This window comes from Ectobacillus sp. OTK (genome assembly GCF_059698935.1).
This window is the reverse complement of record NZ_AP048547.1, coordinates 4657349-4715019: the sequence shown is the minus strand read 5'-3', so window position 1 is coordinate 4715019 and position 57671 is coordinate 4657349. Positions and strand designations below refer to the sequence as shown.

Here is a 57671-nt window from a genome sequence, read left to right as displayed (position 1 = left end):
GACTTTTTTGAGTGCCATGGTGACCGGGCTTTCGGAGATGATGCTGCTATTGTTGGGGGAATTGCCAAATACAAAGGAACTCCAATAACGGTGATTGGACATCAGCGCGGGAAGGATACGAAGGAAAATATTCGCCGCAACTTTGGCATGCCGCATCCGGAAGGCTATCGAAAGGCACTTCGCTTAATGAAGCAGGCTGAAAAGTTTAAGCGGCCAGTTGTTTGCTTTATTGATACGAAGGGTGCGTATCCTGGAAAGGCAGCAGAGGAGCGCGGACAAAGTGAAGCAATTGCGCGTAACTTGTTTGAGATGGCTGGTCTAACCGTTCCGATTGTTTGCATTGTCATTGGTGAAGGTGGAAGCGGCGGTGCGTTAGGTCTTGGTGTTGGAAATTATGTGCATATGCTGGAAAATTCAACTTACTCTGTTATTTCTCCAGAAGGAGCTGCGGCTATTCTTTGGAAAGATGCAAGTAAAGCAAAGGAAGCGGCAGAAGCGATGGGGATTACAGCAGCGGATTTGAAGCGTCTGGGCGTGATTGATGAAATTATCCCAGAGGTGCGCGGCGGAGCACATCGTGACGTAAAGCAGCAGGCAGAGCTCATTGATGGAGTGCTAGAGCAGTCGCTAGAGAAGCTGAAGCAGATGACTAAAGAAGAGCTTCTTGAACAGCGTTACGAGAAGTATATGAAAATGGGCCAAATTTCGTTTTCTGAAGAATCGATTTGGGCACAATAAAGAAAACTCTCTGATTTGCGAGCCGTTAGGTGAAGACAGAGGCATGGATACGGCTAGACTTTGCTCCTGCGGAAGAATGTTCTCCGTCACACAAGGCGATTTTTGCCTTTTGTGACGGAGGTTATTCTGGAGATTGGAGCATGCCGCGTACGCTAGACATTAAGAAAAGTGGAGGCGCCTTTGATTAGCCACGATAAGCAAACAATCCACGCACAAAACGCGAAGCTGTTCATAGAAGCTTCTTTGCCATGAAAGGTGCTTTTTTCCTTTTGTGTGAAGGTTATTTGGCTGCGAGGGTTTGGGCGCCGGAGCTAGATAATGCCTCAAAAAGCGATACTTTCTTAATCTATAGAAGAAAAAGCGTGCGTTCCTTTCTGAGAATGCACGTTTTTTCTTCTTAAATACGCATCTTCCCATTGTATTTCCATAATTTTTCGTGGTATTTTATTATAGGGCAAATAAACTTTCGAGGTGATTGCAGATGAAACGTATTGGAGTTTTGACTAGCGGCGGAGATTCGCCGGGAATGAATGCTGCTGTGCGCGCAGTTGTCCGCAAAGCAATTTATCATGACCTGGAAGTGTACGGTGTGTATCATGGATACTCAGGTCTCATTTCAGGTCATATCGAAAAACTAGAGCTTGGTTCTGTTGGTGACATTATTCATCGCGGAGGAACGAAGCTGTACTCAGCGAGATGTCCAGAATTTAGAACATTGGAAGGACAGATGAAGGGCATTGAGCAATTAAAAAAATTCGGTATTGAAGGACTTGTTGTAATTGGCGGCGACGGTTCGTACCAAGGAGCAAAAAAGCTAACAGAGCATGGTTTTCCTTGTGTAGGCGTTCCAGGAACGATTGATAATGACATTCCGGGTACTGATTTTACAATTGGTTTTGATACAGCGCTGAATACAGTAATTGACGCAATTGATAAAATTCGTGATACAGCAACTTCTCATGAACGTACATATGTGATTGAAGTTATGGGTCGACATGCTGGGGATATTGCGCTTTGGGCCGGTTTAGCGGATGGTGCAGAAACAATTCTGGTTCCAGAAGTAGACTATGATATGGAAGACATCATTTCACGTTTAAAGCGCGGTCACGAGCGCGGCAAGAAGCACAGCATTATCGTAGTTGCTGAAGGGGTAGGCAGTGCGATCGATATCGGTAAGAGAATTGAAGAGGCAACAAAGCTTGAAACACGTGTAACAGTATTGGGTCATGTACAGCGCGGCGGTTCTCCAAGCGCATTTGACCGTGTGTTAGCCAGCCGTTTAGGTGCGAGAGCTGTTGAGCTTCTCTTAGAAGGAAAGGGCGGCCGTTGCGTCGGTATTCAAAACAATAAGCTTGTGGACCATGATATTATTGAAGCGTTAGCGCAAAAGCACACAATTGATGAAGGTATGTATCGATTATCTCAGGAATTATCTATTTAGTAGGGCATAATTCGAATTTGTTACGTCAAAATTGGGAACGTTTCCATAAATAAGCGGAGGTATTGTATGCGTAAGACGAAAATAGTATGTACTATTGGACCGGCAAGTGAAAGTATTGAAAAATTAAAGCAGCTCATGGAAGCGGGTATGAATGTTGCTCGTTTGAATTTCTCGCACGGCAGTCATGAAGAGCACGGGGCACGTATTGCTAATATTCGTGAGGCAGCAAAGCAAACAGGAAAAACGGTTGCAATTTTGCTTGATACAAAGGGACCTGAAATTCGTACGCACGACTTTGAGAATGGACAAGCTGAATTAACAACAGGTTCAGAAGTAATTATTTCCATGGAGCCAGTTTTAGGAACAGCAGAAAAATTCTCAGTATCATATACAGGATTGTACGACGATGTTGATACAGGATCACGTATTTTAATTGATGATGGTTTGATCGAATTACAGGTTATTGGTAAAGCGAACGGCGAGATTCGTACGAAAGTATTAAATAGCGGTCTTGTGAAAAATAAAAAGGGTGTCAACGTACCAAATGTAAGCATTAAGCTGCCTGGTATTACTGAAAAAGATGTACAAGACATTCTTTTTGGTGTTGAGCAAGGTGTAGATTTTATCGCTGCTTCCTTCGTGCGTAAGGCATCCGATGTTTTAGAAATTCGTGAACTGTTAGCAGAACAAGGCGCGAAGCATATCCAAATCATTCCGAAAATCGAAAATCAAGAGGGTATTGATAATATCGATGCTATTCTAGAGGTTTCCGATGGTCTTATGGTTGCCCGCGGCGACATGGGTGTAGAAATTCCGCCGGAAGAAGTACCGCTCGTACAAAAGAGCCTGATTAAAAAGTGTAATCTTCAAGGAAAACCAGTTATTACAGCAACACAAATGCTTGACAGCATGCAACGCAACCCGCGTCCGACACGCGCAGAAGCAAGTGACGTAGCAAACGCAATTTTTGACGGTACAGATGCCATTATGCTTTCCGGTGAAACGGCTGCAGGACAATATCCTGTTGAATCAGTTAAAATGATGGCAACAATTGCGACTCGTGTAGAAAAGTCTCTAGGGTATCAAGATATTTTCCGTAAACGTATTAAGGAAGTACGCTCAACGATTGCAGATGCGATTTGTCAATCGGTTGCACATACAGCTCTTTCTTTAGATGTGGCAGCAATTGTAGCGCCTACAGAGAGCGGTCATACAGCAAAAATGATTTCTAAGTATCGTCCGAAATCTCCGATTATTGCTGTTTCTTCAGATGACCGTGTATGCCGCAAGCTTGCACTTGTATGGGGTGTACAGGCATATTTAGCACAAGATGCTGTATATTCTACAGATGAAATGCTTGAGGGTGCAATTCAAGCATCAAAAGAAACAGGTCTTGTTAAATCAGGAGATACAGTTGTAATTACCGCAGGTGTGCCGATTGGTGAAACAGGAACAACGAACTTAATGAAGGTTCATGTTGTAGGCGAGCAAATTGTTAAAGGACAAGGTATTGGCCGCAAAAGCAGCAAAGGACGAGTTGTTGTTGCGAAAACAGCTGAAGAAGCAATCGCAAAGATGCAACCTGGAGCTATTTTAGTTACAACTAGCACTGATAAGGATATGATGCCGGCAATTGAACAAGCAAGCGCACTTGTAATTGAAGAAGGCGGTTTAACAAGCCATGCAGCTGTTGTAGGCGTATCTATCGGGATTCCGGTTATCGTAGGCGTAAATAATGCTATTTCTGTTTTAAAGGACGGTCAGGAAGTAACGGTTGATGCAGCACGCGGTATTGTCTATAACGGACATGCAGTAGTTCTATAAGGGATTAAAAAGGGAGAGAGTAATATCTCTCCTTTTTTCACACTTGCAGAAAATTTTAGGAACAAAGTGCAACTACGCCTCTGTCTTCGCCTGCCGGCTCGACAATCGGCTAGTTTTCTTTATAGGAGGGGAAAATCGTGGTAAAGTTTCTTGTCCTGTTATTTATTGCTGTGCCTGCTTTGGAGGTTGTGCTGCTTGTAGCATCGAGCCATTTGATTGGTATCTGGCCGACATTTTTGATGATTATGGTAACGGGCATCGTTGGGGCATATTTGGCGAAGAAGCAAGGGGTAGCAGTTCTGCGGGATATTCAGTATCGTCTGAGCCGCGGTCAAATGCCAACGGAATCCCTTTTGGATGGGGGATGTATTTTGATTGGAGGAACATTGCTGCTTACACCGGGCTATGCGACCGACATTATCGGCTTTTTTCTTCTGCTCCCGGCTACAAGAAAGATTGTTAAATACTGGGTCATAAAATGGGTTGAGAAGAAAATAAAGCAAAATAAACAGACGATTATTTGGAAATAAAAAGCGATTCGGCAACAGTCCGAATCGCTTTTTATAAGGAAAGCTATGCTTTAGTGCCTTTAATAAAACGCCAAAGATCGCGAAATACATTCGCGTCATACAATGTTTTAAGAAGAACGAGCGTCACTGGGCCGATAATAAGGCCAAGAAAACCATATAGCTTAAATCCAACAAAAAGCGCAATGAGTGTTGGGAGCGGGTCGAGACCGATGTTTGAAGATAATACCTTTGGTTCCATGATTTGCCGCTGTACGATGACGACAATATATAAAACAAGAAGGCCGACAGCAAGCGGGGTACTGCCTGTAAAGTAGGCGTATAAGATCCATGGTACAAATACTGCCCCTGTTCCAAGGTACGGTAATAGGTCCACAATTCCAGTTACAATAGCAATTGTAATAGCATATGGTACGCGTAAAACGAGCAATCCGATGAGTACAATAATGGTTGTCATCGAGACAAGCGTGAATTGCGCTTTAATGAAGCCGAGGAGCGCTTTACGTAAATCACCGAAAATGGTTTCGCTATATACGTGAATGCGTGTTGGCAGTATGCGTTTTACACCACGCCCAATTTTGTGCCAATCGTTGCTAATAAAAAATGTGGCAAGCAAAATAAAAATCAGAACAGTTGCTGTTGTTGGAAGAACACGTAAAAAGTTGGTCAATCCGCTTAAAATGGCTGTAAGTAAATCTTGCGCTTTTTGTGTGAGATCCGCGCCCAGATTTTGAATATTAGATGAGATTGTATTTTGCTGTGTTTCCCCAAGACGATTAAACCTTGTAGCTAAATCCTCATATAGCGGCATAATATTATGAACAATGATATTCTGTACATATGCAACAAGCTTCGGGAATTGATTTGGCAAAATCTCAAGCAAGTACGTAGCGGCAGCGATAGCCTCCGTTACGAGAAGAATGACAAGCCCTACTACTGCACCGAATACAAGGATGAGCGTTACGAATACGGCAAGCGATCGCGGGAAGCGAAGCCTTTGCTCGAGAACATCGACGATCGGATTCATCGCATATGCTAAACAAAGGGCAACAATAAATGGATATACCAGGCTTGAAATATAAAAGAGAGCATACAATCCAACCACTATGGATGCTGCTACAAAAATAAGCCGAAGTACTATGTTCATGTAATCTCGATTTAAAATGGAGCATTCCTCCTGTTCGGAGTATATTTTTTATAATATGGGGAGATGTAGTTTTTCCCACTTCTTATTTTACATGGTATTAAGGAGAAAAAAAAGCCGCTCTCAGGCAAGATTTTCCTAATATTTCTTAAAGTATTTGTAAAATATTATTTTTATAGGAAAGGGTAAAAATTTATGTTTAGTCAATCTGTTTTATTTTTATTCATTTTACTCGTTATCGGCTTACTTGCGAAAAATCAATCGCTTACCATTGCCGTGCTTGTACTTCTCCTCGTGAAGTGGACATCCCTTGGAGAGAAATTATTTCCGTATTTACAACAGAAAGGAATTAATTTTGGCGTAACCATTATTACGATTGCTGTTCTCGTTCCTATCGCCTCTGGAGAAATTGGCTTCAGGCAGTTGACGGAGGCGGTAAAATCCTATTATGCTTGGATTGCACTAGCGTCCGGTATTGCTGTGGCACTGCTGGCTAAGGGAGGGCTGAACCTGCTTGCAAGCGATCCTCATATTACAACAGCTCTTGTGCTTGGAACAGTGATAGCTGTTGCGCTTTTTAACGGGGTCGCGGTTGGACCGCTTATTGGAGCGGGTATTGCGTATATGGTTCTGCATATGGTACAAATGTTAAGGTAGAGTGATTTTATCCTGATATAAAATATATGAATTCTTTTCATTCACAAAAGTCAGATAATTGTTTATAATGGTACGTAAGGGAGTGCCCAGGATATACCGGCAATGAAAATTGTATGGTGGAAAAGTAGCACCAACATAAAACAATGCCAGGCTGCATTGTTTTATGTCGTGTTATTTTTCCTCTAGGCACTTCAGGGTTGGGGAGAAATCTGTGGAAAAGGAGAGATTACTATGGCAGTTACTCGAGGTCTTGAAGGGGTAGTAGCCACAACCTCATCGATTAGCTCTATTATTGATGATACTTTAACGTATGTAGGCTATACGATCGATGACTTGGCAGAGAATGCTTCATTTGAAGAGGTTGTGTACTTACTATGGCACCGCAAGCTTCCGAATAAGGCAGAACTGGAGGAGCTAAAAGCTCAGCTAGCTGCTAACGCGCAGATTCCTGCAGAAGTTATTGCATATTTAAAAGCAACAAAATTAGATACAGCCCATCCAATGTCTGTTCTACGCACAGTTATTTCCATGCTATCGTTATACGACGAAAGTGCGGAAGCAATGGACGGAAAATCCAATTATTTGAAAGCGGTTAAACTGCAGGCGCAGGTTTCAACAATTGTAGCTGCATATTCTCGTATCCGCAAAGGCTTAGAGCCAATTGCACCAAATCCCAAACTCGGCTTTGCAGCTAACTTTTTGTACATGCTGAATAACAGAGAGCCGAATGAAATCGAGATCCAAGCATTTGACAAAGCGCTCGTTCTGCATGCTGATCATGAGCTAAATGCATCGACATTTACGGCACGCGTATGCGTGGCGACGCTTTCTGATGTGTATTCTGGCATTACAGCTGCACTGGGTGCGTTAAAAGGCCCTCTTCATGGCGGTGCAAATGAAAACGTAATGAAGATGCTTATGGAAATTGGCGATGTGGAAAACGTTGAGCCGTACATCTTAAATGCCTTAAACAATAAAGTAAAGATTATGGGCTTTGGACACCGCGTATACCGAAGCGGAGATCCGCGTGCGAAGCACTTAAAAGAAATGTCTAAACAGTTAGCTGCAATTACTGGAGAAACAAAATGGTATGAAATGTCTTTGCAAATTGAAGATATCGTAACATCTTCCAAGAATTTGCCGCCGAATGTAGACTTCTACTCTGCTTCTGTGTACCATTGCTTAGGAATTGATCATGATTTATTTACGCCAATCTTCGCGGTAAGCCGCATGTCTGGCTGGCTTGCTCACATTCTTGAGCAATATGAAAACAACCGTCTTATCCGTCCACGTGCGGACTATACAGGTCCAACGCACCAAACATACGTGGCAATTGATCAAAGAGCGTAATTTCCGTTTGGGATTTTGCCTGTTTCGGGCAGACTGAATAATGGAAATAGGAAAACCAGCTATTGAGATTGATTAGGACCCGCTTGCGGGTCTCTAGTCTGTTTCATACATATTTTATAAATATGGAGGTAATCACATTGACTACAGGTGAAAAAATTACAGTAACGAACGGTGTACTGAACGTACCAAACAATCCAGTTATTCCTTTCATTGAAGGAGATGGAACAGGTCCAGATATTTGGGCAGCATCTGTACGCGTATTAGATGCAGCAGTTGAAAAAGCATATAAAGGCGAAAAGAAAATTGTTTGGAAGGAAGTACTTGCGGGAGAGAAGGCTTTCAATCAAACAGGTGAGTGGCTTCCTCAAGAAACGCTAGATGTAATTGATGAGTACTTGCTTGCGATTAAAGGCCCTCTAACAACTCCGGTAGGCGGCGGTATTCGCTCTCTAAACGTAGCATTGCGCCAAGAGCTTGACTTGTACGTATGCTTACGTCCTGTTCGTTATTTTGACGGTGTTCCGTCCCCTGTAAAGCGTCCAGAAGACACTGATATGGTAATCTTCCGTGAAAATACAGAGGACATCTATGCAGGTATTGAGTATCAAAAAGGTTCTGCAGAAGTACAAAAGGTACTTGAATTCTTACAAAATGAAATGGGCGTAAAGAAAATCCGTTTCCCTGAAACATCCGGTATTGGTATTAAGCCTGTTTCTGAAGAAGGAACAAAGCGCTTGGTTCGCGCTGCTATCCAATATGCAGTAGATCACGGCCGTAAATCTGTAACGCTTGTTCATAAAGGAAATATTATGAAGTTTACAGAAGGTGCGTTCAAGAACTGGGGCTATGAAGTGGCTGAGCAAGAGTTCGGCGACAAGGTGTTCACTTGGGCACAATACGATCGTCTTGTAGAAGAGCAAGGCAAGCAAGCAGCTAACGAGGCGCAGGCAGCAGCAGAAGCAGCTGGCAAAATTATTGTGAAGGATTCTATTGCGGATATCTTCTTACAACAAATCCTAACTCGTCCGAAAGAATTCGACGTAGTAGCAACAATGAACTTAAATGGCGACTATATTTCTGATGCATTAGCAGCGCAAGTAGGCGGCATTGGTATCGCGCCTGGTGCTAACATTAACTATGTAACGGGACATGCTATTTTCGAAGCAACGCACGGCACGGCTCCGAAGTATGCTGGCCTTGATAAAGTGAATCCATCTTCTGTTATTCTTTCAGGTGTACTAATGCTTGAACACCTTGGCTGGAATGAAGCAGCAAACTTAATCACAAGCTCCATGGAGAAAACAATTGCATCTAAAGTAGTAACATACGATTTCGCACGTTTAATGGACGGTGCGACAGAAGTAAAATGCTCTGAGTTCGGAGATGAATTGATTAAAAACATGGACGCGGTTCAAGTAAACGCGTAAACAAGAGGGCGGGGGAATTTCTCATGACAATTAAACGTAAAAAGGTTTCTGTCATCGGTGCAGGCTTTACTGGAGCAACAACAGCATTCCTATTAGCACAAAAGGAATTAGCAGATGTAGTATTGGTTGATATTGCACCATTAGAAAATCCTACAAAAGGAAAAGCGTTGGACATGCTTGAAGCAAGCCCGGTACAAGGCTTTGATGCGAATATTATTGGTACTTCCAACTATGCGGACACTGCTGATTCCGATGTAGTTGTAGTCACTGCGGGTATCGCGCGTAAGCCTGGTATGAGCCGTGATGATCTTGTTGCAACAAACTCCAAAATCATGAAGAGCGTAGCACAAGAAATCGTGAAGTATTCTCCAAATGCCATCATTGTTGTTTTAACAAATCCGGTTGATGCTATGACTTATACAATCTTTAAGGAGTCTGGCCTTCCGAAAGAGCGCGTGATTGGGCAATCTGGCGTTCTTGACACAGCTCGTTTCCGTACGTTCGTAGCGCAAGAGCTAAATCTGTCTGTAAAGGATGTAACAGGCTTCGTGTTAGGCGGCCATGGTGACGAAATGGTTCCGCTTGTGCGTTATTCCTATGCTGGCGGTATTCCGCTTGAAACATTAATTCCAAAAGATCGTTTAGATGCGATCGTAGAGCGCACGCGTAAAGGCGGCGGTGAAATCGTAAACCTTTTAGGAAACGGCAGCGCATACTACGCTCCAGCTGCTTCTCTTGTTGAAATGACAGAAGCGATCTTAAAAGACCAACGTCGCGTATTGCCGGCTATTGCCTACTTAGAAGGCGAGTATGGCTATAGCGATTTATACTTAGGTGTTCCTGTTATTCTTGGCGGAAACGGAATTGAAAAGATTATTGAGCTTGATCTTCTTGATGAAGAAAAAGCAGCTCTTGACCGTTCCGTAGAAGCTGTACGCAATGTAATGAAGGTTCTTGCTTAATTATAATTCGGAAAAAAGATTCGGGGTTTCCCCGAATCTTTTTTCTTTTACTTGAAAAATTTTCAGGTGCTATCCTTTATTGAGAAAAAATGGACTAGGAAGGGGTCCGAATTTTCGTATTTTTTAGTTGAATAAGAATGCTGAAAGCTTTAGCATAAAGGATATAAAGAGATGCTTTGTATCAAGAAACATTTTGATTAAAAGGAGCACTGCAATGGAATTAAACAACTGGTTAAATCGCGACATGCCTGAGGTGGCACAAAAGCTAGAAAAAATTAATATGGATCATTTTTTTAAAGAAAAGACAATCGGATTTGCCGGTAAAGAGATTGTATATAAAGTGCTATTTCATTTACGCTCTGCGCTATTTCCAGGGGTGTACGAAAACTATCCTATTGATGAGACGAGAGCGAATATTCTAATTGGGAACCGAATCCGAAATGCTGCCGTAGATTTGAGTAACTTAATCGAGAAGGCCTTTAAGAATGAATGTGCGATGAAGTATAAAACATTAGCCGAACGAAGAGATCGTGCAAATGAAATTACGATTCATCTGATTAGCCAACTGCCTGAAATACGTGAAACCTTAAATACAGATATTGAGGCTGCTTATAATGGAGACCCGGCAGCATTAAATACAGAGGAAATCTTGTTAAGCTATCCTTCTATCGAGGCTATTAGTATATACAGAATCGCGCACGTATTATATGAGATGAATGTACCGCTCATCCCGAGAATGATGTCAGAATATGCTCATCAACTAACGGGAATCGATATTCATCCAGGCGCTAAAATCGGAGAAAGCTTCTTTATTGATCATGGGACGGGTGTTGTAATTGGTGAGACCTGCATTATTGGGAAGAATGTAAAAATATATCAAGGCGTGACGCTCGGAGCAAAAAGTTTTCCGCTTGATGAGAATGGCAATCCAATAAAAGGAGTTAAAAGGCACCCTGAAATCGAGGATGGGGTTGTCATTTATGCTGGGGCTACGATTCTTGGCGGAGATACAGTGGTAGGCCATGATTCTACGATTGGCGGCAATGTTTGGCTTACTCATTCTGTACCGCCGTTTTCACAGGTATATAATTCCCAACCGTCTCCGATTATTAAACAAAGCGTTCCAAAATAAATATACAGCTATTCCTATATCGGAGATAAAAGTATCCTTCTATCGATTTCAACAATATATCCTGTCTAGACAGTATCTGTGCTTTGAGGCTTTGGATTGAGCAATTATTTGTTTTCTAGTATGATACAATTAATAAAATATACAAACACTACTTGGATGAAGAGGGGTTTTACTTTTTAATCTGGAGGAATAGAATGAGCAATCGTATTTTAGTAGTGGATGATGAGGAGTTTATCTTAACGTTAATTGAGTTTAATTTACAGCAAGCTGGATTTGAGGTCATCACCGCTATGGATGGAGCAGAAGGTCTTCGTAAAGCAACGGAGGAGAATCCGGATTTAATTATATTAGATTTAATGCTGCCGAAACTGGATGGAATGGAAGTATGCAAGGAGCTTCGGCTGCAGCGTATTATGACACCAATTCTGATGCTGACTGCCAAAGACGATGAATTTGATAAGGTACTGGGTCTGGAGTTAGGTGCAGACGACTATATGACAAAGCCGTTCAGCCCTAGAGAGGTTGTGGCGCGTGTGAAAGCGATTTTGCGTCGGACGAGACTAAGTGACGAGAATGTACAGGAAGAGCAGGATACGAGTCGCATTATGATCGCTGATTTAAAAATTATGCCGGAGTATTACGAAGCGTACTTCCGGGGAGAGAAGCTGGAGTTAACGCCTAAGGAATTTGAGCTTCTTGTCTATCTGGCTAAGCATAAGGGGCGTGTGTTAACACGCGATCAGCTGTTAAGCGCTGTGTGGAATTATGATTTTGCCGGAGATACTCGCATTGTGGATGTGCACATTAGCCATTTGCGCGATAAAATCGAGAAGAATACGAAAAAGCCGGCTTATATTAAAACAATTCGTGGACTAGGGTATAAGCTGGAGGAGCCAAAGGTCGATGAATAAGTTTCGTGCGAAGCTTCTTTTTACTTTGATTTCGCTGATTGTTGGGGCCCTTGTTGGATTGGGGCTGCTGCTTAGTCAGCTTTTTAAAGGTTTTTACATTGATAACTTCAATGAACGAATGGAAAGAGAGCTTCGATATACTGCCTCTGTTTTAGAGGAAACAGGAATTCATGAGACATTGCTCCACCCAGAGACCCTAATCCAGATACAGGATAATCTAAAGGTAAACATTACCCTATTAGATCTAAAAGGGAAGCTATTATATGGTTCAGAGGAAAAGAAGCATAAGGATGATGCGGAAGCCATTCAAAAGCTTTTGTCAGATTTAAAGGACAAGCCTCAAGATGTAGAAATGAGGTATACAGGCAACGATACGTATTATTATGGAGTATTACTGAGCGATAGGCGCTATGATGAGGCGTATTTAGTGGTATATTTGTCTATGAACTCATTTTCATATCTTCAGCAAAAAATATGGGGCCTGCTCATTGGCAGCTTTTTCGTTGCATTTATCGTCATCTTTTTATTAGGACTAAGAATTACTGCTAAGTATACGAAACCGATTGAATCGGCGACGAGGGTCGCTATTGAGCTTGCGAAAGGAAATTACAAGGCTCGTGCATATGAAAATCGTGCCGATGAAACGGGCATGCTGAGTCAGGCAATCAATATTCTAGCACGGAATTTACAGGAAATGACATTAGCACAGGAAATGCAGCAGGACCGTTTGCATACGCTTATTGAAAACATGGGAAGCGGCATGATTTTAATTGACAGCCGAGGATATGTCAGCCTTGTAAATCGGTCATACAAGGAAACATTTCATGCAACAAATGAGCAATATTTGGATCGTCTATATTATGAAGCATTTGATCACAAAGAAATTATTGAGCTTGTAGAAGAGATTTTCATGACGGAAGTAAAGGTGCGCAAGCAAATGCTGCTGCCGCTTCGGATTGAGCGCAAGCATTTTGAGGTATACGGCGCACCGATCATCGGGACAAATCATGAGTGGAAGGGGATTATTCTTGTTTTCCATGACATTACTGAGCTGAAACGATTGGAGCAAATGCGAAAGGATTTTTTAGCTAATGTATCTCATGAGCTGAAAACGCCGATTACTTCTATCAAAGGATTTTCTGAAACGCTGCTTGACGGAGCGATGGAGGACCGAAAGCTGCGGGAATATTTTTTAACCATTATTTTGAAGGAAAGCGATCGAATGCAAAATCTGATTGCGGATTTATTGGATTTATCCAAAATTGAGCAGCAAGGCTTTAAGCTGCAAATGGGTGATGTAGACTTAAACATGCTGCTTGAGGAGATCGTGTTTATGCTAAAAGGAAAAGCAGCTGACAAAACAATTGATTTGCAGCTGCAAGCGGCTGAAGCCGCCAGCATTCCCGGTGATCCGCATCGGCTGAAGCAGATTTTTCTAAACTTAATCAGTAATGCAATTGTATATACGCCAGCAGGAGGAAGGGTAGTTGTCTCTCTTGAGGTATCTCCTCATTGGGTGAGCGTAAAAGTATCGGATACAGGAATCGGTATTGAGAAGGCTGAAATTCCGCGGATTTTTGAACGATTTTACCGCGTGGACAAAGCGCGTAGCCGCAATACGGGCGGTACAGGTCTTGGTCTGTCCATCGTAAAGCATCTTGTCGAAGCGCATCGCGGTCTCATTACAGTAGAAAGTGATGTAGGGGTCGGTACTACCTTTACGGTGATGCTGCGTAAGAAACAGAATTAACAGGTGGTTTACACTATATTAACAATACGTTCATTCTATGTTAATAAAAATCTGTTATTCTGATTAACGAAAACCCCTTCATCCAAGGAGTAATTCAAGGCGGGAACGCGACTTCCTGTTTCCGCCGTCTTTTTTGTGCTTTAAAAAAGTGTAAGTTTTCAGCAGGGAAACTGTTCGGCATAGTGGGGAATTGTGAGTATAAAATATAAGTGCACCTGTGTCTTTGTTTTCACCCGAAGTCTCCCTAACCGGTAGATGTTCTTAAAAAATCCTGCGTATATATACTTTTATCGAACCGTTATTTTCCTTCTCTCGTTAGGTCATGCTAATATAGAGAAGAGAAAGGACGGTTTTTTCTTTTATATCAGTTATGTTATGAAATGGGGAGGTTTGCATATCTTGAAGAAAAAAGTAGTATTAATTGACGGCAACAGCATTGCATACCGCGCTTTTTTTGCGCTGCCGCTGCTTAGCAATGATAAGGGAATACATACAAATGCCGTGTACGGCTTTACGATGATGCTGATGCGAATTCTCGAAGAAGAGAAACCGACACATATGCTCGTTGCATTTGATGCAGGAAAAACAACATTCCGTCATAAAACCTTCGGAGAATATAAGGGAGGGCGTCAAAAAACGCCGCCGGAGCTATCAGAGCAATTTCCGTTTATTCGGGAACTTCTTGATAGCCTTCAAATTTCCCGCTATGAGCTTGAAAACTATGAAGCGGACGATATTATCGGTACATTGGCTAAGGAAGCGGATGCTGAAGGGGCTGAAGTAAGAGTCATTTCAGGAGACCGTGACCTTATTCAGCTTGTATCGGAGCATACGAGCGTATTGATTACAAGAAAAGGTATTACAGAAGTCGATGAATACACGCCGGCAACATTGTTTGAAAGACTATCGCTTGAGCCGAATCAAATTATTGATATGAAAGGCTTAATGGGTGATCAATCTGATAACATTCCGGGTGTACCTGGTGTAGGAGAAAAAACGGCAATTAAGCTGCTCAAGGAATTTGGAACAATAGAAAAGCTGTACGACAACTTAGACAGTGTAAGCGGAAAAAAGCTAAAGGAAAAGCTAGAGGAAAATAAGCATCAGGCCTTCATGAGCAAGGAACTGGCAACAATTTATACAGAAGCGCCAATCACAGTTCATTTACAAGACATTGCATACAAAGGGTATGAGCAGGAGGATGTAATCCCTCTTTTCAAGCAATTAGGATTCAACTCCTTACTGGATAAGCTGCAACCTTCAGGAGAAGCGGCGGAAACGGTGTTGGATGAGCTGTCGTTTACAATTGTAGAGGAAGTAAATGAGGACATACTGCGAAGCGGAAGTGCTGTAATTGTTGAGGTGCAGGAGGAGAACTACCACGGCGCTGCGATTCAGGGCTTTGGCATTACAAATGAGGTGGGCAGCTATTTTATCCCCGCTGAAGTTGGAATGGGCTCAGGACGCTTTCGAGAATGGCTTGCTGATGATAGCGTGAAAAAAAGCACGTTCGATGCGAAGCGGGCAATGGTTGCTCTAAAGTGGAAGGGCTTAGAGTTAAGAGGAATTGATTTCGACTTGCTTCTTGCTGCTTATTTGCTTGACCCGTCTGAGACGGATAAGGATTTTCGCGCTGTTGCAAAAATGAAGGAAGCTCATGCGGTGAAATCAGATGAAGAGGTGTATGGCAAAGGAGCGAAGCGCGCGGTTCCAAATCAAGAGGTTCTATCCGAGCACGTGGCGCGCAAGTCTCGAGTGCTATATGAGGTGAGAGCATCATTTATTGAGGAATTGCAAAAGAATGAACAGTATGAGCTGTTTACAGATTTAGAGCTGCCATTATCTCGTGTGCTTGGAGAAATGGAGTTTATGGGAGTGAAGGTGGACACGAATCGTTTGCTGCGTATGGGAGAGGAATTGTCTGTACAGCTGCAGGCGATTGAAAAAGAAATTCATGAGCTTGCAGGCAGTGAATTTAATATTAACTCACCAAAGCAGCTTGGGGTTATTTTATTTGAAAAGCTCAATTTGCCGGTGTTTAAGAAAACAAAAACAGGCTATTCGACTTCAGCAGATGTGCTTGAGAAGTTAATTGACCATCATGAAATCGTTCCGAAAATCTTGCATTACCGCCAGCTTGGAAAGCTATATTCGACTTATATTGAGGGGCTGCTCAAGGTTGTGCATAGTGACTCCTCCAAAATCCATACGCGCTTTCAGCAGGCGCTAACGCAAACAGGGCGTTTAAGCTCGACGGAGCCGAATCTGCAAAATATTCCGATTCGGCTTGAGGAAGGACGGAAAATTCGTGAAGCATTCATTCCATCACAGGAAGGATGGGTTATATTTGCAGCGGATTATTCGCAAATCGAGCTGCGTGTTCTTGCTCATATTGCCAGGGATAAAGGCTTAATGGATGCGTTTTTGCATGATATGGATGTTCATACGAAAACTGCGATGGACGTATTTGGCGTAAGTCAGGATGAAGTAACGTCTAATATGAGGCGTCAAGCGAAGGCGGTAAACTTCGGAATTGTATACGGGATCAGCGACTACGGCTTATCACAAAATCTTGGCATCACAAGAAAAGCGGCTGCTGATTTTATTGAAACATACTTTCGAAGCTTTCCTGGTGTAAAGGAGTATATGGATAGCATTGTACAGGAAGCGAAGCAAATGGGGTATGTAACAACGTTATTGAATCGCCGCCGCTATATTCCTGAAATTACGAGCCGTAACTTTAATTTACGAAGCTTTGCAGAGCGTACTGCTATGAATACGCCTATTCAAGGAAGTGCGGCTGATATTATTAAAAGGGCTATGATTGTGATGTTTAAGCGTCTGCAGGAGGAAAAGCTAACTGCGCGCCTCTTGCTTCAGGTGCATGATGAATTGATTTTTGAGGCTCCGAAGGAAGAGATTGAAAGGCTGGAGAAGCTTGTTCCGGAAGTGATGGAGCATGCGGTTGAGTTATCCGTTCCATTAAAGGTGGACTACTCCTATGGTCCAACATGGTACGATGCAAAGTAAAGCACTGTGATAAAACTCCCTCCATTTGTGGGGGAGTTTTGTTTAGGAGCTGACGGAGGGTGAGGAAGGAACGCCCTTATGGCGTTATCTGTATTGCATGCATCGCATTTCCTCTCTATAGAAGGTTTATGACAACAAAGCAAGGATGTGATGAATATGCCTGAACTGCCAGAGGTAGAAACGGTGAGACAAACATTAGAGATGCTTGTCAAAGGAAAGCAAATTGAAGATGTAATGGTGACATATGGAAAGCTTGTGAAGGAGCCCGATGACGTTAAGCTATTTCAAGAGATGTTAAAGGGGGAAGTTATTGAAGGAGTACGACGAAGAGGGAAGTTTTTGTTGATTGATTTGACGCATTATACGCTCGTCTCACATTTGCGTATGGAAGGGAAATACCGCCTGCACGATGCGAGTGATCCTGTCGACAAGCATACACATGTACGATTTCAGTTTACGGACGGAACGGAGCTTCACTACAATGATGTTCGTAAATTTGGAACAATGCATATGTATAAAAAGGGAGAGGAGCATCTTTGCCCTTCTCTTTCCGATTTGGGGCCGGAGCCCTTCTCAGATGAGCTGACTGCGGCGTATTTGATGGAGAAGCTAAAAAAAACGAATCGGAAAATTAAGGCGGTCCTGCTTGATCAGCGCATACTTGTTGGACTAGGAAATATTTATGTAGATGAAGTGCTATTTCGTTCTCGCATTCACCCAGAACGAGAGGCGTCTTCCTTGAAGGCTTCCGAAGTTGAGGCAATGCGGAAGGAAATTGTTGCAACTTTAGCGGAAGCGGTGGAAAAAGGGGGCAGCACCATTCGGTCATATATCAATTCCCAAGGGCAAATTGGAACGTTTCAAAAAAGTCTGTACGTCTACGGGCGAAAAGGAGAGTCTTGCTTATCATGCGGAACACCAATTGAGAAAACAGTTGTTGGGGGACGAGGTACACACTATTGCCCAATTTGTCAAAATCGAAAGGGACAATAACATCGGATAGGCTTTTGTCATATATATACACCATATGAACGTAAACAATGCTTTCCCCTTATCCTAACGGGAAAGTCGGACATATGGAAAGGAGCCTGACGATGCACCACTATGTTGCTTTATTTCTTTTGGCATTGACGCTAAGCCTAGACAGCTGCAGCGTAGGCCTTACGTATGGGCTGAGAAAGGTGAGGATTCCGATAAAATCGATTATTGTGATATCTTTTTGTTCGGCAGCCGTAATGATCTTTTCTATGGGAATTGGTCATCTCATTGCCCAAATCTTTTCTCCTGCTTTCGCAACAAGGATTGGGGGGATTGTTCTTATTGGGATTGGCGCATGGGTGCTGTATCAATTTTTCCAAGAAGACAAAAAGGAAGAGCAGCCAACAGAGGAAACAACAGTATGGAATCTGGAAATCCGTTCCCTTGGGATTGTCATTCAAATTTTGCGAAAGCCGACGATGGCCGATTTTGACAAATCGGGTACAATTTCCGGCATTGAGGCGCTTATGCTTGGATTGGCACTATCGTTAGATTCCTTTGGAGCTGGGATTGGAGCTTCATTGCTTGGATTTTCTCCAGTCATTCTTGCTATACTTGTTGCAGTGATGAGCTCTATATTTTTAACAGTAGGCATAAAGGTTGGCATGTGGTTTTCCGGTACTTCATGGCTGCAGCGCTTGACTTTTTTACCAGGTGTTTTGCTTATTATTATTGGTATTTGGAAAATGTAGCAAGGGGAAGTGTTGTGAGAAAACTATATCAGCTTGAAATAATTTTCTATACTTAATATGTATGAGGTGAATCAGAAGAGGAGATTTTTTCTCTTGTTGATCACCTCTTTTTTTAGGAATGAGAAATCATAGTTTTTTGGAGTGTTGTCGTCTGCTCTGGTTTTCAGAACAACCCCCTAGTACAAAGGTTGTTTTCACGGATATGTTGCTTTTGCCTCTTGCTTATATCGAAGCGAAGCACGCTCTTTTATTCCTGCAGCAATAATTCTTTAGAAAAGAGCCAATACAAAAGGCAAAAAGTGCCTTCTGCAGCGAGAAACACATGGAATACTTCTTTGAGTAAGCTCCGCCCGAACTGCGATAGTAAGCGGGCTGTGTTCGCTGTTCTTAGATAAGCTTGTAGAATGATGGAGTATAATATAGGTATAAAATGACAGGAGAGATGCTATATGACAATTGTGATTGGATTAACAGGAGGCATTGCAAGCGGAAAAAGCACTGTTTCTGCCATGCTGCGTGATTTTCATATCCCTATAATTGATGCAGATATCATTGCGAGGAAAGTAGTGGAGCCAGGAAAGGAAGCATATAAGGGGATTGTTGATGCCTTTGGACAAGAAATTTTACAGGTAAATGGAGAGATTGACCGCCCAAAGCTCGGAAGCATTGTATTTCATAATGAGGAAAAACGATTGCTTCTGAACAGTATTGTCCACCCTGCTATCCGTATGGAGATGAATAGGCAAAAGGAAACGTATATTGGACAAGGGGAGAGAGCAGTTGTTCTCGATATTCCGCTTCTGTTTGAGAGCAAGCTAACCTCGCTTGTACATAAGGTGCTGCTTATATATGTAGATGAGGATGTACAATTACATAGGCTCATGCAGCGTAATCATTTGACGGAAGAAGAAGCGAGGGCGCGCATTTCTTCGCAAATGCCTTTAGCACAAAAGGTAGCATTGGCGGATGAGGTCATTAATAATAATGGCACAATAGAACATACAAAAGCCCAATTGGTTAACATTTTAGAAAAATGGTCACTCAAAATATAAGAAAATAGCTAAAAAAATGAAATTTTTAGTGACTGCCTCTTTATTTATGTTATACTATTCATGGGGATAAGGATTAATAGTATAACATAATTGAGAGGGGCTTATAATAATGGTACGTGTGGCGATTAATGGATTTGGTCGTATTGGTAGAATGGTGTTTCGTCAAGCTATTAAAGAAGGTGCATTTGAAATTACAGCAATTAATGCCAGCTATCCTGCTGAAACATTAGCCCATTTAATTAAATATGACACAATACACGGAAAATTTGACGGAACAGTGGAAGCGTTCGAGGATCATTTATTAGTCGATGGAAAAATGGTGCGTTTACTGAGTGAACGTGATCCAAAGCTGCTTCCTTGGAAGGAGCTCGGCATTGATATTGTGATTGAAGCAACAGGAAAATTCAACTCGAAGGAAAAAGCGATTGACCATGTCCGGGCGGGAGCAAAGAATATCATTTTAACGGCACCAGGAAAAGATGAGGATATTACAGTTGTAGTAGGGGTTAATGATGAGCAGCTTGATATTGCACAGCATATTGTCATTTCTAATGCTTCTTGTACAACCAATTGCCTGGCACCTGTCGTAAAGGTTCTTGATGAGCAGTTTGGCATTGAAAACGGTCTAATGACAACTGTTCACGCATATACGAATGACCAAAAGAACATTGACAATCCACATAAGGATTTGCGCAGAGCCCGAGCTTGTGCACAGTCTATTATTCCAACAACAACAGGAGCAGCAAAAGCATTATCCAAGGTTCTTCCTCACTTGTCCGGTAAGCTTCACGGTATGGCGCTTCGCGTACCAACACCAAATGTTTCGCTCGTTGATCTTGTCGTTGACGTAAAGCGTGATGTTACCGCCGAGGATGTTAACAACGCGTTTCGGGCTGTCTCTGGCGGTTCCATGATGGGGATTATCGAGTTTTGTGACGAACCGCTCGTATCAGTGGACTTTAATACAAATGCAAGCTCCGCGATTATTGATGGTCTATCCACTATGGTAATAGGAAATCGTAAAGTAAAGGTGCTTGCGTGGTACGATAATGAATGGGGCTACTCTCGACGTGTTGTGGATCTTGTAGGGATTGTCACTGCACAATTCACGAAGAGAGCGAAGGCGCAGCCTGCTTAGAAGGCCGTTAAACGTCTGCAGAAAAAATCTGCAGACGTTTTTTGTTTTGCTCAAACGGACTGTATGCTCTAGATGCGCGATCTCTTTGTTGAAGCATTACATATATTTTTATTGAAATTAAGAATTAATACATACAAATATAAAAATGACAATCGTTTTTGTTCCTTGTTAGTAATCATTTTTTTTTCAGTATGCTCCATGTCTGAAGGGGAAAAGTAACAGAGAATCGCCGCAAAAACCCTTTAACAAATCCGTGGGAAAATCGATAAGACGTGTTGCAAAATAAAGATAAACAAAGTATACTATCTTTCGTGAACTGAAAAGCATGGGTAAAGTAGCTACTTAAAGGGTTAGGACCTCTTTGGACTAACTTTCCCCCGTGGTAGTTAAACGTCCCATACTGTGCATTAGGTTTTCAAGTGGCTAGTTAAAAGAAGTTAAAGGGGGAAGTTTATATGCATACTATGGATACTTTTGGCCGTCATGTTATCTCTGAATTATGGGGCTGTGATTTTGAGAAATTGAATGATATGCCGTTTATTGAAAAGTTATTTGTAGATGCTGCATTACGCTCAGGAGCTGAAGTACGTGAGGTTGCATTTCATAAATTTGCACCGCAAGGAGTGAGCGGAGTTGTAATTATTTCCGAATCTCATTTAACAATCCACAGCTTTCCGGAGCATGGTTATGCAAGCATTGATGTTTATACATGTGGTGATCGTATTGACCCGAATGTAGCAGCTGACTACATTGCAGAAGGTCTTGGTGCAAAAACACGCGAAAGCATTGAATTGCCGCGTGGAACTGGCAGTTTTGAAATTAAACAGCGGGACGCAAAAGTTCTTTAAAAAACAATATATTTGCTTTAAAATAAAAAGAGGTGTATTCTACACCTCTTTTTTAGTTTATTATGACTTGTATATATAACTACAATATATTGTCGTGCAGGAGGAAATGTTATGAGCATCATGCAGAAAATGAAGCAGGTTTTTTCCACACATGCTGAAACAATGGACTCTCATCCGGATGAACAGCTAAGAAGCCGTTATTATAAAACAAACACGCAAAATGCGTTAAAAGCTGTAGAAGATGTTATTCGTGCTCTAAAAGGCTATACGGTTACTTCTATTTCTCCTGAACGCGGTGAAATGAGCGTGAATATCGTTGGTTCTAAGAAAGCATTTGTTGTTGTGACTGTAATTACCATTCGTCCATTTGAAACAGCGATTGACTTTTCTGTAACGACTGAAACGCCGCTGCCAAGTGATTTCGGATTTAGCAAGCGAGTTATTACGGAGCTCTACAGCCACTTGGACAAGCAGCTCGTGTTTATCGGATCGGGATTAGGCGCAAAGCTGTAACGGAACAAGAGTAAAAGAAATAAATGAGGAGTGATGACGATGCGTTGTCCGACTTGTTCTCATAATGGTACAAGAGTGCTTGATTCTCGTCCTGTTGATGAAGGGCGCTCTATTCGTAGACGCAGAGAATGTGAAAGCTGTCTGTATCGTTTTACGACGTTTGAGCGCGTTGAAGAGACACCCTTGATAGTTGTAAAGAAGGAAGGTACGCGTGAGCAGTTTAGCAAAGAGAAGATTTTACGAGGGCTGATCAAGGCTTGCGAAAAACGACCTGTTTCCTTAAAGCAGCTTGAGGATGTCACGCAGCATGTGGAACGAGAGCTGCGCAACATTGGGGTGTCTGAGGTGGAAAGCGATAAAATCGGTGAAATGGTAATGGAAGCACTTCGGGATATTGATGAGGTAGCTTACGTTCGTTTTGCCTCAGTCTATCGGCAATTTAAAGACTTAAATGTGTTTATTGAAGAATTAAAGGATATCCTTCAAAAAGGCGGAAAGTAAAAAAGAGCTTGAGGCGTAAGTGCTATCGGCTCTTTTTTATCCGATAAATATACAGTGAAAGGAATCAATGAAGATGGAAAGACAGTCATGGAGAGAGCTGCTGCCGATGGACCGGTATCGCGTATGCGCCAGCGGACTGCTGCACGAGCATGACCGTCATGTATTGACGATGCTATATCAGCCGTTAGTTGGCGGCAAAGCAATCGGTTTATACAATACATTGTGGAGTGAATTGAAACAGTACGTTTCTGGCGGTGAAGAAAGTAATCATCATGCACTGATGATTCATATGTACATGCCGCTTCCTGAAATTTATGAGGAACGGATGAAGCTCGAGGCGCTTGGGCTGCTAAAGGTATACGTAAAAAAAGAAGAGGATATACGTTCATTTTTGTACGAATTACAGCCGCCGTTGTCGCCAAAGCAGTTTTTTGATGATATTGTATTAAATATCTTTTTATATAATCGTCTTGGTAAAACAAAGTACAATAAGCTAAAGCAGTCCTTTTTGGAGCAGGAACCTGATATCTCGGCTTACAGCGAAGTAACGCATTCCTTTAATGATGTGTTCCAATCCTTCTCTCCGGCGCAAATCGCTTCCTTGCAGGAGGAAGTGAGCCTGCCGCCGGGTTTTGCGGCACCGGGACGTACGGCAGGCAAGGCGCCAAGCGTTTGGAACGATTTCTTTGATTTTGAGCTGTTTGCGGAAGGGCTTTCTGCGCTTGTACCGAAAAAGGCCATTACAGCACAGGTGAAGGAAGCGATTGTGAAGCTTGCCTACGTATATGGTATGAATGCGTTGGCGATGCAAAATGTTGTACTCGGCGCAGTGACGGAGCATCATACGATTGATATGGAGAAGCTGCGCAAAGGCGCGCGAGACTGGTACCAGTTTGAGAATGGAAGTGCTTTGCCGGTATTCAGTGAACGCGTGCAGCCGCTTGATGCAAGAACGATGCAAAATAAAGAGCCGTCTAGTCAGGAGGAGCTGCTCATTCAGCAGCTTGAGCAAATCTCCCCAAGGGAGCTGTTAAAGGAAATCTCAGGCGGAACGGAGCCCACTGCAGCAGACTTAAAGATTGTAGAGGATGTTATGCTGTCGCAAAAGCTGTTGCCAGGTGTAGTAAATGTACTGATTTATTACGTTATGCTAAGAACAGACATGAAGCTCTCTAAAACATATGTTGAGAAAATAGCAGGGCATTGGGCACGTAAAAAAGTAACAACGGTAAAGGATGCAATGATGCTCGCAAAGGAAGAGAACCGCCAATATCAGGAGTGGGCCACATCGAAAAAGACGCCAAAGAAGCGAGCGACGACTCGCAAGGAGCAATTGCCGGAATGGCTGGAGGAACAAAAGCAGTCGGCTGCTTCTAATAGCCAAATAGAGGGTGTAATCGATTTAGAAGAAGAACGGCGTCGACTAGAGGAAGAATTGAAAATGTATAAGAAGGAATAAAGGGACTTGTGCCCTTTGGAGGTGAGAAGATGGAACACATTCAGAACTCCTTCGCCAAGCTCATTCAAAATGAGGATTTCAAGAAACGGTACGATTCGTTAAAGGAGCAGGTGCTGTCACATCCGCGTATTCAACAATTTATGTTTGAGCACGAGGGAGAGGTAACCACCTCTATGCTTGAAGGAAGTCTCGTGAAGCTGTATGAGTATATAGGCCAAAGTGTAAATTGTGGTGATTGTCAAACATTGGAATTGTGTAAAAATATGCTGCAGGGCTATCATCCTCATCTTGTGATGCAAGGAAAACGGATTGACATCCAATATGAACGCTGTCCTCGCAAAGTGGCATATGATGAACGTAAGAAGCAGGAGTCGCTCATCCAAAGCTTGTATGTGCCAAGGGACATATTAGAGGCCTCCATGGCAGGATTAGATCTCTCTCAATTGGAGCGAGTACAAGCAATTCGCGCTGCTAGTGAGTTTCTAAAGGAATACGAGCTTGGCAAGAAGGTGAAAGCTTTATATATATATGGTCCATTTGGCGTAGGGAAAACATACATTTTAGGGGCGATTGCTAATGAACTAGCCGAACGGAAAATTTCTTCCATGCTTGTATACTTACCGGAATTTCTGCGTGAAATCAAAAGTTCCATTCAGGATAATACGCTCGGTGATAAAATTGACGCGGTCAAGAGAGTGCCGGTGCTAATGCTCGATGATATTGGGGCAGAAGCGATGTCAAGCTTTGTTCGAGATGATGTGCTGGGAGCTATTCTGCAGTTTCGGATGCTAGAGAACCTGCCGACCTTCTTTACTTCTAATTTCAACATGAAGGAGCTCGAGCATCATTTAACTTACTCACAGCGCGGAGAGGAAGAGCAGATGAAGGCGGCTCGCATTATGGAACGGATTAAATATTTGGCGAAGCCGGTGCAGGTAGGAGGAAAGAATCGCCGTCATCAAGGAGAGTAAGGATAGCTTGCTTTCTTTGTTTTTTGATATACATGTACGTAAGATTGTATGAAAATTGTTTTACTACGGGAGAAAAGCGGAGCAGTTCCGCTTTTCTTTTTTGTCAAGGTTTTCTTGTATCATTTTTTACCTTTCCTTTTAATATACATAAAATAGGCGATGACCTTAAAGGGGGGACAAAAGTGATCGAAATCCGCTTTGAAGAGGAGCATGATGCACGGATGATGTACGAGCATTTGCTGGAAGGTGCGGGAACTGCGTATGGAAGCATGAGCGTACTTTTGGATGGTTCGACGGTGGCCGTTCATATTCCGCCTGGAGATGCATGGTATGTAGAAGAAGTATTCATTCCGGCATTTATTCGTTTTATCGTAGATGTGAAGGAAGAGAAATGGATTTTATCGATTTTAGAACAGTCCTTTTTATACCACGACCAGGAGGAGCGGGCGCAAATTCTACATATCGTTCATTCGCTGCTGGATGGGAAGCTGCAGGATATACCATACAAAGGTTTGGAGGAAGAAAGAGAGCGTTTGTTAGGGGCGTCCCTGAAGGAATTTGTACAAGACCCTGTCTCATTTTCCTTTGATTCATATGTGAGATTTCGTTTGAAGCATTATATGGCTTATTTGGTTCGCTTAACGGAGCTCGCGATTGATGAATATAAACTTGAGCAGGAGTATCAAGCCTTTGTGGAAATGCTGCGGCAGTATGTCTGTACACGAAAATCCCGTCTTTCCTGTCTTCATCTCGTCTATAACGGAAGTTTCATTTTTTATGATGAACGTGGGTTGCGTTTAAATCAAGAGAAACTGGTCCAATATATAGACGAGAGCATAGTGTACAATCGAGAGCCATATATTGATCCGAATGTCATTGCGCCGCTTTTATCAATTGCACCGAAAACGATTTATTTATATACTGCTCATACAGACCATAACATGATTATTACGATTCGAAATGTGTTTCAAGAACGCGTAATTGTTCAGACCATCGGAGAATTTGAAAAAATGGTGGGCAAGCAGGTAAGAAAACGGTAATGCTCCCTTGCTTTTCTTTTGTGTTGCGAATATAATTACGTACATAATGTGAATATAGCATAAGTAATGATGAGGACATGAGCTTCTTTTTACGATTCCCAGAGAGGGGAGCCTTAGGCTGTAAGCTTCCTAATACGAAAAAGTTGTTTACCACCTCTGAACTTCAGCGATGAAATGACAGTAATTGCTGACGGCAAACACCGTTATGAAACTTGAGCGATTGACGTATGTGAATCGGAACAAGGGTGGAACCACGAGAAATCAACACTCGTCCCTTTTTAGGGACGGGTGTTTTTTATTTTTATGAAGGAGCTGAATGGCATGGCAGAAAGTATTAAAATTACATTCCCAGACGGAGCCGTGAAGGAGTTTCCGTACGGGACAACAACAGAAGAGATTGCAGCTTCCATTAGTCCTGGCTTAAAGAAAAAGGCTGTGGCAGGAAAGCTAAATGATACATTGCTCGATTTAAAAACACCAATTGGGCAGGATGGCAGCATCGCTATTATTACACTGGATTCCAAGGAAGGCATAGAGATTTTGCGTCACTCTACAGCCCATTTGCTTGCGCAGGCATTAAAGCGTTTGTATAAAGACGTGAAGCTTGGCATCGGGCCGGTTATTGAAAATGGTTTTTACTATGATGTGGATCTAGAAGAGCCGATTACAGCAGAGGATCTTCCGAGGATTGAGAAGGAAATGGAGCGCATTGTAAAGGAAAACCTTGAGATTGTGCGCCAAGAAGTAAGCCGTGAGGAAGCGCTTCGCCGCTATGAAGAAATTGGCGATAACCTAAAGCTAGAGCTTATTAACGACATTCCGGCGGATCAAACATTGTCCATCTACGAGCAGGGTGAATTTTTTGACCTATGCCGCGGTGTGCATCTTCCGTCCACAGGAAAAATTAAAGCATTTAAGCTATTAAGCGTAGCGGGTGCATATTGGCGCGGCGACAGCAAAAATAAAATGCTCCAGCGCATCTACGGTACTGCGTTTGCGAAGAAGGAAGAGCTTGATGAGCATCTTCGCTTGCTGGAAGAGGCGAAGGAGCGCGACCACCGCAAGCTTGGCAAGGAATTAAAGCTATTTACAAACTCGCAAAAGGTTGGACAAGGCTTACCGCTTTGGCTGCCAAAGGGAGCGACGATTCGCCGTATTATTGAACGCTATATTGTAGATAAGGAAGTAGCGCTTGGCTATGACCACGTCTATACACCTGTTATGGGAAGCGTTGAGTTGTATAAAACATCTGGTCACTGGGAGCATTATCAAGACGGCATGTTCCCGCCAATGGAAATGGATAATGAGCAGCTTGTGCTTCGTCCTATGAACTGTCCGCACCATATGATGGTGTATAAGCATGATATTCACAGTTACCGCGAGCTGCCAATTCGTATTGCGGAGCTTGGAACAATGCATCGCTACGAAATGTCTGGTGCGTTAACAGGTCTGCAGCGTGTCCGCGGCATGACGCTGAACGATGCTCATATCTTTGTGCGTCCAGATCAAATTAAAGAGGAATTCATCCGTGTTGTTCGCCTCATTCTTGAGGTGTATAAGGATTTTGGTCTTGAGGAGTACTCCTTCCGTTTATCGTATCGTGATCCAGAAGATAAAGAGAAATACTTCGATGATGATGATATGTGGAACAAAGCGCAGCAGATGCTAAAGGAAGCTATGGATGAAATGGGCTACGACTATTATGAGGCAGAGGGGGAAGCAGCATTTTACGGTCCAAAGCTTGATGTGCAGGTACGCACAGCTCTTGGTAAGGATGAAACATTATCTACTGTACAGCTTGACTTCTTGCTTCCAGAGCGTTTTGATTTAACATATGTCGGTGAAGACGGGAAGCCTCACCGTCCAGTTGTTATCCACCGCGGCGTTGTTTCTACAATGGAACGTTTTGTTGCGTTCTTAATCGAAGAATACAAGGGGGCGTTTCCAACATGGCTTGCACCGGTACAGGTACAGGTGATTCCTGTTTCTCCGCAGGTGCATCTTGATTATGCGAAGAAGGTGCAGGAGGAGCTTCAGCTCGCAGGCATCCGGGTTGAATTGGATACACGCGACGAAAAAATTGGCTACAAAATCCGTGAGGCGCAAATGCAAAAAATTCCGTATATGCTCGTAGTCGGCGACAACGAGGTACAGGAAACTGGCGTAAACGTGCGCAAGTACGGCGAGCAAAAGTCAGAAACAATGGCGCTTGCGGCGTTTGTAGATATGATTCAAAAAGAAGGAAAACGATAAGAAAGATTGCTTATTTTTGAAAAAGAGGAGGGTGCCGCGTTATGCGGCACTTTTTGATTTGTAAATGGTTTAGTCAAGATGCGGCGGCAGGTGGATTGTGTAAGTGTAGAAGTGTAAATACTATCTGTTAGAATAATAGAAGAAATATAGTATTGCCTAAGAATTACGTTCTAAACATGCTCTTTCAAAAAAACATTGCATCATTTCCATTTCTCTGCTACAATATTTTTTGTTGTTACTTTTACATGAGACTTCTTGACATACGATTACCAAATATGGTATAGTTTCTGAGGAAATAGAATACTTAATTTGTGAACAAGCAGGAGCACCCCGCTTCTCACCTGATTGACGCTATTAGGCAGTTGACAGGTTGCAACATCATGTTGTGTGTAACGGATATGAACGGTTACAGTGTGGGTGTATTGTATATGCCCGCACTTTTTTATTGGGCACAAACATTCTGCCGCAGAAGTATTCTGATAAAACCTTGGAGGTGGCTTACTATTAGCAAGGACATGATGATCAACGAGCAAATTCGTGCTCGTGAGGTGCGTTTAGTTGGACCGAATGGCGATCAGCTTGGAATTAAATCTCGTCAAGAAGCGATGGAAATCGCTGCGAATGTGAATCTCGATCTTGTAATGGTTGCTCCAACTGCGAAACCGCCTGTATGCCGCATTATGGATTACGGGAAGTTCCGTTTTGAGCAGCAAAAGAAAGAGAAAGATCAGCGTAAAAACCAAAAGATCATTAGCGTTAAAGAAATTCGTTTAAGCCCGACAATTGATGAGCATGACTTCAACACGAAGCTTCGCAATGCCATTAAGTTTTTAGAGAAAGGCGACAAGGTTAAAGCATCTATCCGCTTTAAAGGACGCGCGATTACTCATAAAGAAATCGGTCAACGCGTATTAGATCGTTTCTCTGAAGCTTGTGCAGAGGTAAGTACAGTGGAATCTGCCCCGCGTATGGACGGCCGCAGCATGTTCTTAGTTTTAGCACCTAAAAACGATAGCAAGTAATAGAGGAGGAAACCCACATGCCTAAACAAAAAACTCACCGTGGCGCTGCAAAGCGTTTCAAGAAGACTGGAACTGGTAAGCTTAAGCGTTCCCACGCTTACACAAGCCACTTATTCGCTAACAAATCTACAAAAGTAAAGCGCAAGCTTCGTAAAGCTGCAGTAGTAAGCGCAGGCGACTTCAAACGTATTCGCCAAATGCTTGACAACATTTAATAAGACTACGGTTAACATAGATATCTTAGGAGGTAAGAAATATGCCAAGAGTAAAAGGCGGTACAGTTACTCGTAAACGTCGTAAAAAGGTTTTAAAATTAGCTAAAGGTTTCTACGGTTCTAAACATACATTATTTAAAGTTGCTAACCAACAGGTTATGAAATCTTTAATGTATGCATTCCGCGACCGTCGCCAAAAGAAGCGCGACTTCCGCAAACTTTGGGTTACTCGTATCAATGCGGCTGCTCGCATGAACGGTCTTTCCTACAGCAAATTCATGCACGGCTTAAAATTAGCTGGCATCGAAGTAAACCGCAAAATGCTTGCTGACCTTGCTGTAACTGATGCACAAGGCTTTGCGCAATTAGCAGAAGCTGCGAAAAACAGCTTAAATAAGTAATTTACTTATCCCTTTAGGACATGTCCTGAAGGGGTTTTTATTTTTTTCAGCAAGAAGTTAATTCAATGTATAAAATATAAGTGCAACTGTGCCTATCTTTGCTTAAAGGCTCACCAAGCGGCGAGTTTCCTTCAAAAGGATAAAAATTTCTAACTTTTCAGTGTTGTCTAGCTTCCGCGGTCTGCTCCTATTTCCAGAATCACCTCTGTTACAGAAAGAAAAGGCCCCTTGTATACTGGGGAATATTAGCAGGGATGGAACGTATTTTTTTATATATTACTAAAGTGGTCATGCAATCAACTAAAAACTGAAATAATAATGTAAGCGTGCCCTTATTCCAAGAATGCCCTTTCTTCATATAATTTTCAACCCTGTTTGTGAGAATATGTACAGGGTAGCATCCAAAAAAGTCTTGACAGGGTCTGGCGAATTTTATATTGTTTTCAAGTATGTTTTAAAAATAAGGGGGACAACATGAACAATCAGGTACAGCAAGTTAAAATTACAACGGCAGATCCATCAGCACTCGGATTATTTGGTCTTGCGATGGTGACGCTTGTCGCGTCTTCACAAAAGCTCGGTTTGACCGAAGGCACTTCTCTGGTTTTGCCATGGGCTATTTTCTTAGGAGGCTTTGCTCAATTGTTCGCTTGCATTCAAGATGCAAAGCACAATAATACATTTGGAACTACAGCATTTGGCGCGTTTGCTTTATTTTGGTTCGGCGTTGGTGCATCATGGCTTATTAAGCTGGGCGTTTTTGGAGAGGCCTTGGCGAAAGCGGCTGATGTAAAGCAGCTTGGAATTGCGTTTATCGGTTATTTGATTTTCAGTATTTACATGACAATCGGAGCAATGGAAACTCATAAAGTACTGTTTCTTATTTTTGTCCTTATTGATTTCTTATTCATTGGTTTATCATTAAGTACGTTAGGTATTGCTCCTGAATTCACACATGAAATTGCGGCATTTGCAGAGCTATTCATTGCATTGTTCTCGTTTTACGGTTCAGCTGCAGCAGTGCTGAATACACATTTTGGACGTGTTGTTCTTCCTGTTGGAAAGCCGTTTGGGATTTTTAAGAAATAATTTAACTACAAGACGCTAGACCTTCTATTTTAATTGAATCATCAACAGATGAAGGCCGGGGAAATCTTACTTCGGCCTTTTGGCTTTGTTTTTATACAGTACATAAAAAAATATAAACAGCATAGATAAAGAAACGAAAGTAGAGCACTTTCGTTTCTTTAAAAAGAAGGAGTTCTTTATCTAATTAATTTAACCTGCTCTGCCTGGTTCTCCATGATGATTTCTAGATAATTTTTTCCCCATTGGTACATAGTTTCGAGAATTGGCAGTAAACTTTTTCCATGTTCGGTCAGGGAGTACTCTACTTTTGGAGGTACAACGGGATATACTTTACGATAAACAATGCAATCTTCTTCTAGTTCCCGTAATTGAGCTGTTAGCATCCTAGGGGTAATACCTGGCATTAGAGTCCTTAATTCTCCAAACCGTTTTGTTCCTTCTTTACCTAAATTCCATAAAATAGATATTTTCCATTTGCCTCCAATAATAGAAAGAGTCAGTTCTTTTTCACAGTAAAAGCTCTTATTGCAAACATGTCCCATATGCTTCATCTCCATGTTTAGTATAGCTATTAGTAATTTTCTGTCGCAAGGACTATCAAGATATATAACCATGCCTTTTCACTACTATAAAAGCAACTTCGGCTTGCTTTATCATCAGTAGAAACATTTTGGCTCATCATCATCTTATTTTAATTTTTTCAATCATTCTATTTCTGTACTAGCAAAAAGTATTGCTAGGGGAAGTGCCTTAACTCGATTTCGGGATTTCTGTGGTTTCATCTGTTACTTGAATTGTATTATAGGCAGATTCTTCATGAAAACTGAGATCTAGTCCCATCAATTCTTCTTCTCTGCTTACACGTAAAGGAATAAATAGACCAATCACTTTCAAAATAACAAATGTTCCTATCACAGCCAAGGCTACGGCTGCTGCAACTCCTGTAAGTTGATGGAGCAGCTGCTCAGGGTTACCGTAAAGCAATCCGTTATTTCCTGCTGGATTCACTTCTTTCGTAGCAAAGATACCGGTAGCAATGGCTCCCCAAATACCGGCCATCCCGTGTACTCCGAACGCATCTAATGTGTCATCGTACTTTAGTCGGGTCTTTAAGAAGTTAATACTGAAGTAACAAACGGGGGCAGCTGCCAATCCGATTATTAAAGCAGAAGGAATGGTAACATACCCAGCCGCAGGAGTAATGGCAACTAATCCGGCAATGGCTCCAGTAGCTGTCCCTATAAGAGTTGGGCGCTTTCGTAACTTCCATTCAATAATAAGCCACCCAATTCCGGATGCTGCGCCGGCTGTATGTGTAGTAGCGAAGGCAAGAGTTGTTATCTCTCCGGAAGCGAGTGCACTGCCGCCGTTAAAGCCAAACCATCCAAACCATAAAGCAGCAGCTCCGAAAAGGAATAAAACGATATTGTGCGGACGATGCTCATGATACGGATATCCTTGTCTAGGGCCGATGATTAAAGCAGCTACAAGAGCACCGACTCCAGATAAAATGTGTACAACAGTTCCGCCGGCGAAATCAAGTTCACCCATTTGAAAAAGCCAGCCGCCTCCCCATACCCAATGCGCCATTGGAGCATACACAAGAGTAGGCCATAGAATACAGAATATTACCCATGCTGAGAAAGAAATCCGGCCGGCAATTCCTCCTGAAATAATGGCTACTGTAATGGCTGCATATACAATTTGAAGCATAGCGAAAAGGTAGTGCGGTATAGTTAAAGTTCCGAGCGCTGCTTCACCGCTGATATCTTTAAAGCCAAGGTAATCAAGCCCTCCTATGAAGCCGCCAATATCAGTGCCATAGCTAAGACTATATCCCCAGAGTACCCAGATGACACTAACGATTAGAAGACTTATAAAACTATGCATCATCGTAGAAACAACATTTCGTTCGCTCACTAGCCCGCCGTAGAAAAGTGCCAAACCTGGTACATGCATGAATAGTACAAGTGCAGTTGCAATAAGAATCCAAGCTGTATCCCCGGTATCAATCTTAGGCGGCGCGGTTTCTGCTGCAAATACGTTTAATGGAAGGATCATAAAGAGGGCTAATACTGAAAGTAATACGCAGCTTCTTCTTTTGAATAAAGAATTCATATTAAAGCCTCCTTCTATAAAAATAAATTACGTTACAGAATAATGATGATGTTGTCAAAGACTATCAAAAGATATAAAAAATTTTTTAGCTGCCTATTATTCATTCCCTGTATGATGATGGGTGTGGGTATTTATAGGTTGTGTACTATCAGTATGATTGTGATCCAGGAAGGTTGCGATTGCAATAAAAAGAAAGGGGATCACTAGCTTTAGAAAAAAGGAATAAGGCTTGCTTCTAGTTGGGATTGGGAAATCTGCCTTTGCTGCTGCTTCCTTCTTAATGAGCATTAGAATAGAAGAGACGCTAAACATGTAGATGGCATCCATAGAGATCATCACAAGTGTAGTTTGATTGGATGGCAGCATCGCTCCTAGCATAGCCCCCATCATACTGCCCATTAGACTAGCCGCCAGTGCCTCTATCACGGCTAGAGATCCGAATGGATGACTAATAAACCAAGCGGCAAGCAGGCTTATCAAAACAGATAAAATAGTAGAAACTGCCAGCTGGCTTTGAAGGGGAATGGCTATAATAAGACCCATTGCCAAACTGCTTACCATCCCTATTGCCATTGAGATGCTTTTCCCTGTCATTTGGCTCAAGAATTGTTTGTTTAAATAAATTTTTATTCCATAGTAGATGGTATAAAGTAAGATAATACATGCACTACTAATTAACAGCATATTCCACCTCCGGAGGTTTAAATTTGCATTCTGTTAGGAAAAAAGGAGTTGAACCAACTCCTTTTTTCCCTAAATTAATGCTGACAAGAGGAACCAGCTTTCGTATGGCACGATTTCGGTGTAGGCCGTGGTAAGTCAAGAGCAGGATTGCGATCAAAGAACCCAACTGGTTTTAATTGGAAGTTTATGTAAGCTGTTGGCATTACCGGCCAATCCTCTGGGCGAGTAATATGATGGTGACCCATAGTATACCAAACTACGATATCATCGTTCTCAATATTACGGTTTGCTTGGGCATATTTTGTTAGCCCATCTCCGCCTTTGTGCTGGTTTGGATATTTACCGGAAGCATAGATTTCATTGCTATCAAATTTTGTTACATGTAAATGGTTTTTGATAAATCCTGCTCGTTTAATTAAACTGGAATCATCATAAGCGAAAGGAAGGCAGTTTTCACCTGGCATAATTTTATATCCTACAGGCTGTCCGACGGCGTTCAGAGAATTCGGGTTGATGATTTTCCATGTTCGTTGAGAAGCTAGATCCATAATGCGTTGTGCTTCTTGCTCTGTTTTAAATGTTGTCGTTTCAATATGGAAAGCATTATTAAAAGGATTGTGCGCTCCTCTCTTTTCTGGTACTGTATTTATTTCCACTACGGAGTTATTCATTCCATCCAATTGTGTATCAAGGCGGAAGTTAAAGAAATGTTGGTGGAAAGGTGCATTCAACTGCGGTGCAATCATCGTCCCATATTTCGGCTTTTCTCCTTCATCGAGGGCGCCTGTATTTAACATTCCTGTTAACTTTACTTCCATTTCCATCGTGCCATCTTGATAGAAGGACCAGAAAAATCCATAATCATAGTTGGCAACCGTTGCGAAAAATGAAATTACAAGACGGCGTGAACGGCGTACTTCGACTGCTTCTGTTCTCCAGTCTGTATGCTTCCAGGAAATTCCATAATCTTCCTCATGCAGACAAATCGCATTAGGGATCGTTTTGATATTTCCTTTGCTGTCTGTCATGACCGCATCGAAATAACGAATTTCACCTAGACAGTCACAACCGAGTGTTAGGGAGTTAGCTAATTGGCCCATTCCGTATTCTCCGGCATCAAAGGCATTTTGACGATTGTGCATATCACTTGCTTCTCCATAAGGAACGACCATTTCTGCTAATGAAGCGCGATACAGGATCGGACGAATTTTCCCTTTATCTTCATATCCTACTGTGTGTAGAACAAGTCCCTCTCTCGGAGTAAAGCTGAAACGGAAATCCCATTTTTGCCAGCGGATATGATGTCCGTTTACTTCAAAGCTAGGACCTTCCGCTTGGATGATCTCTAGTGGTTTCAAATCTTTCCGTAATTCAATAGAATTAGATGTTTCTGGTGTGTAGTTTCCATCTAAAGGAGGAAGGGGCTTCACAGCGTAATCTTCTATTCGCATTACTTCCATCTTGTTCAAGTCAACTACAGCAATAAGACCTGTCAATGGATAGGCATACCCATTATCATTTGGAGATTTTCTAACCCAGGCTAATGCACGGGCTACCCTTTTTCCTTCATCTTCTTCTATATTAAAGTAACCCGCTGACCAAGGATCAATCATCACTAAATCAGGATCTGTCACACCGCGTTTTAATAGGGCGGCCTGATAGTCAGGGTTGTTTTTCACAACTCGTTCGCATTCCTCAAATTCATCCAACATAAATCCTGGTTGAACGTTTGGAATATGCTCCCATGAGATGACTTCTTCATTTGTAATTGAGACAACTGCTTCATAAGTTTTTTCTGTGGCGTTATCTAAAATGATAATGAAGGCTTCACGATTAACGGCATCTCCTTCCTTATAATGTAAGACAACTTCTTTTAAAGGCTCCTGTAATACCACCTGTGCAAATCTTGCTGAATTGCTTAAATTCTGTTTCTCTCGTAAAATCGCAACGGCTTTTGTAATTTCTTCAGCTGTTAGGGGTTCTAAAGGATGAAGAACTTTTTGCATTTTGATTTCTTGTGTTTGCATGAAATAATCCTCCCTTTAAAAGGTTTTTAGATTTACTAAAAAGAACTGGGAACTAATTTTTTCGGAAATGTATTCAATTTCCTTTATCAGAATTCATTTCTCTTTCTTTTCTGTTGCTTTGTCTTCTTAAGGATAATTGTTTTCGATGGGGTTTTATTGTAAAAAACGAAACTATGTAAAAATTAATTACATTAAATGTAATAAAATCTAACATAATAAAGCTGCAAATTGGTTCCGGGATAAGAATCAAACAAATAAATGAGGAGGGGGAGATCCGAATGAAAAGTTAGGGTTTTTGAAAAAAAACGGTTATCTGATCTGGTATATTAATTTTTTTAAGTAAAAATCAATAGTATTACTGTTAGAATCGATCTTACATTTTTTATTTTGTTATATTACACCTAAACAATTCAGAAATTTGTCACATATATGTCACAAACCTAAAACCTATTTCGACATACAGGTATATTTTACTTGTCATATACTTACTGATAATTAATTCGCATGTTATAAAAGGTGACAAATATGAATATAGGAGAAATCAAATATGACTAATCTTATAATTTTAAAAGAAGAATATTATTTTCCTTTTCAACCCGAGCTCCAAATGAGTACCCAATCTTATAAGGAATTAAAACCTATCGATTGTTCAATTAGTAAAGATATTGCTTTATTTTATCAATTTAAGACTAACAAAGATTCACTTACTTCTCTTTCGCTTATTCCTGATGGTTGCTTTGATATACTATTTTGCTGCAGCTCAAAGAGTCCTTCTGCTTTTCTTTGGACCAGCCCGTTTCAACGACGGAAGCAGCCGCATTTTCAAAATGACTGTGAATATTTTGGAGTTAGATTTTTTCCGGAGCAAGGAGTAATAAAGTTGAACTACTCAATGAGAGAGCTTTTGGATAAGCAAATTCCATTACTTGATGTAATGTCTGCAGATTTATCTATTATAGAGGAAATAGCAGGCGGGAGGTCTTTTGATGAAAGAATTGAACTATTTAAGCAGTTTATAAAAAGGACTAATTTTGATATAAATTATGATCAAAAGATTGTTGACTATGCTATCCAGAAAATGTACCTAGCTAAAGGCATGTTAAATATTAACCAATTATCAAAGCAGATTGGATACTCGGAGCAATATATACGCAGAAAGTTTGAGGAGTATATCGGATTTTCACCAAAACAATTTTGTCAAATTATTAGATTTCAAAATTCTTTAGACGGATTACTTCGAACGGATAGCTCTGACTTATTAGATATCATTCATGAAAATGGTTATTATGATCAAGCTCATTTTATTAGAGGATTTAAACAAATGACGAATTTAACACCTAAACAATATAAAGAAAACTTTGTCCGGAATCTCGGGGTTCCGATGTGAGTGAAACAGAATTCCAACCGCTTGTCTAATGACATGCGTTTTTTTCTTGATAGCTAATTCTGACATTAAATGATTAATGATTCTTAGCTATCAAGATAAAGATATGTATCCAGCATTAGGAGGAGTTTTCAGACTGTAAAAAATAAAAAACGCCAACTTGAAAACAATCTAATTCCAAGAGGCGAGCATTCCGATAACTCCTAAGTGAATACAGGAGACCGCTTTAATTCTAAAAAAGACTACACATTAAAATTTCTATTTCATTTCAACAAAATACGATCTATCTTCGTTTCAGCCAACCTAATTCCTCTGAGACTTCTTCAGCTGCTCTTTGTGTAAAATCTATAATGTCTTTTATTTGATTTTCTGTAAATCTTGTGTCTGAACTAACTACACTTATAGAAGCAACCACCCTATCCTCCCAAGAAAAAATTGGAGCGGCTATATTCATAGTTCCTTCTGTTATTTCCCCAAATGATATAGCAATCCCGCATTTCTGAATAACTATTAAGTCTTCTTCCAGCTTTTTTAAATCTTTGATATTACCTTTTTCTATAAGGTTTTTTATAATTCGTCGCTTTGCTCCTATATCCATATAAGCTAAAATCACTTTTTTAGAAGCTCCAACACATAAAGGGACTCTCATACCAATTGGATAGGCATCTTTTAGGGGCTGTTGGGAATTAATACAATCAATAAATACCCCTTCATCACCTTCCGGGATTGTTAAATAAACACTTTTTTTTGTTTTACTCTCTAGTTTTTTCATAACCGGAAGCGCGCTATTCCGAACTGATAAGTTATCTCTGATAGAGAGTCCTAACTGCAGTAAGGTCAATCCTAGCCGGAATTTTTTTGTTTCTTTATTTTTAAATACAAATCCGTATTCTTCAAGAGATGAAAGCAGTCTGTGTACGGTTTGGACAGGAATATTAAGTTCTCGGCTGATCTCTGTTGCGCTCCACTCTTCCTTTTCTTCATTTGGCTTAATGGCAGTTAACAGTGTAATAGACTTCCGAATCACCTCCGACAAGCTTCCCTCTCCTTTCTTTAATAGTCCAAGTTCATCGTGGTGCTATCCTATAATAAAATACTGATTTTGCCACTAAGTAAAATTTACTATGAATTTTTCTTCTTAAGAATAAATGTTTTTTGCGTTTTCGCATTGTAAAAAACGAAACTATGTAAAGGGTACATTTCATCGGTGAGAGTTTTCAACGTACAGTATACGCTGGTGAAGATACGATGTGTTAGTTTATATAACATAAAATCCGCCTATATCCCAATAATTAAGAAACACAGGTGGGTTTTTCTGGATTTTTATGTAAGTATATGGGTGTACTAACCTAATAAAGTTAGATAACATCCTATTTTTTCAGGAGGATAAAAGCATGAAACAAAAGGATTCTATTCTTATAAACCAAGAAAAAGTTCCAGGTGCCCCTTTAATAGACCGTTTTCCATTTCCTTTTAAAGGGGACTCGTATCGTTATTCCAATAATTCTGAGGCGCTTGACCCACCAGTTCTGCTTGATATTACACCTGAATATATTGAGGAAATTGAACAAAGACGAAGGCTATTGAAAATTAGGGGGAAACAATGCTATCAATCCTTCTCGCATTCTCTTGAAGCCCAATGGGAAATTTTAGAGATGATTATAAATGAGATGTCCTCATTATATCCGGATTATTTTAGTGTAAAGAAAAATAGGGATCACTGGATATTCTTTAATCATTTATTAGGAGAAGAACAATCGTTTGTTTTTGGTGATTCTTCAAGTTTGCCCTATGAACCATTAGATTTTATTGGTCGACATATTCAGGAGGATTTAGTTTATATTGCACAAAGAGATGGAGATCTTTATATGGATGCTGGGCAGCTGTGCTTTCCCGCTAACTGGTCAATTGCTTTTAATCTTGGGATGACTTATACAGAATTTCACTCACCTGTTCCTCATTTTTCGGACAGCGGCTTAGCTGAAAGAGTGCGTAATTTCCTTTTGAGGATGGAGGCTGGAAAGCCCTGGACGCGTTTGAACTGGACGTTAACAGTTGAACCGATTCTTGATACGTTTCCTGAAACGTTCGATGACTGGGGAGCAAAAAAAGAAAATATTACCCCTGATAATGCTGGAGAACTGATTTATTTGAGGGTAGAGGATCAGAGGCTATTTCGCCTTCCGCGCAGCAATGGCATCCTGTTCAGTATTCATACCCATTTAATTTCCCTTGATGAACTAAGGAAAAATGAAGAATGGATAAGTCGATTTTACCAGGTGTTAATCGATTTACCGGATTATATTGCTCAATATAAAGGTTTTATTTCTTATAAACATAGAATTATCAGTTATTTAGAAACAATCATAGAAACCAAGGGGGTGTGATAAAGTGAGTACGATCAAATGCTTGTTAATTCGTGAAGAAAAACTATTTGAAAACGTTTATATGGCAGAAATAAAGGTAGTAGACGGCTTTTTTCCTCAAATGGCTGGTGTTATTGAAAAAATTCAGTGTAAGGATGGTCTTTTTCCATTTCCTATTCATTATGTGGAGATTTGTAAGAGCGAAGGAATATATCGCCTTTTTTTTCATATTTCAAATGGCAAGGAAAATGAATATTTGCAGTTAGTGGGTTATCTTCGCAACCAACTTGCTGAGTTGGAAGCTTCAGATTATCCACTTTCCCAAATGCAATCTAACTCTAAGAAAGTGTTGCTGCTTATCGATGAATCAGCTATTTTCGAAAGTTTGGCTATGATTCATCTTCTATCCTTAAATGAGGTAGAAACATATCTTTATGTAAAAGCAGGGCGAGAGCAGGAGGAAACAATGAGTTATCTTCAAGGCCTCCTGCCAAACCGTATTCGTTGTATGTCGTCTTTTTCTTCCCAGGAAATCTCCTCAATTTTTGATAAGCAAGTAATGGGTACGAAGCTTTTCATTTCCGGCATGTGGCCTATGATTAGTGAAGTGAAGGAAAGAGCTTACGCTGCAGGTTTTACCGATGAGGAAATTCAATACAAAGGAATAGGGTGCAAAAGTGAGACAGTATTTTGTGTGAAGTGTTATCACCTAAATAGAAAGAAAAACGAATATGAGCTAACATGTGAACGCTGCAACACAATTCTCGACGTTTCTGCTCATTTTTCAAGAAGGCTTAATGCATATCTTGGTTATATTAAAGTTGTATAAAGAGAAAGGAAATGCAGGAAAGGGAGGGAGATACATGACAGTTCGTACAATTGAAGTTGTTGTAGAAGAAATTAAATATGAATCTCCAGCGGTTAAAAGTTTTAAGCTGGTGACGGCAAACGGTTCTTCGCTGCCGCGTTTTAGCGGCGGATCCCATATTACGACATATGTACAGACTGAACAAGGGCTAATTGAACGTCCCTATTCACTAACAACAGGTCCTGATATAAAAGATTACTATCAAATTGCTATTCGCCGTAGTGAACATTCAAAGGGAGGATCTGTTTATTGGCATAATCATATAAAAATAGGGGATAAACTTGAGATCAGCTATCCCAAAAACCATTTTCCTCTTAGTTTCAGAGCGAAACATCATGTATTTTTTGCTGCTGGTATCGGAATTACTCCTTTTCTTGCAATGGCGGCAGACCTAAAAAGGAGAGGGAAATCCTTTGAATTGCATTATGCGGCTCCCTCAAAGGAATTGTGTGCCTTTCATGACTTTCTCGTCTCTACTTATCCAGATGAAACACATTTTTATTTCTCGAAAGAAAAGCGAAAAATGACAACAGATTTAATGGAAAATCAACCAATTGGGACACATGTCTATTTTTGTGGCTCTGAAGCTATGATGAGGGAATATGCCGAGGCTGCAAAAGCATACGGTTACCCCGAAAAAAGTATCCACTTTGAGCTCTTTACCCCTCCTGATTTTGGTCCAACACAAGCTTTTTCGGTAAGGCTAAATAAAAGTGATAAAGAGCTTGAGGTGCCGGAAGGGGAAAGTTTGCTTGAAACTCTGTTAAAACATAATATCCAAGCACCGTATTCCTGTAAAATGGGTGGATGCGGAAGCTGCCAAATCGATGTGTTAGAAGGAGAAATTGATCATAGAGATTTCTTCCTTTCCGATACTGAGAAAAAAGAAGGTAATGTCATGTTAACATGTGTTTCGAGAGCAAAAGATGATTATCTTGTTTTGGACTTGTAGTGATAGAAGGAGCACATAAACAGAGAAAGGAGTTATCAAAACATGCACACTACGAAGGTTATGAGCACTGGGGATTTCGATTTTATGATTAATGATGCAGAGTGTTCTCTTGAGGATGTATTCCCAGGCTTCAATGAGCATGATCGACTGGGTATTGTTGTAAGGCAACCTGGTGGAAGCACTGGTGCAAGTGCGCTGCTTATGGCAGCAATCACGAAATTCTATGATTTTTATCGTCCGCAGCTAGGAAATGAATCTGGAAAACTGCGAATCTACCCGGAATTCTTTATCTTTCATGTGGGAAGAAAGCATATGGACCATTATTGGATGGATGTATGGACACCGAACAAGGAGGTCATTGTGGAGGATGATCCTGAGCAAATTCTAGAGGCAATAAACGACCGTGGTATAACTCGTTTGCTCGTTGAAGACATTGCACCATTACCCGCAACATTTTTACAAGAGACAATCAGCAGTGCTGCAAACCGAATTATTAGCGCTCTGGCTTACTCTCCAACAGGACGAGTTCATAATCATGATGTGAGCATTACGAGCTGCTCAGCTGCAGAGCGGTTTGTCTTTGCATCGTTTAAAAGATGGAGAGAGCCTTCACAAAATACATATGAGCTGTTTCAGCGGGAACGAGAGGCCTTGGTGGTTTCTAATGGTCGTGTAGTAGAAACTTATCGTCGAATTGAGACAGCTGACGCTATTTATATGCTCACTCATTCCGTTGGTCCAGGTCCTACTACAAGGCATTATATTTCTATGCTATGAGAATCATCTTCTAGTGCTCATGTAGTTAATGGAAGTTCTATGAATTTTTTCTTGTTTTAGAATGGTATAAATTTCCGTATGAAAGCGAGTTCGATACAGTTGAAAATTTGGGGAATAAAGTGCAACTACGCCTCTGTCTGCGCCTAACGGCTCGCTAATCGCTAACCAAGCGCTTCTAAAAAGGCCTTGGTCTTTTTGGCGTGCCTCTAAATCCAGTTTTCATGGATTCATCCACTTCCAATGTACGTTGGAGAACCAAAATGGTAATGAAGTTCCTGTTTAACATTTTCAATAGCAACATTTCTTGCAGTTTGATCCCCTCACATTTATTTGTTGTAAGTTTTTGTTACATAAAATTCAGTTTAATCTCAATATTCAGGAAAATTCGGTTTGTTTATGAGCCGATTTGTGTGAATATAAGGCTGTGCCACAAATACATTGCTAGATTTGTTATTATTCATGACATTGAAGAGAGGGTTTATGGTAAGCAAGAGTGGTTGGACAATAAAAGAAAGACAAAAAAACGATGGGGTGGAAAAATGAGTGAGAAAACATTAACAACAGCGGAATTCAATTATTTAAGCCAAGGGCCGGGGGTTCAATTAATTAAGTCAGGTACTTATGCAAAGAAAGAGCTGAATGAATTATTAGGAATCCCGGCATTAAAAAGCCAAATTATTGATGTACCAGTTTGTTCAAAAGAAAATGCACTATCACTAGGTTATTTCTCTATGCAGCCATCGGAAGATTTTGAATTCACCTATACATATTTAGAGGTAAAGGTGATCTTAAAAGGTAAGATTGTGGTGCGTGATGACCAGGGGAAAAAGTATGTGGCAGAAGCTGGGGATGTTTTAATCTTTACTCCTGAGACAACGGTCATTTTTGACAAGGAAAGTGACGGAGAAGCTATTTATACGGGCCATCGATTGCCTGAGCCTGCCTTTATGTAACATACAATAGCATGATTAGGCTTAGCCAAGCTTAGAAATTTTTATGGAAAGGTTTATAAGGGGGAGGGGAGAAGGATTTGTTTATATTTATTCCCTGACCCTCCTCCATATATATCAAACTTGTTAAGGAGTGAAGAAACATGGCAATCAATAGCACAGTGTTAGAGGACGGAATCATGCAAATTCCCAGCTGGTGGAGATGTCCGACAGGGTATGAAAAATTGCTCGAAAAGGCACATGAGCTTGGGAGGAATGAGTTGCTTCCCCGTGCTTTCAGCTCTGATAAGGAGGGCCGTTATCCTCGTGAAAGTTTAAAGGCAATTGCTGAAGCTGGGTTTGGTGCCGTTACTATTTCGATTGAGGATGGCGGCCTTGGAGCAGGACTTACTGGATTTGCCGTGTTGGCGGAAAGCTTCGCACATTACTGCGCTTCATCCACTATGTGTTGGATTATGCATACAGCGGCAGTACAAACGCTTTACTCAGCTGGGTCCGATGAACAGCGCCGGCGTTACATTCCCGGTGTAATTAAAGGAGAAATTGGCGCATTGGCTTTTAGCGAACCTGCAACTGGGAGTCATTTTTGGAATGTCGTTAGTTCAGCCCCTCGAGTTGGAGAAGGGTACTTATTAAATGCAGAAAAGTCATTTGTTACAAGTGCCGGCGAAGCTGACTGGTATGTTGTCTGCACAAATTACCCGGACAGTATCAAATCCGATAAATTAATGTTTTTATTGGTGGATAAGGATCAGAATGGGATTGAATATTTTCCATTCTCAGCTATGGGGCTGCGTGGGAATTCCAGTGGCCCGATGAAATTTAAGGATGTTTTGGTACCAGTCAACAATCGTCTCGGCAGTGAAGGAGGAATGAACTATTTTAATGATAATGTAGTAGATCCATTGTTCTTATTAGGGACTTCTGCCTGTTGGATTGGCATTGCTCAAGGGGCGCTAAATGCTGCAATTGATAGTGCAAAGAAAAAGGTTCACCAGGATACAGGAAAATCCGTTGCTGGCTATCAAGTTATTCGCCATGAACTGGCAAAAGCCCAAATCTTGATTGATGGTGCAAGAAGTATGATGTATCGTACGGCTGAAGCTATGGATCAATGTATAGAAAGCAAGCAAGCATTATCTGCATGTCTTTATCCGCTTTGGGAACTGAAAACCCATGCTGCTGATATTGTCATTCAAGTAACAAATCAGGCATTGCAAGTTTCGGGCGGAAGAGGCTATTTGACAGGACAGGTGGAGAAATATTTGTGTGACGGTCGTGCAGGGGCATTAATGGGACCTACAAATGAAATCTTACGTGAATGGATTGGTCGTACGTTAGTTGAAGTTCCGTGGTTTGAATAGGGCTATGAAATGTAAGTAACTTCTGATGTGGTGAGGGAAAGCTGTCAATAACCAAATTTTATTGTATATGGGGGGATTATAGTATGGGATATTTATTTAAAAGAAGAATTCCTCGATTAGTAATATCCACAGTATGCCTTTTATTAGCTTTTCCACTATCCGCATTTGCACAAGGAAACACGCCTGAAATCGACACGGGTGATACAGCATGGATTTTAGCTGCAACTGCTATTGTATTGTTTATGCACGTACCCGGCCTCGCCCTTTTCTATGGGGGGCTAGTTAGTCAAAAGAACGTAGTGTCTACAATGATGCATAGTTTTGCTAGTCTTTTAGTTGTAAGTGTGGTCTGGGTTCTGTGGGGATATAGTCTTAGCTATGGAACGGATATCGGGGGTGTCATAGGGGGGCTTGATTATCTTGGCTTTAAAGGAGTTGGGGGAGAAGCGACGTTCGGGACATTAACGATTCCGCACTATCTCTACGCTATCTTCCAGACTACATTCGCTGCCATTACAGTTGCTATTGTTTCGGGCGGAATTGCCGGTCGAATTGCATTTCCGGCCTGGATCATGTTTTCGGCTCTATGGTCCTCCCTTGTGTATGCTCCACTGGCTCACTGGGTCTGGGGAGGCGGGTGGCTCTCCCGTATAGGGGAGCTGGACTTTGCAGGAGGAACTGTTGTTCACGTTCTTGCTGGAGTTAGTGCTCTGGTGGCAGCATTGATTATTGGTCCTAGGCACGAGAAACATGAAAATACCCCGCATAATCTTGTTTTGTTTCTAATTGGCGCCGCTACTCTTTGGTTTGGATGGTTGGCATTTAATGGCGGCAGTGCGCTTGCTGCTGGAGGATTAGCGTCACTTGCTTTTGCTAATACACATGTGGCTGCGGCTGCAGGTGGTTTAGGTTGGCTCTTTATTGAGTGGAAAATCCGAAAACGGCCGACATTGGTCGGGACAGCGACAGGTGCGATAGCAGGTCTTGTTGGTATTACTCCTGCAGCAGGATTTGTGACGACACCCTCAGCTCTAATCATAGGAATTACTACTGCCCCTGTTTGTTATCTTGCTATACATTTTCTTAAGGAGCGCTTTAAATATGATGATACACTGGATGCTTTTGGTGTTCATGGTATTGGCGGTATATGGGGAGCCATTGCTACTGGTATTTTTGCAACAAAAGATGTGAACCCAGCTGGAAACGATGGATTACTTTACGGCAATCCAGAGCAGCTCCTTCCTCAGATGATGGGAGTAGGAGTAACAGTAGTGTTAGCTGTCGCAGGAACATTTGTTGTTTTAAAAGTCATTAGTTTGTTTACTCCATTACGTGTGAGCAAGGAAGATGAATTGATAGGTTTGGATTTAAGCTTTCACGAAGAACTTGCATATGCAAATACTGATCCATCGTATGATAAAAATTCACAGAGTATAAATCCAACCAAAAATGCAGGTTCATTTTCAAATCACTCATTAGAGAGCTAGAGTAAATAATCTAGAGTTAAGTTAGCTTATGATATAAAGGGGTTTTATTGTTTTATACCTAATAAAATATCATTTCAAATAGTCAATAAATGATTTAATTTCGTTTTGGGCAGACTCCGTCTTTTGATGGATTTGCTTTTTTTATTTTAAATATGCGGCTTCAATAGATTTAATTCTTATCCAACTGTAAGCAATGATAGTATTACGGATAAAAGACTTGAAGGGGTGATCTAGATGCGAGTACATACCGAGCGAGTTTTACAACTCTCTGCATCAGTACTGACTATTGGAGCGCTTGATGGTGTTCACCTTGGGCATCAGACCTTGATTTTTCGTGCAAAGCAGCGCGCAAAGGAACTTGGGGTTCCATTAGTGGTGTATACTTTTGACCCGCCGCCGCGAGTGTATTTTAAGAATACTATGCTGTTGACGCCGCTAACAGAGAAGATCAAAAGGCTTGAATTTCTTGGAGTAGACCATGTGATTGTAGCACGCTTCGACGCTGATTATGTTGCAAGAGGAGCGAGTTCATTTATTGATGAACTTATAGATTTAAATCCTTTAGAGATTTGGGCAGGTCCAGATTTTCAATTTGGAAAAAATAAAGAAGGAAACGTCAGCACTTTGCGTCAACATTTTACTGTACATGTTTTAGGTTCAATTTGCTGTAGTTTAGGAGAAATCATTTCTTCAAGTCGAATTCGTACCCTTATGATGCAAGACAGGTTACAGCAAGCCGAACAGCTTTTGGGCTGGAAACATGTATTTCATGATAGTAAGGGAGACAAATATGTAACCAATAAATAAAAACCCGTCAAGTTTCACTTGACGAGCCTGTTGCTGTTATTTTAAAAAGGCGCTTAGCATCCAGACATGCTTTTCTAATACAGTATGAATTGCTAAAAACATGTCCGCAGTTGTTTCGTCTCCCGCTTCTGCTGCGATATTCATTCCTTCTTTCAACTCGGAAATTATCACAGAATAGTCATTTACAAGAATGTGAACCATTTCTTCCGCCGTTTCATTGCTTGTACTTTCTTTAATAGTAGCAGTCTCTAAGTATTCCTTCATTGTTGCGAGCGGCTGTCCCTTTAGTGCTAAAATACGCTCAGCCAGTTCATCAATATAGTTGGAAGCTTCTGTATACAGTTCTTCAAACTTTGTATGCAGTGTAAAGAATTGCGGCCCTTTCACATACCAATGAAAATTATGAAGCTTTACGTATAACACATTCCAGTTAGCTACTTGCTTGTTCAGCGTATTCACTACATTTACTCTGTTATCCATTATTATCAACACCTCACCTTAATTAAAATTATTATCATTTAATAATTAATTTAATTATAACATCCTTTTGAAAAAACGCAAGCAATCCAGTCAGACTGTAACCAAGTTTTAAGAACTTTAGTATTTCCCTTAAACAAAGATCATGCTAAAAGATGAATCGAAGTTTGTTACAGCTATCGAGTTAACAGTTGATGGCGTTTGGATTAGTAACTGAATCATGAGAGCGGCTGGCGAAAACCAGATCGTTGTCAAAGAGAAGAAGAAATTACTTAAGATAAAATAAGCTTGGCTGCCGCAGCCAAGCTTATCTTTCTTAAAAAATTAACATAGTATGTAAACAGAACCTTTAGTTTAACGGAATTCCGAAAGAAGTCCCCTTCCTCAAGCATGATCGTGGTAGGTGGGGGAGGTTCATAAACAAGCATTCAATGAACTCTTTATCAGCGAATTTGTTTTTATCTGATTTTTTTGTTTTGTCAGCTCACCTCGAATCGTTTCGGTCTGAAAACCACCTTTTATTTTTTTAGAGATTTCAACCAATAATTCGATATCAGAAAAGGAATATTTACGAGTACCTGAGGATGTGCGTTCTGGGAAAATCAATTCTTTCTTTTCATAATAGCGAATTTGTCTCTCAGATAAGCCTGTCAATTCAGTTACAATTCCCATTTTCATGACTTTTTTATTTCGGTAGAAAGATTGATTTTCCAATATAAACTCCTCCCGTTGTATATAAAGAATGTAAAGAGGGTGAGATAAAAATCACTTTGAGTATCTCAAGATATGAGATATAATAATAGCCCTGCTTATTTGGAAGGAACTTGAAGTTTTGTAAATGAAAATATACTAAATCAGAGTGCAGCGGAAGACTGATACTGATACAGTTCCTCAGCAAATAAACGAAGTTCTTGCTCATCGTTCACAAAAAGCACGTCATCCTTTCTTACGTAACATAGGAGAAGGATAACGTGCTTTGGAGTTTGAGGAAAAAATCCTGCTTAACTTGATGGATATAGGGCGTGCCTGCTAAACAGCTTATTTGCAGCGGCCTTTGGCATCCGTTTCATATTTACACTTTAAGAAAGTATAAATTTCCGGCTAGAAGCACATTCGGCGCAGCAGGAAATTTTAGGGAAAAAGTGTGAGTGCAACTACGCCTCTGTCTTCTCTTAACGGCTCGCCAATCGGCGAGTTTTCTTTATGGGAATCTTCATGCTGCAAGCTTATTCGAGATTAGCGTGCCTGCTGAACATAGCAGTAGAGTCTAATCCTTTTTTCTCCATAAACCTCAATATAACAGCATCGTAAAATAACAAGAGAGTTTGCTCGAATAAGGATGCCATCGGCTGTATGGTCTTGTATTGGGCGGCTTCTTTATCTTTAGGTGAGCCCGGCAGTTTCACTACGATGTCTGCCAGTTTTCCGATGGTTGATTCAGGGGAGATGGTTACAACAGCCAGAGTCGCACCTATGCTTTTAGCTTTTTGGGCCATAGATACCAGACTTTTTGTTTCCCCTGAACCAGATGCAATAATGAAAATGTCATTCTTCTCTAAGTTGGGAGTAACAGTTTCGCCTACTACATAAGGATCTAAGCCCATATGCATCATTCGCATCGCAAACGACTTAGACATAAATCCAGATCGCCCCGCACCAGCTACAAAGATCTTCTTTGCTTCAAGAATCCCATTTACTAGTTCCTCAGCTTCTCCAGCTGCTATTAATTCAACTGTTTGGTGCAACTCTTTTGTAATTTCAGTTAAATATTGAGTAGTTTGCATGATTATTATGCTCCCTCTTATGCAAAGATTTCTTTCTTAATTAATCTTTGCATTTGGGAGGCTGCTGCTTTTTTATCTTTCTGGCTTGTGATTCCGCCGCCTACAATTACAAGATCAGGCTGTGATTGGACTACTTCCGGAAGGGTATTTAATTTAATACCGCCAGCGACTGCTGTTTTTGCATTTTTTACGACGCGCTTAATCGTTTGGAGCTGTTCAAATGGGCTTTCTCCCGCTGCTTGAAGATCATAGCCTGTATGTACGCAAATATAATCAACACCAAGTGCATCTACTTCCTTTGCACGCTGCTCAAGATCCTTTACATTAATCATATCAACAAGGATTTGTACTCCTTGTTTTTTAGCCTCTTCCACTGCCCCTTTAATTGTAGCGTCATTGGTTGCGCCGAGCACAGTAATAATATCGGCACCAGCTTCAGATGCCTTCATTACTTCATACGCACCCGCATCCATAATTTTTAAATCAGCCAATACTTTTAAAGAAGGAAAAGCCTCCTTGATTTCCCTTACGGCTCGAAGACCTTCGTTAATTACAACAGGTGTGCCGATTTCTACAATATCAATGTGCTCCTGAACTTCTTTCACCACTTGCTTTGCTTCTGGAATGTTTACAAGATCTAACGCTAATTGAAGTTCCATCAACTCTTCACTCCCCTAAGTAATTTTGTTTTTTATTCGCTACAACTCCATTCTAGATTCGCAGCTAACAAAAAAAAAGTACGCACTTTAAACTCATATAGTTACTAAAAGTATATTGTGAGGGAGCTTTAGTGATCTAAATTAATGTGCACGAGGGAGTTTTGCTGCAAATATGAAAAAACCATTAACTACATCTAATTAAGCCTGTTATTGCAGATTTTTCAGCCAGTTGCGCTCCGGTTTTTTGTTTTGTTTTTTAATTCACTACATAAGATACTTACAGTACCTTTGCAAATAAATCGTCTTTCCTCAATAAAAATGCACTGATATAATGAAGTGTGAAAATGCTAGGGGGAATTAAAAAGTGGATTTATTACATTTGTTTAAGCTGCAAAAAGAATTAGATGAGCGTATCCTGCAAGAGCATAAATTAGAATCGAAAAAGCTATTAAAGGAAAAAACACTTGCACTGCTTGTGGAAATCGGAGAATTAGCTAATGAAACGCGCTGCTTTAAATATTGGAGCACAAAGCCGTCCTCGGAGCGTGACATCGTTTTAGAGGAATATGTAGACGGGATTCATTTTATTTTATCGATTGGAATCGATTTAGGTGTTGATAAAAACTTTTTATTTTACAAGTGCGCACAGGCGAATAAGACGATTGTGCAAATCTTCCTGGATGTGTATGCAAAGGTGATTCGTTTCCACGATCAGCCATCTATTACAAACTATATTGAATTATTTACGAGCTATTTGCGTCTTGGACAAGCACTCGATTTCTCGCAGGAGGATATTGAGAAAGCGTACCTAGCTAAGAATGAAGTTAATCATCAGCGTCAAACACAAGGCTATTAAGAGCCTGCTTTGAACATCATTGTGCCCTCCTGTATAATGGAAGAGATAGACAAAAAGGAGGGTAAGATGATGGAAAATCTAGATCCTACATTAACGATGCTCAAGGAATTAACAGATGCGAACGGCGTTGCCGGCAATGAACGTGAAGTGCGCGAAGTGATGAAAAAATACATAGCACCTTATGCTGATGAAATCATGACAGATAACCTCGGAAGCTTAATTGCAAAAAAGACAGGCGATGCGAATGGTCCGAAGATTATGGTAGCTGGGCACTTAGATGAGGTCGGCTTCATGGTGACGCAAATCGACGACAAGGGCTTTCTTCGCTTCCAAACAGTCGGCGGCTGGTGGGGGCAGGTTATGCTGGCGCAGCGCGTAACAGTCGTTACAAGAAACGGTAATATTACAGGCGTGATTGGTTCAAAGCCGCCGCATATTTTGCCGGTCGAAGCGCGTAAAAAACCGGTGGAAATTAAGGATATGTTTATCGATATTGGTGCTTCCAGCAAGGAGGAGGCTTCAGAGTGGGGCGTTCGTCCGGGTGATCAGGTTGTACCGTATTTTGAATTTCAAGTGATGAAAAATGAAAAGATGCTTCTTGCAAAAGCATGGGATAATCGTATTGGCTGCGCCATTGCGATTGATGTATTAAAGCAGCTCCAGAACGAGCCTCATCCGAATACAGTATACGGTGTCGCGACTGTACAGGAGGAGGTTGGTCTGCGCGGTGCAAAAACATCTGCACACCTTGTCGAACCGGATATTGCATTCGCAGTGGATGTCGGCATTGCGGGTGACACACCAGGAGTAACCGAAAAAGAAGCGCAAGGAAAGCTTGGAAAAGGTCCGCAAATCATTTTATATGATGCGTCTATCGTATCGCATAAGGGTCTGCGTGATTTTGTCGTCGGGGTGGCGGATGAATTAAGCATTCCATACCAATACGATTCAATGGCGGGCGGCGGAACGGATGCGGGCGCTATTCATGTTACGCTCAATGGTGTACCTGCTATGTCCATTACAATCGCCACGCGCTATATTCACTCAAATGCAGCGATGCTTCATCGCGATGATTATGAAAATGCGGTAAAGCTCATTGCAGAAGTGATTAAACGATTAGATCAGGCGACTGTACATCGTATTACCTTTGAATAAGAGAAAAAAAGGCGAAAAGGGACATAACCCTTCGCCTTTTTTGTTTTTATGTTAGATTATTTGAAGCAAATTAGTTCCTATCTGCGAAAAAACTCATTATAATATGAAAGTATGCTCTTGCTTAAAAGAAAAACTAGAGCGGCACAATGGATTCGTATGCTTTTGCCATTTAGTTAACATTATGAACAATTATCATGGTTTAATAAAATAAGAATCTAGGCCGGCTGTTTTTCGCTATACAGGTGAGAGACACTAAAAAGAAAGGACGAAAACGAATGAATCAGTTTCGCCGACTCATAGTAGTTAATATTATTACTTTGCTTGTATTGGTAGGGGGAGGCTTTCTTGGCTATTATTACTACAATCAAGCACAAAACTATTTAACGACGGACAATGCCAAAATTGATGGAAAGGCAATTCCGATTGCTTCTCCTGCAGCTGGAAAGCTTGTTGAATGGACAGCAACACCAGGAAGAGCATACAGTGCAGGAGAAAAAGTAGGAGCTGTTCAAACGAGCGGCAATGCAGCTGTGCAGCAGCTTGACATTACAGTTCCTGTTGGTTCAACGGTAGTTCAGTCCAGTGCGACTGAAAATACATTTATTGCTGCGGGTTCTCCGTTGGCATACGCATATGATATGAACAATTTATGGGTAACAGCAAATATTAAAGAAACGGACATTGATGATGTGAAAAAAGGACAGGATGTAGACGTGTATGTAGACGCGTATCCAAATACAACATTAACGGGCGTAGTAGATCAGATTGGTTTAACAACAGCCAATACATTCTCCTTACTTCCATCTGGAAATACGACGGCCAATTATACGAAGGTAACGCAGGTCATTCCAGTGAAAATTGCTTTAGACCATACGAAATCTGTGAACATTGTGCCTGGGATGAACGTGTCAGTCCGCATTCACAAGTAAGGGGGAGGTTGTATGTCCTCGACAATCATTGCTGCATACGCTGTTTTTTGCGTTGTTATATTTGCTGTTGTGAATTTATTGCTTCGTCGCAAAAAGGATGTGGAGCCGTCGCTTCAAGGGAACAGTGGCATGAAGAAACACGAACATGTTGAAGAAACAGTTGATCAGGCAGAGGCAACGGCAGCTTCTCAGAAAGAAGATCGTACCTCTTCAGGGGAGGTTCTGCAGGCCGCAGCAACAGCGGTTGAAGAAGAGATTTCTGTCCCAACGCCCGAGCAAGCAGCACGAAAGCCAGAAGCAGCATCGAAACAGACACCGGAAGCTCCTGCTTTTAGTATAGGTGCTGTTTTGACCGTGCTTGTGCTTGGAATGTTCGTCTCTATTTTAAATCAAACAGTTATCAATATCGCGCTGCCGGCATTAATGAATGAATTTAATATTTCCACAGCGACCGGCCAATGGCTATCTACAGGCTTTATGCTTGTGAACGGGATTTTGGTTCCAATTAGCGCATATTTAATTCAGACCTTTACGTACCGAAAGCTATTTTTGGCCGCTATGATGTTCTTTACAGTTGGTTCGATCATCTGTGCGATAGCAGTCAACTTCCCAATTATGATGGCAGGGCGTGTCATTCAAGCAGTAGGTGCCGGTATTTTAATGCCGGTTGGGATGAATATTTTTATGACGCTCTTTCCGCCGGCCAAGCGCGGGGCGGCAATGGGGCTGCTCGGTGTCGCGATGATTTTGGCTCCGGCGATTGGACCTACGATTGCGGGCTGGCTCGTTGAAAATTATACGTGGAACCTTATGTTTTACGGGATGTTTGTGATTGGAACTATTATCCTTTTACTTGGACTTCGTTTGTTTACGCTTGTGCAGCCGTTATCAAAACCGAAGTTTGATTTGGTTGGTGCGATTTCCTCAACTATCGGCCTTGGCAGCTTATTGTATGGTTTTAGTGAAGCTGGCAATAAAGGCTGGGATAGTGCAGAGGTTATGATAATGTTCATAATCGGGGTGATCGGGCTCATATTCTTCGTACGTTGGGAATTGAAGGCTGAAGCGAAACTCCTTGATTTAACAATCTTTACAATTCCGGCTTTTTCCTTCACTTTGTTTATTAATATGATTATCACGATGGCTTTGTTTGGCGGAATGCTGCTGCTTCCAGTTTACCTGCAAAACATTCGCGGCTTCACACCGATTGAGTCAGGCTTATTGCTTCTTCCTGGATCACTGATTATGGGGCTTATGGGACCGTTTGCTGGAAAGCTATTTGATAAATACGGCATTCGGCCGTTAGCTATTTTCGGTATGATTCTCATGACGTACGGAACATACGAGTATACGCATCTTTCGCTTGATACGTCATATGCGCACATTATGAGCATTTACATCCTGCGCTCCTTTGGGATGGCGTTTATTATGATGCCAATTATGACTGCAGGGATGAACGCGCTGCCGATGAATAAAATTTCACATGGCACTGCTTCGCAAAATACACTGCGGTCAGTAGCAGGCGCAATTGGAACAGCGATCCTCGTTACGGTTATGACGCGGCAATCAACCTTCCATGCGGCTGATTATGCAAATGCGGTGACTGCAACTGACCCAGTGATGAGCACGAGCTTTACACAGGCAGGGCAAAGTGCAGCTGCGCTTGCGCATGTTTCGCCGCAGGCGGGAGCAACACTTGAAACGACACTGCTGTATGGGCAGGTCATGAAGCTATCAACCATTAATGGAATTAATGATGCATTCTGGGTAGCAACTGTTTTATCGGGAGTTGCACTTGTTTTGTCATTTTTCTTACATTCTGGTAAGCGGCAGGCAGCCAAAAAATAAGAAGAGCATAATAGAGAAAAGGCGAACCATTTTTCTGAAGATGGTTCGCCTTTTGCATAGGTTTTGCTTACACTTCTTTTTTAATTAACTTCTGAATTTTGCGCTTCTGTATATATAGCGTAAGAAAGAAGACAAACGTCCCTGCGCACATGATGAGAAAAGGCAGTCCTAAATTTTGCGTTGTAATCCCATCATATAGAGACCATAAAAGCAAAGATGCACTATATAAAAAGAATGCGTTTCTTGCTGCATAGTTTGCATGATGCTGTTCCATCTCATCTGCTCTTTTCTTGAACATATTATCTTCATCCCTTTCTCTCATTCTCTATTCCACAAGTTCAAATATACTTTCTACACTCATCTTAAAGTAGCGAGCCAGCTTTAAGGAAAGCTCCAAACTTGGATTATAATGATGGTTTTCAATTGCAACAATGGTTTGTCTCGTCACCTCAAGCTCCTTTGCCATTTGCGTTTGGGTAATGCCATGTTGTAGCCGCAATTCCTTAATCCGATTGTTCACAGCCATTTTCTCACCTGTAATGTAAAGATATCTTTACTTGTAAGTATATAGAAAAAAATGGGTGGTGTAAAGTTATCTTTACACCACCCATTTCTTATATAATCTCTTTTAATGGTTTCCGTCTTTCACACCATTCTCCAGTGTGGACAGCATTTGATGTTTCTCCTGCTCATTTGAATGATTCCAAATCACTTCAAATAATACACCAAGACCCGGCAGCATTTTTTCCTCACCGCTTTGAATCGCATCAACAATTGTTTCCTCCAGCTGTTCTTGTGAGTTCCCGGAAATGTTTGCAAGTACTGCACCGCGTAAATTAAAATTCATTCTGCACACCTCTTTTATGTAATGTAAAAAAGCACTGTAATTATTGTTTGTTGTTTTATTAGAAATATGCAAAATGGTTTATAATGTATAGGGAAGTGAGGGATATCATCCATGAACAGAATTGATTCATTACAAAATCCGCGCATTAAGCAGTGGAAAAAGCTGCAAACAAAAAAAGAGCGCGATAAAACAGGGACCTTTATTGTGGAAGGCTTTCATCTCGTGGAAGAAGCGTTGAAGGCGAATGTCGTGCAACAGATTATTCTAAGTGAGCATACAGATTTGCCTTCAAATTGGAGCGTGGATAATGCAGATGTATTTGTTGTAACGGACGCTATTAGCAAGGCGATAAGTGAAACAGAGACGCCGCAGGGGGTGTTTGCGGTATGTGAGAAATTAGAAAGCAGCGTGCAGCTTGAAAATGGGAAGTTTTTGTTGCTTGATGGAATTCAAGACCCTGGCAATTTAGGGACGATCATTCGTACAGCTGATGCGGCTGGCATTGATGCGGTGATAATTGGAGAAGGCTGCGTCGATGTGTATAACAGCAAGGTGCTTCGCTCGACGCAGGGATCCGTGTTTCATTTGCCGATTGTAAAAGGGAGCCTGGACCAATGGATTGAAGAGCTGCAGCAGCATGACATCCCAATCTATGGAACAGCTTTGCAGCATGCAGTGCCATATACGGAGGTTAAAGCGCCGGGAAGATTCGCGCTTATCGTTGGCAATGAAGGAAGCGGTGTACGTCAGGAATTGCTGGAGAAGTGCGACCAAAACCTATACATTCCGATTTATGGACAGGCTGAGTCATTGAATGTATCTGTTGCGACAGGAATTTTGGCATATTATTTACAAAGCAAGGTTGATAATTAGAAAAAAGACAATTATAATTAAGTCTTGAATAAATTGTTATGAAACTTAAAGTACATATAACCAAAAATGATGATAGAGAAGAGTAGCTAATTGTTCGCCATACAGGGAGAAAATGCCTAAGACTGGAAGCATTTTTATGGTAGAGATTATGTGAATTCACCTCTGGAGTTGGCGCCGGGACCATGCACATGCATGTAAAGGCGTTCCGGCATGATGCCGTTATCGAAATGAAGCGGGCAGATATATTTCTGCCAATTAGGGTGGTACCGCGAGACGAATAAGCCTCGTCCCTTCACAGGGATGGGGCTTTTTTATTTGTAAAATTTTCACTTAATATAATATATAGGAGGTTTTTTTCATGGAAGCACGTTTGAAAGAGCTGCAGCAGGAAGCGCTTGAAAAAATTGAAGCGGCATCTGAGTTGAAGGAGTTAAATGATGTGCGCGTGGCGTACTTAGGAAAGAAAGGACCGATTACGGAGGTTTTGCGCGGCATGGGCAAATTATCCGCAGAAGAGCGTCCCCGTATGGGAGCGCTTGTGAATGATGTGCGCGAAGCGATTCAAAATCGTCTAGACGAAAAAGTGGCGCAGCTTGAGCAAGCAGCAATCGCGAAGCAATTAGAGTCTGAAACAATTGACGTAACATTGCCAGGGCGTCCAGTAAGCGTTGGTTCACACCACCCGCTTACAGCTGTTATCGAAGAAATTGAAGACCTATTTATTGGTATGGGCTATGAAATTGCTGAAGGTCCAGAAGTGGAACGCGACTACTACAACTTTGAAGCGTTAAATTTGCCAAAGGGTCATCCGGCGCGCGATATGCAGGATTCCTTCTATATTACAGAAGAGATTTTGCTGCGTACGCAAACATCTCCAGTACAGGTGCGAACAATGGAAAAGCACGGCGGAAAAGGACCAATTAAGATTATTTGTCCTGGTAAGGTATACCGACGCGATGACGATGATGCGACACATTCGCATCAATTCACACAAATTGAAGGTCTTGTGATCGATAAAAATATTCGTATGAGCGATTTAAAAGGTACATTGCAAGCATTTGCGAAGAAATTATTTGGCGAAGAGCGCGAAATCCGTCTGCGCCCAAGCTTTTTCCCGTTCACAGAGCCGTCTGTTGAGATGGATATTTCCTGTATGATGTGCGGTGGAAAAGGATGTCGCACTTGTAAAGGAACTGGCTGGATTGAAATTTTGGGAGCAGGTATGGTTCATCCGAATGTTCTGCGTATGTCAGGATATGATCCGACAGAATATCAGGGCTTTGCTTTCGGTATGGGACCTGAGCGTATTGCAATGTTGAAATATGGCGTAGACG

Annotated in this window: 55 protein-coding genes and 3 other annotated features (2 of these 58 running past the window's edge); of the genes, 42 read left to right on the top strand and 13 right to left on the bottom strand. The window is 41.4% G+C overall.

Annotated features, from left to right (window positions below; translation table 11 throughout):
• The 4 genes from accA to AC6HZ4_RS23330 all read left to right on the top strand — a co-directional run.
• Window positions 1-738, top strand: the 3' portion of a protein-coding gene (gene accA / locus AC6HZ4_RS23345; protein WP_497492224.1) for an acetyl-CoA carboxylase carboxyl transferase subunit alpha. Its footprint begins 237 nt before the window's first position; 738 of the gene's 975 nt are visible here — the last part of the coding sequence; the start codon falls outside the window, past its left edge; the stop codon is at window positions 736-738.
• A gap of 481 nt (window positions 739-1219) precedes the next feature.
• Complete coding sequence (gene pfkA, locus AC6HZ4_RS23340) at window positions 1220-2179, top strand: 6-phosphofructokinase (protein WP_497492223.1); 960 nt, start codon at window positions 1220-1222, stop codon at window positions 2177-2179.
• A 66-nt stretch (window positions 2180-2245) separates the two neighbouring features.
• Entirely contained in the window at window positions 2246-4003 is a 1758-nt protein-coding gene (pyk, locus tag AC6HZ4_RS23335; RefSeq protein ID WP_497492222.1) for a pyruvate kinase, read from the top strand.
• 137 nt (window positions 4004-4140) lie between these two features.
• Entirely contained in the window at window positions 4141-4533 is a 393-nt protein-coding gene (locus AC6HZ4_RS23330; protein ID WP_497492221.1) for an FxsA family protein, read from the top strand.
• Window positions 4534-4576: 43 nt separating this feature from the next.
• Here AC6HZ4_RS23330 and ytvI read toward each other — a convergent pair whose 3' ends face one another.
• Window positions 4577-5677 (bottom strand): sporulation integral membrane protein YtvI, encoded by a 1101-nt coding sequence (ytvI, locus tag AC6HZ4_RS23325; protein WP_497492220.1) that lies wholly within the window; start codon window positions 5675-5677, stop codon window positions 4577-4579.
• A gap of 192 nt (window positions 5678-5869) precedes the next feature.
• Between ytvI and AC6HZ4_RS23320 the strand changes: the two genes are divergently transcribed.
• From AC6HZ4_RS23320 to AC6HZ4_RS23210, 23 genes are all read left to right on the top strand, one after another.
• Entirely contained in the window at window positions 5870-6331 is a 462-nt protein-coding gene (locus AC6HZ4_RS23320) for a DUF441 domain-containing protein (RefSeq protein ID WP_497492219.1), read from the top strand.
• Window positions 6332-6562: 231 nt separating this feature from the next.
• Window positions 6563-7681, top strand: coding sequence for a citrate synthase (gene citZ / locus AC6HZ4_RS23315; protein ID WP_497492218.1), 1119 nt, complete (start codon window positions 6563-6565; stop codon window positions 7679-7681).
• A gap of 122 nt (window positions 7682-7803) precedes the next feature.
• Window positions 7804-9108, top strand: coding sequence for an NADP-dependent isocitrate dehydrogenase (gene icd, locus AC6HZ4_RS23310; protein WP_497495824.1), 1305 nt, complete (start codon window positions 7804-7806; stop codon window positions 9106-9108).
• 23 nt (window positions 9109-9131) lie between these two features.
• Window positions 9132-10070, top strand: a complete 939-nt coding sequence (gene mdh, locus AC6HZ4_RS23305) for a malate dehydrogenase (RefSeq protein ID WP_497492217.1) — start codon at window positions 9132-9134, stop codon at window positions 10068-10070.
• A gap of 214 nt (window positions 10071-10284) precedes the next feature.
• Complete coding sequence (epsC, locus tag AC6HZ4_RS23300; protein ID WP_497492216.1) at window positions 10285-11202, top strand: serine O-acetyltransferase EpsC; 918 nt, start codon at window positions 10285-10287, stop codon at window positions 11200-11202.
• A gap of 194 nt (window positions 11203-11396) precedes the next feature.
• Window positions 11397-12113: a winged helix-turn-helix domain-containing protein gene (locus AC6HZ4_RS23295; RefSeq protein ID WP_497492215.1), complete on the top strand. Its 717-nt coding sequence runs from the start codon at window positions 11397-11399 to the stop codon at window positions 12111-12113.
• Window positions 12106-13863, top strand: a complete 1758-nt coding sequence (pnpS, locus tag AC6HZ4_RS23290; RefSeq protein ID WP_497492214.1) for a two-component system histidine kinase PnpS — start codon at window positions 12106-12108, stop codon at window positions 13861-13863. Before AC6HZ4_RS23295 ends, pnpS begins: the two co-directional genes overlap by 8 nt.
• A 399-nt stretch (window positions 13864-14262) precedes the next feature.
• Window positions 14263-16893 carry a DNA polymerase I gene (gene polA, locus AC6HZ4_RS23285; RefSeq protein ID WP_497492213.1) on the top strand — a complete coding sequence of 877 codons (2631 nt, stop codon included), beginning with the start codon at window positions 14263-14265 and terminating at the stop codon, window positions 16891-16893.
• A gap of 156 nt (window positions 16894-17049) precedes the next feature.
• Complete coding sequence (gene mutM / locus AC6HZ4_RS23280; protein WP_497492212.1) at window positions 17050-17886, top strand: DNA-formamidopyrimidine glycosylase; 837 nt, start codon at window positions 17050-17052, stop codon at window positions 17884-17886.
• 101 nt (window positions 17887-17987) lie between these two features.
• Window positions 17988-18623: a sporulation membrane protein YtaF gene (gene ytaF, locus AC6HZ4_RS23275; protein ID WP_497492211.1), complete on the top strand. Its 636-nt coding sequence runs from the start codon at window positions 17988-17990 to the stop codon at window positions 18621-18623.
• Window positions 18624-19072: 449 nt separating this feature from the next.
• Complete coding sequence (coaE, locus tag AC6HZ4_RS23270) at window positions 19073-19675, top strand: dephospho-CoA kinase (RefSeq protein WP_497492209.1); 603 nt, start codon at window positions 19073-19075, stop codon at window positions 19673-19675.
• Between the two features lie 109 nt (window positions 19676-19784).
• The gene (locus tag AC6HZ4_RS23265) at window positions 19785-20813 is read left to right on the top strand and encodes a glyceraldehyde-3-phosphate dehydrogenase (protein WP_497492208.1); all 1029 of its coding nucleotides are present in this window, start codon (window positions 19785-19787) and stop codon (window positions 20811-20813) included.
• A 464-nt stretch (window positions 20814-21277) separates the two neighbouring features.
• Window positions 21278-21661 (top strand): adenosylmethionine decarboxylase, encoded by a 384-nt coding sequence (gene speD / locus AC6HZ4_RS23260; RefSeq protein WP_497495823.1) that lies wholly within the window; start codon window positions 21278-21280, stop codon window positions 21659-21661.
• A gap of 111 nt (window positions 21662-21772) precedes the next feature.
• Window positions 21773-22174: a cytosolic protein gene (locus AC6HZ4_RS23255; RefSeq protein ID WP_497492207.1), complete on the top strand. Its 402-nt coding sequence runs from the start codon at window positions 21773-21775 to the stop codon at window positions 22172-22174.
• 39 nt (window positions 22175-22213) lie between these two features.
• Window positions 22214-22675 carry a transcriptional regulator NrdR gene (nrdR, locus tag AC6HZ4_RS23250; protein WP_497492206.1) on the top strand — a complete coding sequence of 154 codons (462 nt, stop codon included), beginning with the start codon at window positions 22214-22216 and terminating at the stop codon, window positions 22673-22675.
• A 73-nt stretch (window positions 22676-22748) separates the two neighbouring features.
• Window positions 22749-24134 (top strand): replication initiation and membrane attachment family protein, encoded by a 1386-nt coding sequence (locus AC6HZ4_RS23245; RefSeq protein ID WP_497492205.1) that lies wholly within the window; start codon window positions 22749-22751, stop codon window positions 24132-24134.
• A gap of 29 nt (window positions 24135-24163) precedes the next feature.
• The gene (gene dnaI / locus AC6HZ4_RS23240; protein ID WP_497492203.1) at window positions 24164-25105 is read left to right on the top strand and encodes a primosomal protein DnaI; all 942 of its coding nucleotides are present in this window, start codon (window positions 24164-24166) and stop codon (window positions 25103-25105) included.
• Between the two features lie 182 nt (window positions 25106-25287).
• Entirely contained in the window at window positions 25288-26145 is an 858-nt protein-coding gene (ytxC, locus tag AC6HZ4_RS23235) for a putative sporulation protein YtxC (protein ID WP_497492202.1), read from the top strand.
• Window positions 26146-26202: 57 nt separating this feature from the next.
• Window positions 26203-26424: a binding site (T-box leader), on the top strand.
• A 42-nt stretch (window positions 26425-26466) separates the two neighbouring features.
• Complete coding sequence (thrS, locus tag AC6HZ4_RS23230) at window positions 26467-28398, top strand: threonine--tRNA ligase (protein WP_497492201.1); 1932 nt, start codon at window positions 26467-26469, stop codon at window positions 28396-28398.
• Window positions 28399-28709: 311 nt separating this feature from the next.
• Window positions 28710-28848: a sequence feature (ribosomal protein L20 leader region), on the top strand.
• 65 nt (window positions 28849-28913) lie between these two features.
• Window positions 28914-29420: a translation initiation factor IF-3 gene (gene infC, locus AC6HZ4_RS23225; protein WP_497495822.1), complete on the top strand. Its 507-nt coding sequence runs from the start codon at window positions 28914-28916 to the stop codon at window positions 29418-29420.
• A 17-nt stretch (window positions 29421-29437) separates the two neighbouring features.
• The gene (gene rpmI, locus AC6HZ4_RS23220) at window positions 29438-29635 is read left to right on the top strand and encodes a 50S ribosomal protein L35 (protein WP_497492200.1); all 198 of its coding nucleotides are present in this window, start codon (window positions 29438-29440) and stop codon (window positions 29633-29635) included.
• 41 nt (window positions 29636-29676) lie between these two features.
• Window positions 29677-30036 (top strand): 50S ribosomal protein L20, encoded by a 360-nt coding sequence (gene rplT, locus AC6HZ4_RS23215; RefSeq protein WP_497492199.1) that lies wholly within the window; start codon window positions 29677-29679, stop codon window positions 30034-30036.
• Between the two features lie 474 nt (window positions 30037-30510).
• Window positions 30511-31125: an acetate uptake transporter gene (locus AC6HZ4_RS23210; RefSeq protein WP_497492198.1), complete on the top strand. Its 615-nt coding sequence runs from the start codon at window positions 30511-30513 to the stop codon at window positions 31123-31125.
• 176 nt (window positions 31126-31301) lie between these two features.
• Here the strand turns inward: AC6HZ4_RS23210 and AC6HZ4_RS23205 are convergent, their stop codons facing one another.
• From AC6HZ4_RS23205 to AC6HZ4_RS23190, 4 genes are all read right to left on the bottom strand, one after another.
• Window positions 31302-31667 (bottom strand): winged helix-turn-helix transcriptional regulator, encoded by a 366-nt coding sequence (locus AC6HZ4_RS23205; RefSeq protein ID WP_497492197.1) that lies wholly within the window; start codon window positions 31665-31667, stop codon window positions 31302-31304.
• A gap of 208 nt (window positions 31668-31875) precedes the next feature.
• Complete coding sequence (locus AC6HZ4_RS23200; RefSeq protein WP_497495821.1) at window positions 31876-33138, bottom strand: ammonium transporter; 1263 nt, start codon at window positions 33136-33138, stop codon at window positions 31876-31878.
• Between the two features lie 201 nt (window positions 33139-33339).
• Window positions 33340-33927, bottom strand: coding sequence for a hypothetical protein (locus tag AC6HZ4_RS23195; protein WP_497492195.1), 588 nt, complete (start codon window positions 33925-33927; stop codon window positions 33340-33342).
• 74 nt (window positions 33928-34001) lie between these two features.
• Entirely contained in the window at window positions 34002-35954 is a 1953-nt protein-coding gene (locus AC6HZ4_RS23190; protein ID WP_497492194.1) for a primary-amine oxidase, read from the bottom strand.
• A 547-nt stretch (window positions 35955-36501) separates the two neighbouring features.
• Between AC6HZ4_RS23190 and AC6HZ4_RS23185 the strand changes: the two genes are divergently transcribed.
• On the top strand, window positions 36502-37341 hold the full coding sequence (locus AC6HZ4_RS23185) for a helix-turn-helix domain-containing protein (RefSeq protein WP_497492193.1): 840 nt from the start codon (window positions 36502-36504) through the stop codon (window positions 37339-37341).
• Window positions 37342-37621: 280 nt separating this feature from the next.
• Here AC6HZ4_RS23185 and AC6HZ4_RS23180 read toward each other — a convergent pair whose 3' ends face one another.
• Window positions 37622-38365: an IclR family transcriptional regulator gene (locus tag AC6HZ4_RS23180; protein WP_497495820.1), complete on the bottom strand. Its 744-nt coding sequence runs from the start codon at window positions 38363-38365 to the stop codon at window positions 37622-37624.
• A gap of 367 nt (window positions 38366-38732) precedes the next feature.
• On the opposite strand from AC6HZ4_RS23180, the gene AC6HZ4_RS23175 reads away from it, so the two are divergent.
• From AC6HZ4_RS23175 to AC6HZ4_RS23140, 8 genes are all read left to right on the top strand, one after another.
• Entirely contained in the window at window positions 38733-39725 is a 993-nt protein-coding gene (locus AC6HZ4_RS23175; protein ID WP_497492192.1) for a heme-dependent oxidative N-demethylase family protein, read from the top strand.
• Window positions 39726-39729: 4 nt separating this feature from the next.
• Window positions 39730-40533 carry a dimethylamine monooxygenase subunit DmmA family protein gene (locus AC6HZ4_RS23170; protein ID WP_497492191.1) on the top strand — a complete coding sequence of 268 codons (804 nt, stop codon included), beginning with the start codon at window positions 39730-39732 and terminating at the stop codon, window positions 40531-40533.
• A 34-nt stretch (window positions 40534-40567) separates the two neighbouring features.
• Window positions 40568-41524: a PDR/VanB family oxidoreductase gene (locus AC6HZ4_RS23165; protein ID WP_497492190.1), complete on the top strand. Its 957-nt coding sequence runs from the start codon at window positions 40568-40570 to the stop codon at window positions 41522-41524.
• Window positions 41525-41566: 42 nt separating this feature from the next.
• Complete coding sequence (locus AC6HZ4_RS23160) at window positions 41567-42301, top strand: hypothetical protein (protein ID WP_497492188.1); 735 nt, start codon at window positions 41567-41569, stop codon at window positions 42299-42301.
• 539 nt (window positions 42302-42840) lie between these two features.
• Entirely contained in the window at window positions 42841-43254 is a 414-nt protein-coding gene (locus AC6HZ4_RS23155; protein ID WP_497492187.1) for a cupin domain-containing protein, read from the top strand.
• Between the two features lie 140 nt (window positions 43255-43394).
• A complete protein-coding gene (locus tag AC6HZ4_RS23150; RefSeq protein ID WP_497492185.1) occupies window positions 43395-44615 on the top strand; it encodes an acyl-CoA dehydrogenase family protein in 1221 nt (406 codons plus the stop codon).
• 188 nt (window positions 44616-44803) lie between these two features.
• Window positions 44804-46102 (top strand): ammonium transporter, encoded by a 1299-nt coding sequence (locus AC6HZ4_RS23145; protein ID WP_497495819.1) that lies wholly within the window; start codon window positions 44804-44806, stop codon window positions 46100-46102.
• Between the two features lie 234 nt (window positions 46103-46336).
• Window positions 46337-46909 (top strand): FAD synthetase, encoded by a 573-nt coding sequence (locus AC6HZ4_RS23140; protein ID WP_497492184.1) that lies wholly within the window; start codon window positions 46337-46339, stop codon window positions 46907-46909.
• A gap of 36 nt (window positions 46910-46945) precedes the next feature.
• Here the strand turns inward: AC6HZ4_RS23140 and AC6HZ4_RS23135 are convergent, their stop codons facing one another.
• The 4 genes from AC6HZ4_RS23135 to hxlA all read right to left on the bottom strand — a co-directional run bounded on the left by AC6HZ4_RS23135 (window position 46946) and on the right by hxlA (window position 49829).
• Window positions 46946-47389 carry a Dps family protein gene (locus tag AC6HZ4_RS23135; protein ID WP_497492183.1) on the bottom strand — a complete coding sequence of 148 codons (444 nt, stop codon included), beginning with the start codon at window positions 47387-47389 and terminating at the stop codon, window positions 46946-46948.
• 411 nt (window positions 47390-47800) lie between these two features.
• Complete coding sequence (locus AC6HZ4_RS23130; RefSeq protein ID WP_497495818.1) at window positions 47801-48103, bottom strand: MerR family transcriptional regulator; 303 nt, start codon at window positions 48101-48103, stop codon at window positions 47801-47803.
• A gap of 509 nt (window positions 48104-48612) precedes the next feature.
• Window positions 48613-49170: a 6-phospho-3-hexuloisomerase gene (gene hxlB, locus AC6HZ4_RS23125; protein WP_497492182.1), complete on the bottom strand. Its 558-nt coding sequence runs from the start codon at window positions 49168-49170 to the stop codon at window positions 48613-48615.
• Between the two features lie 17 nt (window positions 49171-49187).
• Window positions 49188-49829: a 3-hexulose-6-phosphate synthase gene (hxlA, locus tag AC6HZ4_RS23120; protein ID WP_497492180.1), complete on the bottom strand. Its 642-nt coding sequence runs from the start codon at window positions 49827-49829 to the stop codon at window positions 49188-49190.
• Window positions 49830-50193: 364 nt separating this feature from the next.
• Here hxlA and AC6HZ4_RS23115 point away from each other — a divergent pair, with 364 nt between their 5' ends.
• The 4 genes from AC6HZ4_RS23115 to AC6HZ4_RS23100 all read left to right on the top strand — a co-directional run bounded on the left by AC6HZ4_RS23115 (window position 50194) and on the right by AC6HZ4_RS23100 (window position 54617).
• Complete coding sequence (locus AC6HZ4_RS23115; RefSeq protein ID WP_497492179.1) at window positions 50194-50685, top strand: dUTP diphosphatase; 492 nt, start codon at window positions 50194-50196, stop codon at window positions 50683-50685.
• Window positions 50686-50754: 69 nt separating this feature from the next.
• The gene (locus AC6HZ4_RS23110; RefSeq protein ID WP_497495817.1) at window positions 50755-51840 is read left to right on the top strand and encodes a M42 family metallopeptidase; all 1086 of its coding nucleotides are present in this window, start codon (window positions 50755-50757) and stop codon (window positions 51838-51840) included.
• Window positions 51841-52115: 275 nt separating this feature from the next.
• A complete protein-coding gene (locus AC6HZ4_RS23105) occupies window positions 52116-52769 on the top strand; it encodes an HlyD family secretion protein (protein WP_497492178.1) in 654 nt (217 codons plus the stop codon).
• Window positions 52770-52781: 12 nt separating this feature from the next.
• Complete coding sequence (locus AC6HZ4_RS23100) at window positions 52782-54617, top strand: DHA2 family efflux MFS transporter permease subunit (protein ID WP_497492176.1); 1836 nt, start codon at window positions 52782-52784, stop codon at window positions 54615-54617.
• 67 nt (window positions 54618-54684) lie between these two features.
• On the opposite strand, the gene AC6HZ4_RS23095 is transcribed toward AC6HZ4_RS23100, so the two are convergent.
• The 3 genes from AC6HZ4_RS23095 to sspI form a co-directional block, all read right to left on the bottom strand.
• Entirely contained in the window at window positions 54685-54915 is a 231-nt protein-coding gene (locus AC6HZ4_RS23095) for a hypothetical protein (RefSeq protein WP_497492174.1), read from the bottom strand.
• Between the two features lie 27 nt (window positions 54916-54942).
• Window positions 54943-55143: a helix-turn-helix transcriptional regulator gene (locus AC6HZ4_RS23090; protein WP_497492173.1), complete on the bottom strand. Its 201-nt coding sequence runs from the start codon at window positions 55141-55143 to the stop codon at window positions 54943-54945.
• 102 nt (window positions 55144-55245) lie between these two features.
• Window positions 55246-55464: a small acid-soluble spore protein SspI gene (gene sspI / locus AC6HZ4_RS23085; protein WP_497492171.1), complete on the bottom strand. Its 219-nt coding sequence runs from the start codon at window positions 55462-55464 to the stop codon at window positions 55246-55248.
• 111 nt (window positions 55465-55575) lie between these two features.
• Between sspI and AC6HZ4_RS23080 the strand changes: the two genes are divergently transcribed.
• Together AC6HZ4_RS23080 and pheS are read left to right on the top strand one after the other, a co-directional pair.
• A complete protein-coding gene (locus AC6HZ4_RS23080) occupies window positions 55576-56337 on the top strand; it encodes a TrmH family RNA methyltransferase (RefSeq protein WP_497492170.1) in 762 nt (253 codons plus the stop codon).
• 60 nt (window positions 56338-56397) lie between these two features.
• Window positions 56398-56632 (top strand) — a binding site (T-box leader).
• 63 nt (window positions 56633-56695) lie between these two features.
• Window positions 56696-57671: the 5' portion of a phenylalanine--tRNA ligase subunit alpha gene (pheS, locus tag AC6HZ4_RS23075; RefSeq protein WP_497492169.1), read on the top strand. The gene runs 59 nt beyond the window's last position; the window shows 976 of its 1035 coding nt (coding positions 1-976); it begins with the start codon at window positions 56696-56698; the stop codon falls past the right edge of the window.

What these genes read in the sequence shown, in the direction of transcription:
- pfkA (WP_497492223.1), top strand. Translation starts at nt 1,220, where the DNA reads ATGAAACGTATTGGAGTTTTGACTAGCGGCGGAGATTCGCCGGGAATG.
- pyk (WP_497492222.1), top strand. Translation starts at nt 2,246, where the DNA reads ATGCGTAAGACGAAAATAGTATGTACTATTGGACCGGCAAGTGAAAGT.
- ytvI (WP_497492220.1), bottom strand. Translation starts at nt 5,677, where the DNA reads ATGAACATAGTACTTCGGCTTATTTTTGTAGCAGCATCCATAGTGGTT.
- AC6HZ4_RS23320 (WP_497492219.1), top strand. Translation starts at nt 5,870, where the DNA reads ATGTTTAGTCAATCTGTTTTATTTTTATTCATTTTACTCGTTATCGGC.
- citZ (WP_497492218.1), top strand. Translation starts at nt 6,563, where the DNA reads ATGGCAGTTACTCGAGGTCTTGAAGGGGTAGTAGCCACAACCTCATCG.
- icd (WP_497495824.1), top strand. Translation starts at nt 7,804, where the DNA reads ATGGAGGTAATCACATTGACTACAGGTGAAAAAATTACAGTAACGAAC.
- mdh (WP_497492217.1), top strand. Translation starts at nt 9,132, where the DNA reads ATGACAATTAAACGTAAAAAGGTTTCTGTCATCGGTGCAGGCTTTACT.
- epsC (WP_497492216.1), top strand. Translation starts at nt 10,285, where the DNA reads ATGGAATTAAACAACTGGTTAAATCGCGACATGCCTGAGGTGGCACAA.
- AC6HZ4_RS23295 (WP_497492215.1), top strand. Translation starts at nt 11,397, where the DNA reads ATGAGCAATCGTATTTTAGTAGTGGATGATGAGGAGTTTATCTTAACG.
- pnpS (WP_497492214.1), top strand. Translation starts at nt 12,106, where the DNA reads ATGAATAAGTTTCGTGCGAAGCTTCTTTTTACTTTGATTTCGCTGATT.
- mutM (WP_497492212.1), top strand. Translation starts at nt 17,050, where the DNA reads ATGCCTGAACTGCCAGAGGTAGAAACGGTGAGACAAACATTAGAGATG.
- ytaF (WP_497492211.1), top strand. Translation starts at nt 17,988, where the DNA reads ATGCACCACTATGTTGCTTTATTTCTTTTGGCATTGACGCTAAGCCTA.
- coaE (WP_497492209.1), top strand. Translation starts at nt 19,073, where the DNA reads ATGACAATTGTGATTGGATTAACAGGAGGCATTGCAAGCGGAAAAAGC.
- AC6HZ4_RS23265 (WP_497492208.1), top strand. Translation starts at nt 19,785, where the DNA reads ATGGTACGTGTGGCGATTAATGGATTTGGTCGTATTGGTAGAATGGTG.
- speD (WP_497495823.1), top strand. Translation starts at nt 21,278, where the DNA reads ATGGATACTTTTGGCCGTCATGTTATCTCTGAATTATGGGGCTGTGAT.
- AC6HZ4_RS23255 (WP_497492207.1), top strand. Translation starts at nt 21,773, where the DNA reads ATGAGCATCATGCAGAAAATGAAGCAGGTTTTTTCCACACATGCTGAA.
- nrdR (WP_497492206.1), top strand. Translation starts at nt 22,214, where the DNA reads ATGCGTTGTCCGACTTGTTCTCATAATGGTACAAGAGTGCTTGATTCT.
- AC6HZ4_RS23245 (WP_497492205.1), top strand. Translation starts at nt 22,749, where the DNA reads ATGGAAAGACAGTCATGGAGAGAGCTGCTGCCGATGGACCGGTATCGC.
- dnaI (WP_497492203.1), top strand. Translation starts at nt 24,164, where the DNA reads ATGGAACACATTCAGAACTCCTTCGCCAAGCTCATTCAAAATGAGGAT.
- thrS (WP_497492201.1), top strand. Translation starts at nt 26,467, where the DNA reads ATGGCAGAAAGTATTAAAATTACATTCCCAGACGGAGCCGTGAAGGAG.
- infC (WP_497495822.1), top strand. Translation starts at nt 28,914, where the DNA reads ATGATGATCAACGAGCAAATTCGTGCTCGTGAGGTGCGTTTAGTTGGA.
- rpmI (WP_497492200.1), top strand. Translation starts at nt 29,438, where the DNA reads ATGCCTAAACAAAAAACTCACCGTGGCGCTGCAAAGCGTTTCAAGAAG.
- rplT (WP_497492199.1), top strand. Translation starts at nt 29,677, where the DNA reads ATGCCAAGAGTAAAAGGCGGTACAGTTACTCGTAAACGTCGTAAAAAG.
- AC6HZ4_RS23210 (WP_497492198.1), top strand. Translation starts at nt 30,511, where the DNA reads ATGAACAATCAGGTACAGCAAGTTAAAATTACAACGGCAGATCCATCA.
- AC6HZ4_RS23205 (WP_497492197.1), bottom strand. Translation starts at nt 31,667, where the DNA reads ATGGGACATGTTTGCAATAAGAGCTTTTACTGTGAAAAAGAACTGACT.
- AC6HZ4_RS23195 (WP_497492195.1), bottom strand. Translation starts at nt 33,927, where the DNA reads ATGCTGTTAATTAGTAGTGCATGTATTATCTTACTTTATACCATCTAC.
- AC6HZ4_RS23190 (WP_497492194.1), bottom strand. Translation starts at nt 35,954, where the DNA reads ATGCAAACACAAGAAATCAAAATGCAAAAAGTTCTTCATCCTTTAGAA.
- AC6HZ4_RS23185 (WP_497492193.1), top strand. Translation starts at nt 36,502, where the DNA reads ATGACTAATCTTATAATTTTAAAAGAAGAATATTATTTTCCTTTTCAA.
- AC6HZ4_RS23175 (WP_497492192.1), top strand. Translation starts at nt 38,733, where the DNA reads ATGAAACAAAAGGATTCTATTCTTATAAACCAAGAAAAAGTTCCAGGT.
- AC6HZ4_RS23165 (WP_497492190.1), top strand. Translation starts at nt 40,568, where the DNA reads ATGACAGTTCGTACAATTGAAGTTGTTGTAGAAGAAATTAAATATGAA.
- AC6HZ4_RS23160 (WP_497492188.1), top strand. Translation starts at nt 41,567, where the DNA reads ATGCACACTACGAAGGTTATGAGCACTGGGGATTTCGATTTTATGATT.
- AC6HZ4_RS23155 (WP_497492187.1), top strand. Translation starts at nt 42,841, where the DNA reads ATGAGTGAGAAAACATTAACAACAGCGGAATTCAATTATTTAAGCCAA.
- AC6HZ4_RS23150 (WP_497492185.1), top strand. Translation starts at nt 43,395, where the DNA reads ATGGCAATCAATAGCACAGTGTTAGAGGACGGAATCATGCAAATTCCC.
- AC6HZ4_RS23140 (WP_497492184.1), top strand. Translation starts at nt 46,337, where the DNA reads ATGCGAGTACATACCGAGCGAGTTTTACAACTCTCTGCATCAGTACTG.
- AC6HZ4_RS23135 (WP_497492183.1), bottom strand. Translation starts at nt 47,389, where the DNA reads ATGGATAACAGAGTAAATGTAGTGAATACGCTGAACAAGCAAGTAGCT.
- hxlB (WP_497492182.1), bottom strand. Translation starts at nt 49,170, where the DNA reads ATGCAAACTACTCAATATTTAACTGAAATTACAAAAGAGTTGCACCAA.
- hxlA (WP_497492180.1), bottom strand. Translation starts at nt 49,829, where the DNA reads ATGGAACTTCAATTAGCGTTAGATCTTGTAAACATTCCAGAAGCAAAG.
- AC6HZ4_RS23110 (WP_497495817.1), top strand. Translation starts at nt 50,755, where the DNA reads ATGGAAAATCTAGATCCTACATTAACGATGCTCAAGGAATTAACAGAT.
- AC6HZ4_RS23105 (WP_497492178.1), top strand. Translation starts at nt 52,116, where the DNA reads ATGAATCAGTTTCGCCGACTCATAGTAGTTAATATTATTACTTTGCTT.
- AC6HZ4_RS23100 (WP_497492176.1), top strand. Translation starts at nt 52,782, where the DNA reads ATGTCCTCGACAATCATTGCTGCATACGCTGTTTTTTGCGTTGTTATA.
- AC6HZ4_RS23095 (WP_497492174.1), bottom strand. Translation starts at nt 54,915, where the DNA reads ATGTTCAAGAAAAGAGCAGATGAGATGGAACAGCATCATGCAAACTAT.
- AC6HZ4_RS23090 (WP_497492173.1), bottom strand. Translation starts at nt 55,143, where the DNA reads ATGGCTGTGAACAATCGGATTAAGGAATTGCGGCTACAACATGGCATT.
- sspI (WP_497492171.1), bottom strand. Translation starts at nt 55,464, where the DNA reads ATGAATTTTAATTTACGCGGTGCAGTACTTGCAAACATTTCCGGGAAC.
- AC6HZ4_RS23080 (WP_497492170.1), top strand. Translation starts at nt 55,576, where the DNA reads ATGAACAGAATTGATTCATTACAAAATCCGCGCATTAAGCAGTGGAAA.